Source organism: Leucogemmata humicola (assembly GCF_055379415.1).
On record NZ_AP040875.1, the window covers coordinates 4,541,077 to 4,598,747 of the forward strand.

The 57,671-nt window shown below is 62.3% G+C and carries 48 protein-coding genes, 1 tRNA gene and 2 rRNA genes (1 of these 51 running past the window's edge); 31 read left to right on the forward strand and 20 right to left on the reverse strand.

Annotated features, from left to right (window positions below):
* Positions 1 to 67: 67 nt before the first annotated feature.
* The gene (locus AC6H4Z_RS19430) at positions 68 to 2,986 is read right to left on the reverse strand and encodes a S9 family peptidase (RefSeq protein ID WP_497543616.1); all 2,919 of its coding nucleotides are present in this window, start codon (positions 2,984 to 2,986) and stop codon (positions 68 to 70) included.
* A 207-nt stretch (positions 2,987 to 3,193) separates the two neighbouring features.
* Between AC6H4Z_RS19430 and AC6H4Z_RS19435 the strand changes: the two genes are divergently transcribed.
* The 7 genes from AC6H4Z_RS19435 to AC6H4Z_RS19465 all read left to right on the forward strand — a co-directional run bounded on the left by AC6H4Z_RS19435 (position 3,194) and on the right by AC6H4Z_RS19465 (position 11,089).
* Complete coding sequence (locus tag AC6H4Z_RS19435; protein WP_497543617.1) at positions 3,194 to 5,905, forward strand: M14 family metallopeptidase; 2,712 nt, start codon at positions 3,194 to 3,196, stop codon at positions 5,903 to 5,905.
* Between the two features lie 71 nt (positions 5,906 to 5,976).
* Positions 5,977 to 6,050, forward strand: a tRNA-Arg gene (locus AC6H4Z_RS19440).
* Positions 6,051 to 6,117: 67 nt separating this feature from the next.
* Positions 6,118 to 7,140 carry an MlaD family protein gene (locus tag AC6H4Z_RS19445; RefSeq protein ID WP_497543618.1) on the forward strand — a complete coding sequence of 341 codons (1,023 nt, stop codon included), beginning with the start codon at positions 6,118 to 6,120 and terminating at the stop codon, positions 7,138 to 7,140.
* 311 nt (positions 7,141 to 7,451) lie between these two features.
* A complete protein-coding gene (gene rho, locus AC6H4Z_RS19450) occupies positions 7,452 to 8,702 on the forward strand; it encodes a transcription termination factor Rho (RefSeq protein WP_497547068.1) in 1,251 nt (416 codons plus the stop codon).
* 16 nt (positions 8,703 to 8,718) lie between these two features.
* On the forward strand, positions 8,719 to 9,147 hold the full coding sequence (gene ruvX / locus AC6H4Z_RS19455) for a Holliday junction resolvase RuvX (protein ID WP_497543619.1): 429 nt from the start codon (positions 8,719 to 8,721) through the stop codon (positions 9,145 to 9,147).
* Positions 9,095 to 10,147 carry an endolytic transglycosylase MltG gene (mltG, locus tag AC6H4Z_RS19460; protein ID WP_497543620.1) on the forward strand — a complete coding sequence of 351 codons (1,053 nt, stop codon included), beginning with the start codon at positions 9,095 to 9,097 and terminating at the stop codon, positions 10,145 to 10,147. Before ruvX ends, mltG begins: the two co-directional genes overlap by 53 nt.
* A gap of 243 nt (positions 10,148 to 10,390) precedes the next feature.
* On the forward strand, positions 10,391 to 11,089 hold the full coding sequence (locus tag AC6H4Z_RS19465) for a hypothetical protein (protein WP_497543621.1): 699 nt from the start codon (positions 10,391 to 10,393) through the stop codon (positions 11,087 to 11,089).
* A 91-nt stretch (positions 11,090 to 11,180) separates the two neighbouring features.
* Here AC6H4Z_RS19465 and AC6H4Z_RS19470 read toward each other — a convergent pair whose 3' ends face one another.
* The 3 genes from AC6H4Z_RS19470 to AC6H4Z_RS19480 all read right to left on the reverse strand — a co-directional run bounded on the left by AC6H4Z_RS19470 (position 11,181) and on the right by AC6H4Z_RS19480 (position 15,436).
* Positions 11,181 to 12,017: an HD-GYP domain-containing protein gene (locus AC6H4Z_RS19470; protein WP_497543622.1), complete on the reverse strand. Its 837-nt coding sequence runs from the start codon at positions 12,015 to 12,017 to the stop codon at positions 11,181 to 11,183.
* 158 nt (positions 12,018 to 12,175) lie between these two features.
* Positions 12,176 to 12,292: ribosomal RNA gene (gene rrf, locus AC6H4Z_RS19475) — 5S ribosomal RNA — on the reverse strand.
* A 182-nt stretch (positions 12,293 to 12,474) separates the two neighbouring features.
* A 23S ribosomal RNA gene (locus AC6H4Z_RS19480) occupies positions 12,475 to 15,436 on the reverse strand.
* Between the two features lie 313 nt (positions 15,437 to 15,749).
* Here AC6H4Z_RS19480 and AC6H4Z_RS19485 point away from each other — a divergent pair.
* On the forward strand, positions 15,750 to 17,093 hold the full coding sequence (locus tag AC6H4Z_RS19485) for a class I SAM-dependent rRNA methyltransferase (RefSeq protein WP_497543623.1): 1,344 nt from the start codon (positions 15,750 to 15,752) through the stop codon (positions 17,091 to 17,093).
* A gap of 15 nt (positions 17,094 to 17,108) precedes the next feature.
* On the opposite strand, the gene mutM is transcribed toward AC6H4Z_RS19485, so the two are convergent.
* A complete protein-coding gene (gene mutM / locus AC6H4Z_RS19490) occupies positions 17,109 to 17,885 on the reverse strand; it encodes a bifunctional DNA-formamidopyrimidine glycosylase/DNA-(apurinic or apyrimidinic site) lyase (RefSeq protein WP_497543624.1) in 777 nt (258 codons plus the stop codon).
* Positions 17,886 to 18,005: 120 nt separating this feature from the next.
* Here mutM and AC6H4Z_RS19495 point away from each other — a divergent pair, with 120 nt between their 5' ends.
* From AC6H4Z_RS19495 to AC6H4Z_RS19515, 5 genes are all read left to right on the forward strand, one after another.
* Positions 18,006 to 18,845: a cation diffusion facilitator family transporter gene (locus tag AC6H4Z_RS19495; protein WP_497543625.1), complete on the forward strand. Its 840-nt coding sequence runs from the start codon at positions 18,006 to 18,008 to the stop codon at positions 18,843 to 18,845.
* A 59-nt stretch (positions 18,846 to 18,904) separates the two neighbouring features.
* Positions 18,905 to 19,693 carry an SAM-dependent methyltransferase gene (locus tag AC6H4Z_RS19500; protein WP_497543626.1) on the forward strand — a complete coding sequence of 263 codons (789 nt, stop codon included), beginning with the start codon at positions 18,905 to 18,907 and terminating at the stop codon, positions 19,691 to 19,693.
* 273 nt (positions 19,694 to 19,966) lie between these two features.
* Entirely contained in the window at positions 19,967 to 20,119 is a 153-nt protein-coding gene (locus AC6H4Z_RS19505; protein ID WP_497543627.1) for a hypothetical protein, read from the forward strand.
* Between the two features lie 107 nt (positions 20,120 to 20,226).
* Complete coding sequence (locus AC6H4Z_RS19510) at positions 20,227 to 21,270, forward strand: putative zinc-binding metallopeptidase (RefSeq protein ID WP_497543628.1); 1,044 nt, start codon at positions 20,227 to 20,229, stop codon at positions 21,268 to 21,270.
* Entirely contained in the window at positions 21,267 to 22,250 is a 984-nt protein-coding gene (locus tag AC6H4Z_RS19515) for a D-alanine--D-alanine ligase family protein (protein WP_497543629.1), read from the forward strand. Before AC6H4Z_RS19510 ends, AC6H4Z_RS19515 begins: the two co-directional genes overlap by 4 nt.
* Before the next feature lie 316 nt (positions 22,251 to 22,566).
* Here AC6H4Z_RS19515 and AC6H4Z_RS19520 read toward each other — a convergent pair whose 3' ends face one another.
* Positions 22,567 to 23,937: a TldD/PmbA family protein gene (locus AC6H4Z_RS19520; RefSeq protein ID WP_497543630.1), complete on the reverse strand. Its 1,371-nt coding sequence runs from the start codon at positions 23,935 to 23,937 to the stop codon at positions 22,567 to 22,569.
* Positions 23,934 to 25,571 carry a TldD/PmbA family protein gene (locus AC6H4Z_RS19525; RefSeq protein ID WP_497543631.1) on the reverse strand — a complete coding sequence of 546 codons (1,638 nt, stop codon included), beginning with the start codon at positions 25,569 to 25,571 and terminating at the stop codon, positions 23,934 to 23,936. The genes AC6H4Z_RS19520 and AC6H4Z_RS19525 overlap by 4 nt, the downstream gene beginning before the upstream one ends.
* A gap of 224 nt (positions 25,572 to 25,795) precedes the next feature.
* Here AC6H4Z_RS19525 and tdh point away from each other — a divergent pair, with 224 nt between their 5' ends.
* From tdh to AC6H4Z_RS19540, 3 genes are all read left to right on the forward strand, one after another.
* On the forward strand, positions 25,796 to 26,821 hold the full coding sequence (tdh, locus tag AC6H4Z_RS19530) for an L-threonine 3-dehydrogenase (RefSeq protein WP_497543632.1): 1,026 nt from the start codon (positions 25,796 to 25,798) through the stop codon (positions 26,819 to 26,821).
* Between the two features lie 37 nt (positions 26,822 to 26,858).
* On the forward strand, positions 26,859 to 28,067 hold the full coding sequence (locus AC6H4Z_RS19535) for a glycine C-acetyltransferase (protein ID WP_497543633.1): 1,209 nt from the start codon (positions 26,859 to 26,861) through the stop codon (positions 28,065 to 28,067).
* A gap of 258 nt (positions 28,068 to 28,325) precedes the next feature.
* Entirely contained in the window at positions 28,326 to 28,988 is a 663-nt protein-coding gene (locus tag AC6H4Z_RS19540; protein ID WP_497543634.1) for a hypothetical protein, read from the forward strand.
* Positions 28,989 to 29,041: 53 nt separating this feature from the next.
* Here AC6H4Z_RS19540 and AC6H4Z_RS19545 read toward each other — a convergent pair whose 3' ends face one another.
* The 3 genes from AC6H4Z_RS19545 to AC6H4Z_RS19555 form a co-directional block, all read right to left on the reverse strand.
* On the reverse strand, positions 29,042 to 29,698 hold the full coding sequence (locus AC6H4Z_RS19545) for a DNA-3-methyladenine glycosylase (RefSeq protein WP_497543635.1): 657 nt from the start codon (positions 29,696 to 29,698) through the stop codon (positions 29,042 to 29,044).
* A complete protein-coding gene (locus tag AC6H4Z_RS19550; RefSeq protein ID WP_497543636.1) occupies positions 29,695 to 31,443 on the reverse strand; it encodes an NYN domain-containing protein in 1,749 nt (582 codons plus the stop codon). Before AC6H4Z_RS19550 ends, AC6H4Z_RS19545 begins: the two co-directional genes overlap by 4 nt.
* A gap of 132 nt (positions 31,444 to 31,575) precedes the next feature.
* Positions 31,576 to 31,998, reverse strand: a complete 423-nt coding sequence (locus tag AC6H4Z_RS19555) for a secondary thiamine-phosphate synthase enzyme YjbQ (protein ID WP_497543637.1) — start codon at positions 31,996 to 31,998, stop codon at positions 31,576 to 31,578.
* Positions 31,999 to 32,090: 92 nt separating this feature from the next.
* Between AC6H4Z_RS19555 and AC6H4Z_RS19560 the strand changes: the two genes are divergently transcribed.
* The 6 genes from AC6H4Z_RS19560 to AC6H4Z_RS19585 are packed head-to-tail and all read left to right on the forward strand — an operon-like array spanning position 32,091 to position 37,699.
* Positions 32,091 to 33,326, forward strand: coding sequence for a sensor histidine kinase (locus AC6H4Z_RS19560; RefSeq protein WP_497543638.1), 1,236 nt, complete (start codon positions 32,091 to 32,093; stop codon positions 33,324 to 33,326).
* Positions 33,316 to 33,597 (forward strand): hypothetical protein, encoded by a 282-nt coding sequence (locus tag AC6H4Z_RS19565; protein ID WP_497543639.1) that lies wholly within the window; start codon positions 33,316 to 33,318, stop codon positions 33,595 to 33,597. The genes AC6H4Z_RS19560 and AC6H4Z_RS19565 overlap by 11 nt, the downstream gene beginning before the upstream one ends.
* The gene (locus AC6H4Z_RS19570; RefSeq protein ID WP_497543640.1) at positions 33,594 to 33,923 is read left to right on the forward strand and encodes a hypothetical protein; all 330 of its coding nucleotides are present in this window, start codon (positions 33,594 to 33,596) and stop codon (positions 33,921 to 33,923) included. The genes AC6H4Z_RS19565 and AC6H4Z_RS19570 overlap by 4 nt, the downstream gene beginning before the upstream one ends.
* A 6-nt stretch (positions 33,924 to 33,929) precedes the next feature.
* Entirely contained in the window at positions 33,930 to 35,309 is a 1,380-nt protein-coding gene (locus AC6H4Z_RS19575; RefSeq protein WP_497543641.1) for a sigma-54-dependent transcriptional regulator, read from the forward strand.
* A gap of 29 nt (positions 35,310 to 35,338) precedes the next feature.
* A complete protein-coding gene (locus AC6H4Z_RS19580) occupies positions 35,339 to 37,057 on the forward strand; it encodes a hypothetical protein (protein ID WP_497543642.1) in 1,719 nt (572 codons plus the stop codon).
* A 3-nt stretch (positions 37,058 to 37,060) separates the two neighbouring features.
* The gene (locus tag AC6H4Z_RS19585) at positions 37,061 to 37,699 is read left to right on the forward strand and encodes a hypothetical protein (RefSeq protein WP_497543643.1); all 639 of its coding nucleotides are present in this window, start codon (positions 37,061 to 37,063) and stop codon (positions 37,697 to 37,699) included.
* 18 nt (positions 37,700 to 37,717) lie between these two features.
* Here the strand turns inward: AC6H4Z_RS19585 and AC6H4Z_RS19590 are convergent, their stop codons facing one another.
* The 4 genes from AC6H4Z_RS19590 to AC6H4Z_RS19605 all read right to left on the reverse strand — a co-directional run bounded on the left by AC6H4Z_RS19590 (position 37,718) and on the right by AC6H4Z_RS19605 (position 42,940).
* Positions 37,718 to 38,296, reverse strand: a complete 579-nt coding sequence (locus AC6H4Z_RS19590) for an HNH endonuclease (protein ID WP_497543644.1) — start codon at positions 38,294 to 38,296, stop codon at positions 37,718 to 37,720.
* A gap of 178 nt (positions 38,297 to 38,474) precedes the next feature.
* Positions 38,475 to 39,827, reverse strand: a complete 1,353-nt coding sequence (locus AC6H4Z_RS19595; protein ID WP_497543645.1) for an amidohydrolase family protein — start codon at positions 39,825 to 39,827, stop codon at positions 38,475 to 38,477.
* A complete protein-coding gene (locus tag AC6H4Z_RS19600) occupies positions 39,824 to 40,594 on the reverse strand; it encodes a hypothetical protein (RefSeq protein ID WP_497543647.1) in 771 nt (256 codons plus the stop codon). Before AC6H4Z_RS19600 ends, AC6H4Z_RS19595 begins: the two co-directional genes overlap by 4 nt.
* A 21-nt stretch (positions 40,595 to 40,615) precedes the next feature.
* Positions 40,616 to 42,940 carry a penicillin-binding protein 1A gene (locus AC6H4Z_RS19605; RefSeq protein WP_497543648.1) on the reverse strand — a complete coding sequence of 775 codons (2,325 nt, stop codon included), beginning with the start codon at positions 42,938 to 42,940 and terminating at the stop codon, positions 40,616 to 40,618.
* 35 nt (positions 42,941 to 42,975) lie between these two features.
* Between AC6H4Z_RS19605 and tyrS the strand changes: the two genes are divergently transcribed.
* Positions 42,976 to 44,253: a tyrosine--tRNA ligase gene (gene tyrS, locus AC6H4Z_RS19610; protein WP_497543649.1), complete on the forward strand. Its 1,278-nt coding sequence runs from the start codon at positions 42,976 to 42,978 to the stop codon at positions 44,251 to 44,253.
* Here tyrS and AC6H4Z_RS19615 read toward each other — a convergent pair.
* The 6 genes from AC6H4Z_RS19615 to porX are packed head-to-tail and all read right to left on the reverse strand — an operon-like array spanning position 44,240 to position 51,703.
* Positions 44,240 to 45,391 carry an aminotransferase class V-fold PLP-dependent enzyme gene (locus AC6H4Z_RS19615; protein WP_497543650.1) on the reverse strand — a complete coding sequence of 384 codons (1,152 nt, stop codon included), beginning with the start codon at positions 45,389 to 45,391 and terminating at the stop codon, positions 44,240 to 44,242. The two genes, tyrS and AC6H4Z_RS19615, sit on opposite strands and share 14 nt — an antisense overlap.
* A complete protein-coding gene (locus AC6H4Z_RS19620; protein ID WP_497543651.1) occupies positions 45,388 to 46,242 on the reverse strand; it encodes an ABC transporter permease in 855 nt (284 codons plus the stop codon). Before AC6H4Z_RS19620 ends, AC6H4Z_RS19615 begins: the two co-directional genes overlap by 4 nt.
* Positions 46,239 to 47,183 carry a lysophospholipid acyltransferase family protein gene (locus AC6H4Z_RS19625; RefSeq protein WP_497543652.1) on the reverse strand — a complete coding sequence of 315 codons (945 nt, stop codon included), beginning with the start codon at positions 47,181 to 47,183 and terminating at the stop codon, positions 46,239 to 46,241. The genes AC6H4Z_RS19620 and AC6H4Z_RS19625 overlap by 4 nt, the downstream gene beginning before the upstream one ends.
* Positions 47,180 to 48,277, reverse strand: a complete 1,098-nt coding sequence (locus tag AC6H4Z_RS19630) for a glycosyltransferase family 4 protein (protein ID WP_497543653.1) — start codon at positions 48,275 to 48,277, stop codon at positions 47,180 to 47,182. Before AC6H4Z_RS19630 ends, AC6H4Z_RS19625 begins: the two co-directional genes overlap by 4 nt.
* Before the next feature lies 1 nt (position 48,278).
* Entirely contained in the window at positions 48,279 to 50,138 is a 1,860-nt protein-coding gene (locus AC6H4Z_RS19635) for an ABC transporter ATP-binding protein (protein WP_497543654.1), read from the reverse strand.
* Between the two features lie 2 nt (positions 50,139 to 50,140).
* The gene (gene porX / locus AC6H4Z_RS19640) at positions 50,141 to 51,703 is read right to left on the reverse strand and encodes a T9SS response regulator signal transducer PorX (RefSeq protein WP_497543655.1); all 1,563 of its coding nucleotides are present in this window, start codon (positions 51,701 to 51,703) and stop codon (positions 50,141 to 50,143) included.
* 78 nt (positions 51,704 to 51,781) lie between these two features.
* Between porX and AC6H4Z_RS19645 the strand changes: the two genes are divergently transcribed.
* The 8 genes from AC6H4Z_RS19645 to AC6H4Z_RS19680 form a co-directional block, all read left to right on the forward strand.
* A complete protein-coding gene (locus AC6H4Z_RS19645; RefSeq protein WP_497543656.1) occupies positions 51,782 to 52,177 on the forward strand; it encodes a hypothetical protein in 396 nt (131 codons plus the stop codon).
* Positions 52,178 to 52,256: 79 nt separating this feature from the next.
* Positions 52,257 to 53,111 (forward strand): DnaB-like helicase C-terminal domain-containing protein, encoded by an 855-nt coding sequence (locus tag AC6H4Z_RS19650; protein WP_497543657.1) that lies wholly within the window; start codon positions 52,257 to 52,259, stop codon positions 53,109 to 53,111.
* An 11-nt stretch (positions 53,112 to 53,122) separates the two neighbouring features.
* Entirely contained in the window at positions 53,123 to 54,451 is a 1,329-nt protein-coding gene (locus tag AC6H4Z_RS19655; protein WP_497543658.1) for a tetratricopeptide repeat protein, read from the forward strand.
* Positions 54,448 to 55,566 (forward strand): hypothetical protein, encoded by a 1,119-nt coding sequence (locus AC6H4Z_RS19660; protein WP_497543659.1) that lies wholly within the window; start codon positions 54,448 to 54,450, stop codon positions 55,564 to 55,566. The genes AC6H4Z_RS19655 and AC6H4Z_RS19660 overlap by 4 nt, the downstream gene beginning before the upstream one ends.
* A gap of 68 nt (positions 55,567 to 55,634) precedes the next feature.
* On the forward strand, positions 55,635 to 56,384 hold the full coding sequence (locus AC6H4Z_RS19665; protein WP_497543660.1) for a YebC/PmpR family DNA-binding transcriptional regulator: 750 nt from the start codon (positions 55,635 to 55,637) through the stop codon (positions 56,382 to 56,384).
* Positions 56,385 to 56,400: 16 nt separating this feature from the next.
* Positions 56,401 to 56,913 (forward strand): crossover junction endodeoxyribonuclease RuvC, encoded by a 513-nt coding sequence (gene ruvC / locus AC6H4Z_RS19670; protein ID WP_497543661.1) that lies wholly within the window; start codon positions 56,401 to 56,403, stop codon positions 56,911 to 56,913.
* Positions 56,910 to 57,509, forward strand: coding sequence for a Holliday junction branch migration protein RuvA (ruvA, locus tag AC6H4Z_RS19675; protein WP_497543662.1), 600 nt, complete (start codon positions 56,910 to 56,912; stop codon positions 57,507 to 57,509). Before ruvC ends, ruvA begins: the two co-directional genes overlap by 4 nt.
* 5 nt (positions 57,510 to 57,514) lie before the next feature.
* Positions 57,515 to 57,671, forward strand: the beginning of a protein-coding gene (locus AC6H4Z_RS19680) for a pyridoxal phosphate-dependent aminotransferase (protein WP_497543663.1). 1,001 nt of this gene lie beyond the right edge of the window; 157 of the gene's 1,158 nt are visible here — the first part of the coding sequence; its start codon is at positions 57,515 to 57,517; its stop codon lies off the right edge, out of view.

Consider the following 57,671-nt stretch of genomic DNA (forward strand, 5'->3'; position numbering starts at 1 on the left):
GTAAACAAAGCCCCGCACACTGGCGGGGCTTTGTCGTTTGTATGCGAATGGGACCAATCGATAGGCGCTACGGCCGCGACGCGCCGCCCGGAGTGGTCGGTGCGCCAGCTTGCGTTGGCGTGACAGGGCCGGGAGCAGCAGTCCCGGATTTTAGAATTCTCTGACGGGCCTGATACGTCTCCCCCTCGCTGACCCACGCAGGCGCCGGCTCACCCTTCAAATAGTGCCCGAACCACTCGAGCTGACGGCGCGTGTAATCCATCTGGCTCTCAGGACGGGCTACCCCATGGTTTTCCTGCTCGTACACGAGGTAAACCACGTTCTTCCCAAGGCGGCGGCCGAAGTTGTAGACCTCCTGACTCTGGAACGGATTGACGTTGCCGTCGGCATCACCCTCCTCGAGCAGCAAGGGCGTTTTCAATGAATCCATCGAGAACACCGTTGAGTTCCTGATGTAGGCCTGGGGGTCTTCCCAGAGCGAAACCTGCATTCGCTCCTGACCTGTCTCGAAGTGTCCAGTTTCGCCGAGACCGCTGTTCCCCGACGTGTAGCCATAGAAGCTCACGAGATCCGTCAACGGCGCGCCGGCGATCGTCGCGGCGAAGATGCCCGGATTGTGTACAGCATAGAATGCAGACTGATAGCCACCCCACGAGTGGCCCATGTTCCCCACGCGCTTTCCGTCGATGTCGGACACGCGCGCCAGCGCCGTAGTGACCGCAGCCGTCACGCAGTCGAGCCCAGAATAGCCGGGGTTTCGCGCCTGAAACAGAATGTCGGGGCGCAACACGAAGTACCCGTTCTGACTGAATACAGACGTGTTATATGTGCTCCGATCACTCGGCACGACGTACTGATGGAAGCCCTGCGACAGCTTCTCGTAGTAGTACACGACCATCGGATACTTCTTGCCCGGCTGATAGTCGGCCGGATAGGTGAGCATCATCTGCAGCTTGTCGCCGCGCTTGTTCGTGTAGTTCATCAGCTCCTGCCGGCCCCACGCGTAGTCGCCCTGGAATGCGTTCGTGTGTGACACAGCCTTCGCATCACTCAACGCAGCGCTCGACACGAAGTAGTTCGGCGACTCGGCGTACGACTGTTCCTGAAAGAGGAAGACGTCGGCATTCTTGGCGCGTCGCAGGCCGGTGACCGACTTGTCGAGCCACACCAACCGATTCGCCGCCTGACCAACGGTGACCGTCGCGTAGCCGCTCTTCTTGTTGTAGTCGCCGGTCGCCGTGAGAATGAGCGGCTTGCTCGTATCGATGGTTCGGCCTTCACCGTCGAGCGAGCATGGGGCCGAGCGAGCACCGCCGCCGAAACCCCCGCGACCTCCACCACCACCGCCGCCGAACCCTTCCGACGCGCAACGATAGACCGTCGAGTCTTCCTTGCCTCGCGTGAGACGCATGGGATTCGAACCATCGAGATCGACCTGCCAAAGGTCGAACCGATCGTACACGATCGCCGACTTCTCGCCCGTCGTGAAGCCAGCAACGCCGTACGCACGACGCTCCGGCACCGGATGATCGTCTTCCGCGTTCACGAACACGCTTTTGATCTTGCCCGTGATGTTCGACCGCGCGCTCGTCGCGAGGTTGACCGACCACCACTGGCCGTCTTGCTGGTAGAGCGCGACGCGACCGCTCGGACTGAGCGTGACACCAAACGGAGACTTGGTCAGAATTTTCGTGCGCTTGCCGGTTGCGACGTCGACCGTGTAGACGTCGCGCACCGCACGACCAGACATCACTTCGCGCACGTACGGATTCTCATCCGATGCGATCGCGATGCTCTCGTTCTCGGCGAGTTGCAGCTGCTCATATGGATCATCCGTCAGACGCACTGCGCTGTTGCCGCCGACGTGCCATGCAACGAGCGTCGTGCGTTGACGATCCTGTGCCGACTGCACCTCTTGCTGGTGGAACTGTCGCAGATCCTTCCAGTGCCACACCTGAACGCGCGCCGGTGCCGGATCGCCGGGAGCGCGGCGCTCGGGCATCACTTTGAGCTCGCGCGGTGCGGCGCCAACGAAGATCGTGCTGCCGTCCTCCGACCACTGCGGTGTGCGGTATCCGGCGATGCGAAGTTCTTTCGGGAAGGTGTTGTCGAGCGTGAAGTCGTAGGTCGTCTTCGCTGCGGGCGAGGCGACATCGCGCCAAGCCACGACGGAGTAACTCGTATCGGCAAACGCGCTATCCGTCCGGCTCCGCATGACGGCGATGTCGTGCGTCTTAGCGCGCCAGGCGAGTCCGGTGTATTGCTGCGGGCTCGCGTCGAGCGAACGGATCGCGCCGCTTTGAGTGTTCAGTAGCTGCACGCCGTTGCCCGTCTTACCCTCGACATCGATGAGCATGCCGAGGAACGCGCCGTCATCGCTCCACGACGATTCGGCGACGTTGCCGAACGTCAGCTCCGCGCCAGTTTCGAGCTCGCGCACGATGACGTCTGTTCCGCGGCGACCAGGAGCGCCATACCGTCGCAGCGCGACGCGCGAGCCGTCGCCACTCATCGCGTACGACTGAATGTCATCGAAGGTCGACGTGGTGTTCGACCGAAGGTCGACCGCGGCGACTTTGTTTCTATTCGCTCCCGGCGCAGCTGCGGCACCGCCAGCGCCGCCTCGTCCGGCCCCGCCGCGCCCAGCACGTCCCCCGCCGCCGGCCGTGTCGGGAAGCACCGTGTAGAAGAGCCAGCGCCCGTTGCTCGAGAACTGTGGGTTGCTCGACGATCGCACCGTATGCTCGGTGTTCGAGGTGAGATCGCGGTAGCGAACTTCGCTGCTACCGTTTCCGCGTCGGAAATCGTAGGCGACCCATTTGCCGTCGGGCGAAATCGTTCCCGATCCGAGCGTTTCCCACTTCGCGTAGTCCGCCATCGTAAGCGCGGGTTTGGTCGCGGCGGACGGCGCGGAGCCCTGCTGTTGGGCCGCGAGAGGCGCGGCGACACAGGCAAGGAGCAAGACGGGACGAGCGATGCGTGGCATGGTACCTCGAAGGCGGGAATTGGTCGCGCTGATCATAACCGTCGGGGAGGTATGCTCACAATGCACTGGCGATGATTCGTCGGGTCCGGCATTTTCGGTAAATCGCGCGCCAACGCCGTCCCCGGCGTCGTCCCGCCCTTCCCGAAAACGGTGCTGATCGAAATGACTGGAGTTGTCGTGTCGCGGAGTTTCCCACGCCCCTCGCTGTTGTCGCGGATTCCCCGCCTCTTGTTTTCGTTTGCGCTCGCGCTGGTGTCGTTCCAAAGCGCGTCGGCGCAAAAGGGCGCGGTTCCCAGCCCTGAGTCCTTCTTCGGCTTTCCAATCGGCAAGGACAGCAACCTCGTCGATTACGAACAGTCGATCGACTACTTCAAGAAGCTGGCGGCGGCGAGCAACCGCATCCATCTGATCAACGTGGGGACGACCTCGTTCGGACGTCCATGGACGGCCGCGATCATCACATCGCCCGAGAACTACGCCAAGCTCGATCACTATCGGCAGATCAACATGCGCCTTGCGCACCCCGAGGGTCTCACTGACTCGGCGGCGCATAAGCTGGCGCGCGAAGGCAAGGTGATCATCGATATCAGCGGCGGCTTGCATGCGAGTGAGATCGCGGGTTCGCAGCACACGCCGCAGCTCGCGTACGAGCTGCTGTCGAAGGCGAATGATCCGGCGGTGAAAGAGATCCTCGACAACGTGATCTTCTTCCTCTGGCCAACGATCAATCCCGACGGTCAGGACATCGTCGTGAAAAATTGTCGCGAAACGATGTTCGGTCGCCCGGCGCTGAACAACGATCCCTATGAGAAGTACATGGGGCACGACAACAACCGCGACAGCTACATGATGAACGGCATCGACTCGCGCGTACGTCAGCGCGTGTGGCGCGAGTGGGAACCCGACATCATCTACGTGCACCACCAGTCGTCGCCCTTTCCCACACGTATCTGGATTCCGCCGTTCGCCGATCCGGTTGGTCTTCGCGCGCCAGCGATTCCTGCGCGGACGATCAACACGATCGGCATGCAGATCGCGCAGGATCTCGACGCGAGCGGTCAGCCTGGGGCGACGCACATGCTGGCGACGTTCGACGCGTACTACCCGGGCTACATCGACTACATGCCCGTCTATCAGAACATTCCGTCGTGGTGGACCGAGACGCAGGGCGGCAACTGCGCTACCACGCGTACGTCGACGATTGCCGACCTGCCGAAGGACTACAAAGACACTCGCCCGACCGCGCTCTACCTCAGCCCGTGGCTCGAAGGAAAGTGGAGTTTGCGCGATGCCGTGAACATCATGGTTACGGCGTCCACGGCCACGCTCAGATACGGCGCGAAGTTTAGAGAAGATATATTATATAACCGGTATCAGTCCGGCCGAGACGTCATCAAGAAGTACAGCACCGCTGGGCCGTTCGCGTACATCATCCCGCAGGACCAGCGCGATCCGGTAGCGCCCGTCGAGCTGTTGCGTCGATTCGCCTTTCACGGCTTGCGCATTAGCCAGCTCGATCGCGACGTCGCGTACAACGGCACCACGTATCCCAAGGGAACGTGGGTGATCCCGATGAATCAAGAGTTCGCGTCGCTCGTGCAGGAAGTATTCGAGGTCCAGCACTATCCCGAGGGTGCCGACGACAATCCGTACGACGCTGCCGGGTGGACGCTGCCTTTCCAGATGGGTGTGAACGTGATCGAGGCCGCGACGCCCCTTTCACCTGAATTTCGTTCCGCGCTCAAGCCCGTTCCTCCGGGTAAGGCCGTCGATTGGCGTACGGCGCCGGACGCACCGTTCACAATGAACGCGAACGCGGCCGGTATCGTACCGCGCGCGGGAGGATTCACGGGCAGCGGTGATCAGGTTTTGCTCGATCCCGCGCAGAACAACGCCTTCACGCTCATGGCGCGCGCGTTGGCCGCCGGCGGCAGCGTTGCGTTTCAGTCTGCTGCGGGTGGTCGTAGTCGGTATGTCGTGTCGGGTGTAGCGCCGGCAAAGCTCGATGCGTGGGCGTCGGAGCTCTGGGTTACGGGTGAGCGCACATCTGGTGTAGCCGGCGCATCGGTCTCCGGCTCGCCGCCGCGCATCGGACTTGGCAACGATGGCTGGACCGAATGGTTGTTCGACACGCACGACGTGAAATACACGAAAGTCACGAACGCTGATCTGCAAGCGGGCAATCTCGCGTCGCGCTTCGATGTCCTGGTTCTTCCCGCTGGACTCGGCGGCTTCGGTCGTGGCGGCGGCGGCGGTGGAGGCGGAGGTGCGGGCGCCGCAGGTGGACGCGGCGGACGCGGAGCTGGCGGCGGCGGCGCAGGCGGAGCGAACGACCTGAATCGCGCCGTCGACGAATTCGTGAAGAGTGGCGGCACCGTACTCACATGGGGCAACGGTGCAGCGAGCATTGCGACCGCTCTTCAGCTTCCTGTGCAGAACACGACGGCTGGCCTGTCACGGAAAGAGTATTTCACGGGCACGTCGATCATGCAGGTGTCGATCGATCCCACGCACCCTGTGATGGCCGGCATGCCTGATCGCGCCGACGTCACCGTGAATCAACCACCGGCCTTCACAACGACCGACGGATTCACCGGAACAGTGTTGGCGAAATATCCGGCGGATGTGTCGCCGCTGCGTTCGGGCTTCATTACGCCGGGCGGCGACAAGTTCCTGCAAGGCTTCGCTGCGGCGCTCGACGTGAAGCATGGCAACGGACACGTCGTCATGTTCGCGTTCAATCCAAATTGGCGCGGACAGCCGACAGGCTCGTTCCGGATGGTGTTCAACTCGCTGTACTTCGGCAAAGACATGGCTGATCAGGCGAAGGGATCGCCGGGTTTCTGGACAGCGCCGCCCTCGCTGCCAGCGCGCAGCGATTCGGTGCGCTCGCGGCCGCCCGGATCTGGAGTTCGATAATCGGGCGTGCATCCTTGAGATGAGCCGGTCATAGTGTCATCTTTCGGCCTCTGAGAGTACGGAGCGGCAACGCGCGCGTAGCTCAATTGGATAGAGCGCCGCCCTCCGGAGGCGGAGGTTGGGGGTTCGAGCCCCTCCGTGCGCATGCATGAGACAGGGCCTGACGGAAATCCGTCGGCCCTGTGTTCGTTTCGGGACCGGGATGCTTCACAGTGTCCGGCCCCAACCACACCCTGAGCGGTGGTGGTCCGCGCCTTGCCCAGCTCGTTCGGGTCATGGCGCACCGGCTTCGCTGGACACAACTCACCGTCGGCATTGTCGCTCTCACCGCTGTGGTGGGAACGGCCGTGGGTATTTTGACGTTCGGTCGCGTCGGCACGCTGCGCGGCAAGAAGTTCAGGCTCTACGTCGCTACTGACGCCGCGCGCGGAATCATTCGCGGTAGCGAGGTTTGGCTCGACGGACAGAAGGTCGGCCTCGTCAAAGGCGTTTCCTTTCGGTCCGCGAGCGCCCCCGAGAAAGAGCGGCTCATCATGTCGCTCGACGTGCTCGACGGGGACAAGTCGAAGATTCGGCTCGACACTCGCGTTCAGGTTCGCGCAGGCGCGAACATCATTGGCGACCGTGTGGTGTATTTGAGAAGCGGGACGCTCGCCTCGCGTGGCGTAGTCGACGGTGACACGCTGCGCGCTTTCGAGCAGAACGACATGGAGGAGTTGTCGTCAGAAGCGTCGCTCGCCATGCGTGAGTTTCCAGGAATTCTCGAGAATGTGAAGGTGCTCTCCGCTGGGCTAAAGACCGCAGAGGGAACGCTCGGCGCCTTTGGACTCGATAAGCGGAACGGCGACATGCAGCGCATTCATGCGCGTGCAGCTCGACTGTTTGCTCGACTCGCAGATTCGACCGGCTCGCTTGGTTTGGCCCGCAGCTCAGCGTCTGAACTCAAGTCGCGCGCGCACCACGCCATGGCACGGGCGGATTCCATCCGCGCCCTCATTTCCTCTGAACAACACGCACTCGGCAGGTTCAGGCGCGATTCCACGATCATTCAGGAAATCACGAGTGCGAGGAACGAACTGGCGGAAGTGCGAAAGCTCATTGCGAGTCCCGACGCATCAGTGGGACGCACGTTCGCCGACTCGGCGATCGTGCGCGCGATTCAGCGCGACCTGAGGGCGATCGACTCCCTCAAAGCAGACATGAAGAAGCATCCTCTGCGCTATATCGCATTCTGATCTCCTCCCTTCGTGACATACAGCACAGGGCACGTCCATTGCGTGCCCTTGACCCTCCCCGGCGGCATTGATAGGTTCGCATGAATTCGGGCCCCCGTCCCCCCCTTTCGTCTTCGCCTTCTTCGACGTCGCTCCGTTCGCCGCAAAGTTCGCGGCGGGTGCGCGCGGCACCAGCGGCTCCCGGCAGTGCGCTTGCGCCCGCCGAGTCAGATTCCCTGCCCATTCCCTCCTCCGCTTCCGCCACGACGGCGCCCCGTTCGTCCCCCTCCTCTGATGAATTGGTGACGCCACTGCGTGTCACCGCGACGTCTGTGAACATCGCCGAGCTGAAGCGCAAACCGGTTTCCGAGCTACTCGAAATGGCGGCACACTACGCCATCGAGAATCCCGGCGTTCTCCGGAAACAGGATCTCATCTTTCAAATCGAGCAGAAGCTGCTCGACGAAAAGATCGCGCTCACAGGTGAGGGCGTTCTCGAGATTTTGCCGGAGGGCTACGGCTTCCTGCGCAGTCAGGACTGGAACTACCTCTACGGCCCGGACGACATCTACGTCTCGCCGTCGCAGATCAAGCGCTTCGACCTGCGTACAGGCGACACAGTGTCGGGGCAGGTTCGCCCGCCCAAGGAGTGGGAGCGGTACCTCGCGCTGCTCAAGGTGGAGTCGGTGAATGGTGACGAACCCGAGGTCGCCAAGGCGCGCGTTGGGTTCGACAATCTCCGTCCGCGTTATCCGGAAGGCCGAATTCGTCTCGAGACGAAGGACGGCGACGTGAGCATGCGGATCATGGATCTCATCGCGCCGATCGGAAAGGGACAGCGCGGTTTGATCGTCGCCCCGCCGCGCGCGGGAAAGACGATTCTCCTACAGAAAATCGCCAACGCGATTCGCGAGAATCATCCCGAGGTCACGCTCATCATTCTGTTGATCGACGAGCGCCCGGAGGAAGTGACGGACACGATCGCGAACGTCGACGCCGAAGTCATTGCCTCGACATTCGACGAAGAGGCGACGCGCCACGTGCAGGTCGCCGATATGGTGATCGAGAAGGCGCGTCGTTTGGTCGAGCACAAGAAGGACGTCGTGATATTGCTCGACTCGATCACCCGACTCGCTCGCGCGCACAACGCGGTTGCGCCGCAGTCGGGCAAGATTCTCTCTGGCGGTGTCGATGCGAATGGACTCGAGAAGCCCAAACGCTTTTTCGGCGCCGCGCGTAACATCGAGGGAGGCGGATCGCTGACGATCATCGCGACCGCTTTGATCGAAACCGGTTCGCGGATGGACGAAGTGATCTTCGAGGAGTTCAAGGGCAAGGGCAATATGGAGCTCGTGCTCGATCGCAAGATCGCCGAGCGCCGCGTCTTCCCAGCTATCGATATCAATCGCTCGGGGACGCGCAAAGAGGAGTTGCTGTTCACGCAGGAAGAACTCAATCGCGTTTACCTGCTGCGCAACTTTCTCTCCGACATGCCAGACGTCGACGCGATGGAATTCCTGCTCAAGCAGATGTCACGCTCGAAGAACAACAAAGAGTTCTTCCAGCAGATGGTTCAGGGGTAGACGAGCCGAACCGCCTGTGACCACAGATCGCGGCCGTCTCCTTGCTATCGACTATGGCGAGCGACGTATCGGACTCGCGATCAGCGATCCGACCGGAACCATCGCGTCGCCCGCTGGCGTGATCGAACGCCGCATCGGAAAACGCCCACCGGTCGCCGAGATCATGCGTCGAGCCGTGGCGCTCGAGGCGCGAGGATTCGTGATGGGACTACCGCTCGACGGGAATGGTGACGAAACACCCCGCTCGACCGAAGCACGCGCTGTTGCGGATGCGCTGAGCACGCGTACAGGCCTGCCCGTCGAACTCGTCGATGAGCGCTATACGACGGCGGCGGCACTCCGGGCGATTCGCGAAATGGGCGGTTCGACACGCGGCCGAAAGGGCGATGTCGATGCGCTCGCCGCAACCGTTCTTCTTCAGCATGCATTGCGGCGTGCGGGCTGACCGCGCCTTGCGGCGCGCGCTGGCCGCCGGGCTCGTGCTGCTCGCGGCGGCGTGTGGCGGCGGGCCTACCGTGCGCGTGAATATTCCGCCGGGCGCGAGCATGCGCGTCGCGGCGGATTCACTGACGAAAGCGGGAGTCGTACGCGGTGGCCGGTTATTTAGAGTTTATGCATCGCTGACGAAGAGCGACCGCGGGATTCGGGCGGGAACGTATCTGCTGCACAAGAACTCGAGCTGGGGCTCGGTCATCGATGCGCTTCGCTCGGGGAAGGGACTGGTGCACATCGTCACCATCCCCGAGGGCTTCTCGCTCAACCAGATCGAGCCGTTGCTCGCCACGAAGCTCGGCCAACCACGCGATTCCGTCGAAGCGGCAACGCGTGATACTGCGCTGCTGCACCAGCTCGGCGTACCGACGCCGACGTTGGAAGGCTACCTCTTTCCTGATACGTACATCTTTCCGGAAGCGACGACTGCACGGGCCGCTGTGAATACCATGGTTCGCCGGTACGAACAGATCTGGAAGCCGGCGTGGACGGCGCGTCTCGACACCATCAAGATGTCGCGCAACGACGTGATGGCCTTGGCCGCGATCGTCGAAAAGGAAGCGAAGGTTCCGCAGGAGCGGCCGGTCATTGCCGCGGTGTATCTCAACCGCATCAAGCACGACATGCTGTTGCAGGCCGATCCGACGGTGCAGTTCGCAATGGGAAAGCACGTTGCGCGGGTGTACTACAAGGACCTCGAGATCGACTCGCCCTACAATACGTACAAGTACAAGGGACTGCCGCCTGGCCCAATCGCCTCACCGGGGCGGCCCAGCATCGAGGCCGCGCTGTATCCGGCGAACGTTCCGTACGAATACTTCGTCGCGTTTCCAGACGGGCATCACGAGTTCCGCACGGACCTGGCGGGGCATGAGAAGGCCAAACTCGACGCACGGCGAGCGTGGGACTCGCTCGAGGTGGCCCGGAAAAGCGACTCGGCGCGCGGCAAATAAGCCCTAGCGTGGCACTAGCAAAACTGAATGAGTAAATTCTCTACAAGAACGGCGCGGCTTCCATAGCGCGCCGTTTGTCGTTGCCGGCGTCGTCTCGTGGGCCGATTGGTGAATCGGGCAGGGCCGTGCACGCGCCGAGCTGTTCGTGCGCCGGCGAATGCGCCTCAACAGAACAGTCGTGTGCTCTGGCCTTGTTCGGACCACCTCTTGCCTTCCCTCCCGACACCAATGCCGGAGGCTTGTATGTTCAGACGTACATGTACGGTGCTAGCGCTCGTGTCCGTCGCCGCATTTTCGGCGGCATGTGACGATAAGATTTCCAACAATTTGGTCGCAGTGAACGGCACCGCCACGACGGTGCGGTTCGTCAACGCTACCAACAACACGTTCGACATCGCCCTCGACGGCGCTGTCGGAACAGGCAATGCGTCGATCGGGTTCGGTCAGTTCACGAGTTGCATTTCGGTCGCGTCGGCGTCACCAGCTCTGATCGTCGAGCTGGCCGGTACGACCACGATCGTGAACGGCTTCACGCCGTCGTTCACGCTCGGCGGTAGTTTCACGGTCGTCGCCAGCACCGATGCAACCGGTGCGACGGTTTTCACGACGCTCAACAATGCGTTCAGCACCCCGAGCGGTCAGTCGGGAGCGCGCGCGTTCAACGCGATTACGAATTCAAACGGTGCCGACGCGTTCGTGAACGCGGTGGGTGGCACGCTGGGAACGCCGGTCGCGAGCAACATTTTGTTTGCGACTGCGTCGAACTTCTTCGCCGTTGCCCCGGGCACGAACGAAGTGACGTTCACGAACACTGGTTCGCTGACTCCGACGGGACCAGCGGTCGATCTCCCGTTCAACGCCGATAAGAATTATCTCATCGTGGCCGGACCGCAGGGCGCGGCTGCCCCGACGACTCGGACCTTCCTGGTTCCGAACTGCTAGTCTTCTGCCATGGGCGAGCGCGGCGTCGTGACGATGCCGCCTCGCACACGGCGGTCCGGACTCGAAAGACCAGCGCAACTCGACTGGGAGCTTAGCCCCGAGTCGAGGTTTCGACGTGAATCGGAGGACGCGTTGCGAGCGCCTCTGAGCGCCAGCGGAAGCGAATGTCGGGCACGATGTCTCGCTCGTGAGTTTCGCGGCCATCGCGACGTTCCTTGTCGCGCGCACGTGCCGCCACGCGTCGACGTTCGGAGACGATTGGCCGGCGCACCGCGCGGATCTGTTCCATCACCGGCGGGAAGAGAAAGAGATCGACGAGCTCGGGGTCGAATTCGGTCCCGCGCCCAGCTGCGATGACATCGGCTGCGGCAGCGAAGCCACGCCCCTTGCGATAGTGACGCGTGGCGGCAACGGCGTCGAATGTGTCGGCAATGGCGACGACGCGAGCGCTCAGTGGAATACGACGACCTCGCAGGCCGCGCGGATAGCCGCTTCCGTCCCATCGTTCGTGGTGTGAGAACACGCCGTCCGTCAGTTCAGGATAGAAGGCGGCCAGTGGTGCGAGGACTTCGGCGCCTCGAGCCGGATGAGTGGCGATTGCGCGTCGCTCGCTCGCGCTGAGGCTGCCCGTGTCGTGGACAATGTCGTAGAGCGCCGCGTGAATCTTTCCGATGTCGTGGAAGAGCGCGACGCGTTCGATGCTGCGGCGTTGTGTGCGATCGAACCCGGCGGCGTCGGAGAGGATGAGTGCGTAGGCGGCGACGCGCCGTACGTGCATCCCGGTCTGTTCGTCGTTGGCTTCGATTGTGTTGAGGAGCGTTTCGAGCGCGGCGGCGCCAAAGCGTTCTGCGGCTCGTCGGCGGCGCCGTTCGGCGACGAGGAGTCCGCCGGCGACAAAGCCGAGTGCGGCAGTGAGGCGTTGATCCATGGTTGGCCGGGGTGCAAGAACCCGGCTAGCACGGACACAGCAGCGTGTGGGCGCGCGGCGGCGTGACGCGGACGGCGTGACGCGGACGGCGGACGGCGTCGTGGGTGGTAGAACGCACAATGCCCCCTGGCGGGAAGCCAGGGGGCATTGCAAAGAGGTGCCGGCGACGGCCTACTCTCCCGCGCTCTCGCGAGCGGAGTACCATCGGCGCTGTAGGGCTTAACGATCGTGTTCGGAATGGGAACGAGTGTGGCCCCTACGCTCTGGTCGCCAGCGTACATCGAATATTTGCTAGGCGCTAGGCGCTTGGTACTGGAGGGCACGAAAGAAAATAGTCATATGACAATTCTCATTCGATTCTCTAGTGCCTAGGGCCTAGTGTCTAGCTGCTGATATTTAGGTAGATCGTGTTCCGCGTTAACTCATGTTGCGTGCTTTGCAGTACTCCAAATTGGGAGTAGTCAAGCCGTACGGGCGATTAGGACCGCTGCGCTTGGAACGGATTGCTCCGCGTCCACGGGCGGCCTATCGACGGGATGGTCTGTCCCGGCCCTTCAAGAGGCTCAAGGCCTCGGGAGAGTTCATCTTGGGGCGTGCTTCCCACTTAGATGCTTTCAGCGGTTATCACAGCCGACCATCGCTACCCGGCGGTGCCCTTGGCAGGACAACCGGGACACGAGCGGGTCGTCCGACTCGGTCCTCTCGTACTAGAGTCCGCTCCCCTCAACTCTCCAACGCCCACGACGGATACAGACCGAACTGTCTCACGACGTTCTGAACCCAGCTCATGTACCACTTTAACCGGCGAACAGCCGGACCCTTGGGACCTTCTCCAGCCCCAGGATGTGATAAGCCGACATCGAGGTGCCAAACCGCGCCGTCGATGTGAACTCTCGGGCGCGATAAGCCTGTTATCCCCAGCGTACCTTTTATCCGTTGCGCGATAGCCGCTCCACCCCGGGCTACCGGATCACTACGGCCCACTTTCGTGGCGGCTCGATCCGTCGATCTCACCGTCAGGCTGGCTTCTGCCGTTACACTCTAGAAGCGCGAGTACCGTCCGCGCTGAGCCAACCTTGCGCGCGCCTCCGTTACTGTTTCGGAGGCGACCGCCCCAGTCAAACTGCCCACCTGCCACGGTCCCAGAAAGGGTGTGCCTTCCGTGGTGAGGGCGTCGCACGACGCAGGGTGGTATTTCACTGATGTCTCCCCGGAAGCTAGCGCCCCCGGATCATCGACTCCCACCTATGCTACACAGCGATGTGCAACGACCAATGACAAGCTGCAGTAAAGGTGCATGGGGTCTTTTTGTCCTGTCGCGGGGACTCGGAATCCTCACCGAGACTGCAATTTCGCCGAGCACGTGGTCGAGACAGTGCCCAAGTCGTTACGCCATTCGTGCAGGTCGGAACTTACCCGACAAGGAATTTCGCTACCTTAGGACCGTTATAGTTACGGCCGCCGTTTACCGGGGCTTCGGCTCAAAGCTTCGAGAGCAAGCTCTCTAACCTCTCCCCTTAACCTTCCGGCACCGGGCAGGCGTCAGTGTGTATACGGCGCCTTGTGCGGCTTGGCACACACCTGTGTTTTTGCTAAACAGTCGCTTGGGCCGATTCGCTGCGACCTACGAAAGCTTCATTGTACATGTCACCTTCGTAGGCATCCCTTCTTCCGAAGTTACGGGATCATTATGCCGAGTTCCTTGACCACGTTTCACTCGTTCACCTGAGGCTGCTCGCCTCACCCACCTGTGTCGGTTTACGGTACGGACGTCTTGCAACTCCCCCGAAAGCTTTTCTCGCCTGTCGACTCCACACGACGTGCACTTGGGTTGCCCCGCGTACTTGTGATCAGGTCTCGACGATTTTTAAGGTCATCTACACCCTTCAACGGCCATCCACAAAGCCGCTCGTGCTTCGTTCCAGTGTCCCTCTCGGCTTCAACGTTGCAACACGGGACGGGAATTTCAACCCGTTTACCATCGGCTACGCCTCTGGGGCCTCACCTTAGGCTCCGCCTCACCCTGCGCTGATTGCCATGGCGCAGGAACCCTTGGGTTTCCGGTGTCTGAGGTTTTCACTCAGATTTGCGCGTACTCATTCCGGCATCCTCACTTCTGGTCGCTCCAGGCCAACGTTTGCCACGGGCCCTTCACTGCTCCCAGAACGCTCCCCTACCCCTCATTCAAAGAATGAAGGCCAAGCTTCGGCGGGCCGCTTAATCCCGACCATTCTCGGCGCAATCACGCTGGACGAGTGAGCTATTACGCACTCTTTAAAGGAATGGCTGCTTCTAAGCCAACCTCCTCGTTGTCACGGCACGATCACATCCTTCGCTATACTCAGCGGCCACTTCGGGGCCTTAGCTGTGGCTCTGGGTTCTTTCCCTCTCGCCGTTGGACATTATCGCTCAACGACTGCCTCCCGAGGTCCATCGGTCAGGTATTCGGAGTTTGGTTGGGGTTGGTAGGCCGCTCTGGCCCCCGCGCCCATCCAGTCGCTCTACCCCCTGCCGACATGTCTCGAGGCTCTACCTCAATAGATTTCGGGGAGAACCAGCTATCTCCAGGCTTGATTGGCCTTTCACCCCTACCCACAAGTCATCCGAGCGGTTTTCAACCCACACCGGTTCGGGCCTCCACTGCGTGTTACCGCAGCTTCACCCTGCTCATGGGTAGATCGCCCTGGCTTCGGGTCTGCACCCGGGTACTCTCGACGCCCTCGTTACAGGACTCGCTTTCGCTCTGGCTCCGCTGGTGACCAGCTTAGCCTCGCACCCGAGTAGCAACTCGCCGGATCATAATGCAAAAGGCACGCAGTCAGAGAACATCCAGGGCGAACCCCAGAGTCTCCTCCTACCGCTTGTAGGCATGTGGTTTCAGGATCTCTTTCACTCCCCGCACGGGGGTGCTTTTCACCTGTCCCTCACGGTACTCGTCCACTATCGGTCACACGGGAGTCTTTAGCCTTGGAGGGTGGTCCCCCCAGCTTCACGCCCGGACTCTCGTACCGGGCGTTACTCAGGAACTCCACCTCGATTGACCCATCGGCTTCGGCTACCGGGCTGTCACCGTCTCGGGCGCCCCGTTCCAAGGGACTTCGCCTGCCTTCGTCAATCGATCCTGTGGGTCCTACAACCCCAGTCCCACAAGGAGACTGGTTTAGGCTGAGGCCCGTTCGCTCGCCGCTACTAGGGCCATCTCACTTGATTTCTCTTCCTCGAGGTACTGAGATGTTTCAGTTCCCCCGGTTCGCTCCGTTCGAAAACGGTGATGGGACTCGCATCCCAACGGGTTGCCCCATTCGGCCATCTCGGGATCAGTGCGTGTGTGCCGCTCCCCCGAGCTTATCGCAGCTTACCACGGCCTTCATCGCCTCCGTGTGCCCAGGCATCCCCCACATGCCTTCACTCGCTTGACTACAAAATGATGTCAAGCAAAGCACTGCTCATGAGTCGCAATCATTCATGATTGCAATCCACTTCCATCATTCATCGATCAAACACATGCACAACAGACGAGCACAACTGCCACTCGCTGCTCCGCATCTGCCCCATCGATGAGGATTCACTTCCCACGATCTACCTGAACATCAGTTATCAAACAGCATGTCACGTCGACGTCAGCCGACGTCAACACCATCTACGAACATCAACGAAAGTCTCGTGCTGCGAACTCAAAAACATTCGCAGTGAGCCTTGAAGTTTATTGGATTTGCACCCGATCTTCAAGTGGTGCGCGTCGCGCTTCGGCAAATTCCTGCGCCGCAACTCAGCGACACATCCACCACTCGGCTGCGCTCACGCGCAAACGTCAAACACGATCACGTGCGAAAGGGCGAGAAGGTTATTCGATCGTACAGCAGAGTTCAACCCCCACGCGACACATCAATCATCGACGCCGACGACGCGCGCGCTGATGTCGCGACTGTGTCCGCCAAAGGCGCTCGACGCTGGGAAGGCGGACACCCCTGGATCTTCCGCAGCGACGTCGTGCACCGCCCGTCCGCGCCAGCAGGCGCGGTCCGCGTGCACGATCACCGTGGCAAACCGATCGGTGTCGCACTCTGGAGTCCGGCGTCCGAGATCTCGCTACGCATGGTCGACCACGACGCGAACGCCGTACTCGACCACGCATGGTGGCGCACTCGCCTCGGTGACGCGATCGCGCGCCGCTCAAAGCTCTCCAAGGACGCAAACGCGTATCGCCTCGTGCACGGCGAAGGAGACGCGTGCCCGTCGCTCATCTGCGATCGCTACGACAAATGGCTCGTCGTACAACTGATGAGCGCGGGACTCGAGGCGTTTCGCGATACCATCGTCGACGTGCTCGAAGAGCTCGTTCACCCTGAGGGAATTCTCGCGCGAAACGACGTCGCACTTCGCTCGAAAGAACGACTTCACGTTGGAGTCGAGCTCCTGCGCGGCACAGTGCCCGAAGAGATCGAGGTACACGAACACGGCATTCGCTTTCTCGCTGCACCACATCACGGCCAAAAAACCGGCGCGTTCCTCGACCAGCGAGAGAATCGAGTGCTCATCGGCAAACTCGCACGCGGACGCGCGCTCGACTGCTTCAGCTATCACGGCTCATTCGCACTTCATCTCGCACGCCGAGCTGACTCGGTCGTCGCGTTGGACGTGTCAGCGAGCGCGCTCCAGCGCGCTGCCGATAACTGCGCGCGAAACGGAATCACCAATGTGGAGCTCGTCGAAGCCGATACGTTCGACTATCTGCGCGATCAGGCAGCGGCCGGCGCACGATTCGATACGATCGTACTCGATCCCCCTGCATTCGCGAAAACGCGCGCCGCACTCCCGGCCGCGATGCGCGGTTACAAGGACATCAATCTCCGTGCGCTACAGCTCCTTTCGCGCAACGGACTGTTGTTCACGGCGAGCTGCAGCTTCCATCTCACCAAGCCACTCTTTCTCGAGATGATTCAGGCCGCCGCCGCGGACTCTGGGCGACGCGTCGCGCTGCGAGCGATAACGGGACAGCCGCTCGATCATCCAGAGATCGTGACGATTCCCGAAACGGGATACCTCAAGGGCGCGCTGCTCGAAGTCCTCGACTGATCCAATCGCTGCACACTACTCCGCCTGACAGCTCGGACAGAAGTACGTCGATCGGCCCGCCTGTGTGATCCGTTCGATTGGCGTGCGGCAGCGACGACACGGCTTGCCCTCACGATCGTACACTGCGAGCCGAGAGACCGACGAATCGGTATATCGCGCGCCCGTCGCGCGGTCGATGACTCGACGAATGGCTGTGAGCAATGACGCGACGCGCTTTCGCGAGAGCGTCGACGCACCGACCGACGGCGAAATGCGCGCATTCCACAACGCCTCCGCCGCGTAGATGTTGCCCAGCCCGGCGATGACGCGCTGATCTAACAACACCGGTTTGATCGGCCCGCGTTTCTTCGCCAGCGCTTCGTGCAGAACATCCGCCGTGAGCGCGCTGTCGTCCGGCTCCGGTCCTAGGCCAAGATCAGGCGGGGCGCTGGCGGGATGGAGTTCGAGTGTGCTGAGCGCGCGCGGATCATCGAGCACCACGCGCGAATCGTCATCGAAGGTGATCGTTGCGCGCGCGAAGCGCGGCAGCTCATCCGACGCACGATCGAGGGTCCAGTCGCCCGTCATGCGAAAGTGCGCGTGCAACACACGACCGTCATCGAGCACGAAGAGCTGGTGTTTGCCGCGACGCTCAACAGCGCGCACTGACGCGCCGCGCAACGAACGCAACCGTGCCGGAGAGATGCGACGGCGCAGCGCCGGATGCAGCGCGTCGACCCGACGAATTGTTTTCCCAACCGACGCCGCGCGAACGCGACGAACGGCGCTTTCAACCTCTGGTAGCTCCGGCATCAAATCGCTCCGCTACAGTTGACCCGCACTCGCACGACAAGGCAAGTTGCACGCGTGTCTTCTTCGACTCAAATACCGCCCCGCCCCACGCGTCAGGAAATAGACGCTCGCTCGCCGGCGGTGCGCAGAACGCTTCTCATCGTTCTCGTTTTCAACGCCATCGTCACGCTGATCAAGGTGATTGTCGGCCTGCGAACCGGGTCTCTCACGGTACTCGGCTCGTCGCTCGAGTCCGGGCTCGACATGCTCAACAATCTGATCGGCGTCGCACTGGTAGCCGTCGCCGGTCGAGGCCCGGACGAGGATCACCCCTACGGCCACGACAAGTTCGAAACGCTCGGTGTCCTGGGCATCGTTGTCTTTCTATCGATTTCCTGTTTCGAGCTGCTTCGACAGGGCGCGTCGGCTCTCCTCGAGAGGCGGGTACCGGCGCGCGTGACACAGGTGGACGTCGGTATCATCGTCGTCACCCTCATCATAAACGTATTCGTAGTGTGGTACGAACGACGCCGCGGCCGACAGCTCGGCAGCGCATTCCTACTCGCCGACGCGTCGCACACGGGAAGCGACATTCTCGTCACGCTGGTGGCACTCGCGTCGCTCGTGTTCGCTCGCGCGGGATGGCCCTGGCTGGATGCACCGCTCGCAATTTCGGTCGCGTTGATCATTGCGTGGAGCGGCGTTCACATTCTCCGGCAATCGATCCCCATCCTCGTCGACGAGCGCGCGATCGACGCCGACGAAATCCGCCGAGTGGTCCTGCGGATCGCGGACATCGTCGAAGTGCGAAATATCCGCTCTCGATCGACCGCGTCAGGTCAGCTATTCGCCGAGGTAACCATAGCGGTACCTGGTGGAACGCCGGTCGATGCTGCACACCATGTTGCCGACGCTGTCGAAGCCGCGATCGAGAACGAGTTCGGAACGTCGCAGGTGACGGTGCACATCGAACCGGCATAAGCACTTGCGCATACAGCAGTAACGTCTACCTTACGCGCAACTCTAAGACCCCGAGCGGCATGGCGACCCCTCATCGACCGACTCGCTCCCTCAAGCACGAGTACGAGCTGTTCGTCGAGCAGGAAATCGAGAACTACAAGGAGTCCGTTCCGCGCAGCGTTCTGCTCTGCATTGGCGACGACGCGGTGGCATCGCTGTCTGCCGCACCGCAGTTCGCACTTACGGAACTCCTGCTCTGCGACGAGGTCGATCGAATCATCTTCAAGCGACTTCGATTGCCAGCGTACGACACGTGGCGTCGTCGTCGCGTGAAGCTCATCGACGAACTGCGACGCCCGGAGCATTGGGGATTGAGGCCGGACGACATGCTCGTTCGCGCGCTTCCATCAGCAAGCGAAGGACGAGTACTCGTCGCCGGAGCGTCAGACGAAGCATCGGCGCTCTACCTCGCGGCTAACGGACTCGAAGTCACGACGCTTACTGCAGAGGCCGACGCACTCGAACGCGTGATGCAGGCAGCGATCGGTGCTGGACTCGCCGGACGTGTTCACGCACAGGTTGGTGATCTCGCGTCCTTCACGCCGCAGCTTCCGCTCAACGCAGTGATCGTCAGCCTCGGCGCACTCGTCGGTCTCACCACAGATGAACGGGCCCGTGTGATCGATGCGCTGCAGCAGGCGACGATGGACGGCGGCGTCCATCTCGTGCAGACGATCATTGGGTCCGGCCGAGTGAGCGGCTCGGTGTCGCTGGAGGAGCTGCGGTCGCGATACCGCGGATGGGAAGTGACGGTCGAGCGCGCTGACGACCGGACTAAGACCTTCTTGGCGAAGAAGGGCGCAGCGTAGAATCGGCTCAGCCTGGTGTCACATTTCGACGCATTGTGTCGTTTTGAATGTATCAGTCAGACACAATCTGTCTTTTGCTGAGTCCGGTGTTTATCGCGTAAGTCGTTACCACTAAATATCTTCAATCGATCAAGCGGACCTGGCACCGGTGGTGCTTATGGGGTCCGTTGCGGCCGGTGATTGGCACCGATCCGCCGTTGGCCCGTTGCGGCGAACCGTTCTCGTCGCCGGGCCCGCGTCCAGTCGGACCGATGTGCGTAGAGAGTCATATATATGAAGGGAAAGAGATCGATCACGCCGGATCAGGAACCGATCGGCATCGTGATCTCGCGCGGCGCCAACGCCGAACAGCCACCGACGTTCTTTGCCTATGTATGGGGACCGGCGCCAGAGCCGAGTGACGAGCCCGGGAGCAAGGTCGCATAGCAACAGTTCCGTCAGATAACTCAAATCGTTCAACCGGCGGCGCCGCACATTGCGGCGCCGCTGCTTTATTTCTGGGCTCGGTACGCCGTTTGCCCCCGTAGCGCCACGTGAGCGACGATACCATGTGGGAGCAGGAGCGCGACGCGCTACTCGGCCGGAAGATCTCCGACCTCGGCCTGACGATACCGGGCTCGCGCGTCGAGCGGTTCGTCGAGCAGCTGTACGCAGAGCTCGAGGCGAAGTCCATCGCGTTTCGCCCGGTGGTGTACCTGAGCGACCAATGGGGCTGTCCCGACGGCGTGCCGCTCATCGGCGTGCCCTTCTATCTCGTCGACGATCGGCTCGAGCGGATCGAAGCAGAGATGACATCGGGCGTCGAGAACGACACCGAGGCGATGCGGTACATGCGCCACGAGTGCGGACATGCGGTGAACTATGCGTTCAAACTCTATGAACGCCCCGAGTGGCGTTCTCTCTTCGGGCCATTCTCACGTCCGTATCGCGAACGCTACCGCGCCGATCCATTCTCGCGCGCCTTCGTTCGACACATCCTCGGCTGGTACGCGCAGAAGCATCCCGATGAGGATTTTGCCGAAACGTTCGCGGTGTGGATGACGCCGGGGCTCGACTGGCGATCGCTGTACGCCGAGTGGCCGGCGCTCGCGAAGCTCGAGTACGTCGATCGCGTGATGGCCGAGCTACGCGATGAGCGTGGACCGACGGTTACACCGACGCGATCGGACCTTCCCGTCGACGCGATGACCTACACGCTGGCCGAGCACTACGCCTCGATCGACGATCGTGCGCCGATCGAAGACGATCGGCAGTTCGATGGCGACCTGCGCGGGATCTTCGTGAGCTCGGCAGAGGCGCCGGCGGGAGAACCGGCGCAGTGGTTCATCCATCGGCACTATCGCGAAGTGGTATCACGGATCTCGTACTGGACGAGCGAGGGGCCGGGCGTGACGCGCACGCTGATCGATCATCTGGCGCGTCGAGCGGCGGAGTTGGACCTGCGGGTCGGTGGCCTTGATGCGGCAACGCTCATCGAGCTCACAGCGTTCGCAACGGCCGTCGTGATGAACCATCGCTCGAGCCGAATGCTCGGTAGAACGTCGCGAGGTACGCGCGGCACCGCCGGAGCGGCATGAAGATCGTCGTGCTCCACACGGCGGACGCGCTGGAGCCGCCGGTCGACCCACTGCTCGAACAACTCCGTGAGACCCTGTGCGCGCTCAAGCACGACGTTGAGCGCGTGGTGGTCGACTGTGAGGTCGAGCAGATCGTCGCGGCATTGCGGCGGTGCCAGGCAGATCTCATCGTCAACGTCGCAGAGTCGTTCGGCGGAAAAAGCGCGCTCGAGTCGAACGTGGCGGCGCTGCTCAACCTCATGGGTTTGCACTATACGGGGTCGAGCCCCGCGGGACTCTTGCTCGCCGGCGACAAGACGCTGACGAAGAAGGTGCTTCGCTTTCACGGAATTCAGACGCCGGAGTTCGCGACGCTGTATCGTGGCGCGCTCGACTGGGCGGGCGATCTCACGTTCCCCGTCATCGTGAAGCCCCCACAGGAAGATGCCTCGCTTGGAATCACCTCCGCGTCGGTGGTGCGTGAGCTCAAGGATCTGTTCTCGCGCATCGGCGAGTTGCAGACCGAGTATCAGCAACCGGTGTTGGTGGAGCAGTACATCGAGGGACGCGAGTTCTACGTGGGCGTGTTGGGGAATGCGAACGCGGAAGCACTTCCCGTGATAGAACTGGATTTCACGGACTTTCCGGCCGACAGACCCAGAATCGCGAGTTGGGCGGCAAAATGGGGCGATGACGGAGATGGAAAGGGCGCCGAGTTTGACGGCGCACGTTCGATCTTTCCGTCCGCGCTGGATCCTGAGCTCGAAGAGCGAATGAAGCGGATAGCCGTCGAGGCATTCCACGCGTTGCGGCTGCGCGACTACGCGCGCATCGACCTGCGCGTCACCGACGCAGGCGAGATCTTCGTGATCGAGGTGAACCCGAACTGCTACCTCGAGCGAGAGAGCGAATTCGCTCGGGCCGCCAAACAGGGCGGAATGGAGTACGACGCGCTCCTCGCGCGGATTCTCGAATTGGCGGGCGCGCGATACGCGCGCTGACAGCAACGGTTGGAGTTGGGGGAAAAAGAAAAGCCGACCCGAAGGCCGGCTTCCCTTTTCAAGCGTCGAACAATCTACTGGCGCTTCTTGGCAGCCTTGCGACCAGCCTTCTTACGACCGCCCTTCTTCGCCGCCTTCTTTGCACCCTTTTTGGCACCTTTCTTTGCAGCCATTGTGATCTCTCCATTCATGGAGGTTCTTGCTCTCATCTGATCCCCCGGTGGACCAGCGAGACGACGACCTTCGCGCCTGAAGCGCTCAGGTCCCCGCTACACGCTCCTCCGCGGAGGCGCGTGAAGTCTGAGGTACTGCTCCATCATACGGCGTCACTCAAGCTGGTAAAATTGAAATCGCGGACCTTGATCGGCGGAACCATGATAGCCTGACCCGGGTCGCCGCCTTCGCTGGCGCTGACTCGTTCAGGAATGCCCATGGCTTCCAGATTGTTGAGCATGAAGACGGGGGAATCGTTGAATCTGAGATTCTTTACCGGCTTCGTGATCTTTCCGTTCTCGATCAAAAAGGTTCCGTCGCGGGTCAGACCGGTGTACAGAATCGTGCGTTGATCCACCGGCCGCAAATACCAGAAGCGCGTTACCAATAATCCGCGCTGCGTGTTCTGAATCATATCATCGATCGACGTCGTCCCGCCACTCATTCTTATCGATCCGCCCGATCCTGTTGGCGCGCGATTGTTCTTCTGCGCCCAGAACCGATCGTAGTTGAGTGTCCTTACGATGCCGTTCTCAATCCATACGACGCGTTGCGTTGGTAATCCGTCACCACTAAACGGTGATCCCGCAACGTCGGAATCGAACGGATCGGACGTTATCGTCACGCGTTCGTCGACAACCTTCTGTCCAATCTTATTCTTTCCATCGGGTAAAGAGAAGAACGAACGTCCTTCATCGGCAGCGCGCGCATTGAACGCACCAGTGATGAATTGGACGAGATTCCCGACGGCAGTTGGCTCGAACACCACTGTATATCGGCCTGGTTCGATCGCGACCGGATTGATCGACGCCTTTGCTTTCTGCGTCGCACGCGCACCGAGTTTGGATGGATCGATGCGATTCCAGTCGTGATGCGTCGCCCCAGCCCAACCTGATCCTGTTCCATCCTGCGTGCGGACGGTGGTGGTCAGTACGGCTGCCGTTGAGCGATTGTAGGCGAATAGTCCTTTGCTATTGGCGATTGCCTGCGCGCCGGTGATCGCTTCCATGAAGCCGGTGGATACGAGCGACGCACTCTTTGCCGGATCGGCGATGCGCTTCACGGCATCTGCACGCGTCGCGGGATCTTGAGAGGCGGTGAGATCGCTCCAATTGATCCCCGACTTGTAGTTCTGCGGGCCGAGCTCCGGCAACGCTTCAGGATCTTCTGGGCTGAGCTTTGCGACGCGCTCGGCCATTTGCACGGCGGCTTTGAGGCCATCATCGTCGAGTTGATTCGTCGACGACGACCCACTGCGCTTGCCAAACTTGGCGATGACGGTGACGACGGAATCGAACGAATCGCCGCCCGTAGAGATCTGATTCACCGCAAAGCGAGTGTTCGCGATGCTGGTGCTGTTGATCAAGACCCTGGTCTCTTCCGCCGTCGCGAAGGACAGCGTTCGCTTGGCGATCGCCTCGCACTCTTCGCGCGACAGATAGCGCGCGCTGATCGCCAGCGACCGAAGTGTCATGCGCTTCGGCCGGTGTTGATGACGTTCACGTTGCGGAAACGCGTGACCGGCGAGCCATGGCTGACGGCATTCACCTGCACCGGCTGCCCTTTGGCGTCACCGAACGCACCGCCCATGAAGTAGCTCTTTTGCCCGCCAATCATGTCGAGGCTGGCCCAGAACTCAGGCGTCTTGATCTGATAGGCGACGTCCTTGAGCATTCCAACGATCTTGCCGCCCTTGATCTCATAGAACGACTGACCACCGAACTGCGCGTTGTACCGCTGCTGATCGATCGAGAACGAGCCGTCGCCGATGATGGCGATGCCGCGATCGGTGGCCGAAATGAGGTCGTCCCAACCGAGATCCTTGTCGCCCGGCAGCAATGAGACGTTCGGCATGCGTTGGAACTGGACCGCGGCCCAGGTCTGCGCATACGAACATCCGTGCGATCGCGTCGGCTTGCCGATCTTTTTGTAGTACCAGTCGAGCCACAGCGCCTGTTCGCGCGTGGTGTGATAGTCCACGAAGACGCCCTTCTTGATGATGTCGAACTCTTCGGGCTTCACGCCCTCATCGTCCCAGCCGCAGGCCGACAGCGATCCGACCTGCGTGCGGTCGCCGCGAATGTTCATCAACTCAGAGCCGTACTTCAGCGTTCCGAGCACCTTTTCAGGCGGTGCGACGAAGCTCGTGCCTGCGTAGTTCGCCTCGTAGCCCATGGCGCGATCGAGCTCAGTGGGGTGCGCCACCGATTCGTGAATCGTGAGCCAGAGATGCGAGGGGTGCAGCACGAGGTCGTAGCGACCGACATCCACCGACTTGGCCGACAGCTTCTGCACGGCTTCGTCGGCCCACTTCGGCGCGTTCTCGACGAGCTTTGCGTCGCGCACGTGCTCGTAGCCGAGGCCGCGCGGCGCTATCTCGTTCGAATCGCGTGTGGCGAAGTCGCCGTTGCCGACAGCCGTAACCGTCATTGCCGGCTGCGTACGGTAGATCGTTTGAACCGTGAAGCTGCCTTCCGTGGACGCGAAGGTCTTTTCCTCGCGGAGGAAGAACATGCTCGAGTTGACGAAGCGCGCGCCCTTCACACTCATCGCGGCCTGATTGGCGGCGAGCAGGAGACCGACCTTGTCCTCGATGGCAACGGAGAAGGGATCGATCTCGATGGGGCTCTTCCACGAACCGTTGGCGACGACTGGCGCAGGCGCCAACACGACCGGACGAACGAGCGCCGAGCGATTGGCCTTTGCTTGAGCGGTTGCCTGCTTGGCGACGCGCGACGCTTCTTCGCGCGTCAGGTCGCGGCTGGCAGCAAAGCCCCACGAACCACCGACGAGCGTGCGAACACCAAAGCCGTAGGTCTCGTTGTCGGAAACGCCCGAAACACGCTGTTCGCGCGCGGAGAGGTTCTGACTGCGGTTGCGGGCGAAGCGAACGTCGGCGTAATCAGCTCCCGCGCTCTTCGCGGCGTCCAGAGCGACCATCGCGAGCTCTTTGACGTTGGGTTCGGCAGCGACGACCGACGAATACGGAGACGACGCAGAGACGAGAGCGTCGGTCGCAATGCGACCGGTAGACGACTGTGCAGCGAATCCTGCCATCGCTGCCGCGGCGGTTGTCGACTTGATGAACTCTCGTCGAGTTTGACCCACGCAGTACCCTCGTCTGTTCCATGCGACACGTCAAAACGCGATCAAGTGCGTTTGCATGTCATTAGTGCCGTCACGCGAATATAGGAATGGCCGAATACACACGCAATGGTGTCTGCATGCGGACCTTCCGTCGTTCATGGAGCCGTGCGAGGTTTCCAGCGCGGATGTCGCACCGCTGATGCGTGCTGCGCGCCGCAACTCACATCTACTTGGAGCATGCGCGAGTGAAAGCGCTTGTGAAGGAAAAAGCCGCACCAGGTCTCGTGCTAAAGCACGTTCCGGATCCAACGATTCGCGATGACGAGGTGCTGATCAAGGTTCGTCGCGCTGGTGTCTGTGGTACCGACGTACACATCTATGACTGGGACGCATGGGCGAGTGGACGCGTGAAACCGCCAATCGTCGTCGGTCATGAATTCGCCGGCGAAGTCGTTCGCGTTGGCAGCCTCGTCACCGATGTCGCCGTCGGAGATCGCGTCACGGCCGAGGGGCACATCGTCGATGGACGCTGCCTTCTCTGCCGCACTGGGAACTCCCACGTCTGCCCGCACACGCAGATCATTGGCGTCGATCGCGACGGCTGCTTCGCCGAATTCATCGCGATGCCGGCGACCAACGTCTGGCATTTGGCCGACAATATCTCATTCGACATCGGCGGTATTCACGATCCGATGGGCAACGCATTCCACACAGTGCTGACGGCCGAAATTCCCGGCGCGACGGTGCTCGTGACCGGATGTGGACCCATCGGGATCTTCGCGGTTGGCATCTGTAAGGCGGCGGGCGCGTCACGCGTCATCGCGTCGGATGTGAACGACACGCGACTCGCATTGGCGCGGCGTATGGGCGCTGACGACGTCGTTCATCCGAGCGAAGCAGAAGCTGTCGTGAAGCGCCACACCGACGGACTCGGCGTCGACGTCGTGCTCGAGATGTCGGGCGTTCCGTCGGCGGTGCATCAGGCGTTCTCCCTGGTGCGCGTAGGAGGCCGAGTGCAGATGCTCGGCATTCCGTCCAAGCCCATCGATATCGACTTCGCGACGGAAATCATTTTCAAGGGACTGACCATCTATGGTGTCGTTGGTCGCCGCATGTACGACACCTGGCTGGCGATGACGCGCTTCCTCGGCTCAGGGCAGTTCGACCCGACGCCAGTCATTACGCACAAGTTCCCGCTCGAAGAATCGGACGAGGCCATTCGCGTGATCAAGTCCGGCGAGGCCGGAAAGGTCATTTTCGAGATCGCATAGACGAGACCCGGCGAGAGTCGCGGTCCTGGAGACAGATATGACGTTGAACCGGCAATTCACGGCGTCGCTCGAGCAGACGATCGATCAGCTCAAGGCCGACAAGGTTTATAAGCGCCTCAACTACCTCGACTCGCCGCAGTCCGCGCGCGTGAAGATGGAGGGGCGCGGCGAAGTATTGATTCTGTCATCGAACAACTACCTCGGGCTCTGCGATGAGCCGAGCGTCATCGAGGCGGGCATCGATGGCCTCAAGCGATATGGCGCCGGCACGGCGAGCGTGCGCTTCATCTGTGGAACGTTTGCCATCCACCGCGAGCTCGAGGATGCCCTGGCCAAGTTCGTCGGCACCGAGGCTTCGTTGAGCTTCGTGTCGGCGTGGAACGCGAACGAAGGCTTCACGGCGACGGTGGCGCAGGAGGGCGACTTCATCATTTCCGACGCACTGAATCACGCGTCGATCATCGATTCAATGCGGCTCGCGAAGGCAATCTCCAAGTGCACGACGGCCGTGTACAAGCACAGCGACATGGACGACCTGCGCGCCAAGCTGATCGAGGCCAAAGGAGCCAAACGTCGCATCATTTGGACGGACGGCGTGTTCTCGATGGAAGGCGCGATCGCGAAGCTGCCTGACATCCTACAGATTGCGCGCGATCACGATGCGATCGTCGTCATGGACGACTCACATTCCACCGGTGTGCTCGGCAAGACTGGCCGCGGAACGGCCGAACATTTCGGTGTGTTCGGCGAGGTCGACGTCATCACGTCGACATTGGGTAAGGCCCTCGGTGGCGCGGCCGGCGGATTCGTTGCTGGATCGCATGCGCTCGCCGATTATCTCACGCAGCGCTCACGTCCGCAGCTATTCTCGAACGCTCTTCCGCCAACGGTGACGACGAGTGCGCTCGCCGCGGTACGATACGTTGAGCAACATCCAGAGCGCGTTCAGAAGCTCCAGGACAACTCGCGCTATTTTCGCGACCAGATCACCGAAGCGGGATTCAAACCGCTACCCGGTGAGACGCCGATCATTCCAATCATCGTCGGAGAGACGTCGGCGGCAATTCAGATGAGCGACATGCTGCTCGACCAGGGCGTGTTCGTGACCGGCTTCGGCTTTCCGGTCGTTCCGCACGGTCAGGCCAGAGTCCGCTGCCAGATCTCCGCGGGACACTCGCGAGACGATCTCGACGAGGCGATCCGAGCATTCAAGACCGTTGGTACCAAGCTCGGCATCATCAAGTAATTCGTAAACACTCATACGAGGCGGGTCTCGACAGCGAGCCGGGCGCACAGCGCCCGGCTCGCTTTTTAAGTATCGGCTGCAACGATCCGATACTGTTACGGCGAGAGGTATGCAGCATCGTTGTGAGCCTCATCACACCGCAGAATTGCATTGATCACATTCGCATTTGTTTTCGCGAAGCGAGCGTGACTGTTCAGAACGATGTGTCGTCCGACTCATGGAACGAGTACCGCTTCATATCATTTGCCGAGGAATCGTATGCGAAAGCTCCGTACCTTGACGATCGCCGCCGCGGTCATTGCGACGCTGCCAACTTTGGCCGCCGCGCAGGCCGGCCGTGAATTCAAGGACGCGTGGTTTTGGGGAATCAAGACCGGCGGCTTCACGCTCGCTGACAGCGGTGGCAAGTACGTGCAGGCCCCGACCGTTGGCGTGGACTGGCTGATCACACGCACGCACGGCGGCGTGTACATGGCCGCGTCGGAAACGTTCTTCTCGCAGCACTCGTTCACGCTTCAGGATCCGTTTACGGTCGACAGCGGATTCCGCGCGATCTCCGTGAAGAATCTTCGACGCTTCGAAGTCGCTGCCATGGGATACCCGGGAGAATTTCGCCGCTGGCATCCGTATGTCGGCGCCGGATTCACGCTGAGCGAAATCGCGACGATTCATCCTGAAGGCGTTTTCTCGACGGTCGATCAGCTGAACTTCACGCAGCAGATCATCCAGGACGAAAAGGTCGCGTTCTCTCCGTTGTTCATGGGTGGCGCGCAGTATCGCCTTCGATACTTCTCAGTCTTCGGGCAGTTATCGCTGAGCCCATCACAGAAGCAGTTCCTGTTGTACAACGGACGGGCGTGGAACTTCGCGTACGAACTCGGGCTTCGGTACAACGTTGGCAGCTCGATCGACAAAGACTAACAATCGATCGTTCGACTGAATGACAAAGGCCGACCCAATGGGTCGGCCTTTTGTCATTTCGAGAATGTCGTTCGCGGAAAGCCTGGCGGTGTTTTGGAAACGTACGGGTTGTCGGCGACGAAATACCGTAGCGGCCAATCCGCGCACTTTGTAATGCCGATGCGCGGCGTGGCGATCACGTCTGCATCGGCGACGGTTTCGCCAGCACGAATCAACAACGGAGACGTTTGCAGCGACCGGCGATGGCTCGTTCCATCGATGGCGAGCGCGAGGCAGAGTTTTCCCGGCCCATTGGTGAGATCAATGTCGCGACGCGCCGTGGGGCGCCGCCGCCGCATCAGATCAATTCCGGCGAGCGGCTCGAGCGCACGAATCAACACCGCGCTCGGCTCGCCCAGCGCTCGCGTGACCGCGTTGACGCACCAGTACATCCCATAGATGAAATACACATACGCAACGCCAGGTCGGCCGTAGAGCACTTCGGTGCGCACGGTGCGGCCGACGGCGGCGTGACAGGCGAGATCGTGCTCGCCGACATACGCCTCGGTCTCGACGATACGGCCAGCGGTAACACCGTCGGCGGTGCGATGCTCCAAGACGGTGCCGAGGAGCTCGCGCGCGACGAGTTCGGTAGGACGATTATAGAAGTCCCGTGGAAGCGGCGGCCCGAAAAGAGAACGCCGCGCTTTGGGCGCGGCGTTCTTTGTCACTGATCCTTCGGGCGCGCGCTTTTTTTCGCCTTCGGTTTACTCGCGGCTTTCTTTGCGACCGGCTGCCCTCGTTTGGCTTTGGCCGCCGGCACCTCGACTGCGGGAGTTGGCGCCGCGACTTCGACCGCCTTCTTTGCGGCAGGCCTCGCGCGACCACGTCCGCCTCGCGGCGCACGACCGCTCGCTGCTGCGGGAGTTTCGCCGTTGTCGCTCGGTGCAGGCGCCGGTGCTTCCGCAGCGGGCACGGCAGGCACGTCTTCTACCACACCGATCGACAACAGCCCTGGCGGTGGTGCGGACAAACGTCCGCGAGCGCCACCAGCGCGATGCCCCATTCCAATTCGCGGTGCCGGTGCCGACGGCGCCGGAGCGGCGGCAGCAATCGCCGCCTGTTCGCTCCGTGCAACCTGCTCGGCGACTGGTGCTGCTTCGACCGCGCGCGCGACATCGAAATCATCGCCACGACGTCGCAGATCGACGATGCCGCTATCGTGTGCGTCCTTGAGAATGCGCACGAACATGCGATCGCTGAGGCTTTCCGAGTCGCGACCGAGAAGCTGACGCGCGTGCCGACGAACTTCGCTTGCGCGCACTGCTTCGTCGCCCGGCGCGAGATCGCCGACCGTGCGACGAACGAGATCGAATGCTTCTGCGCGGGTCAGACGTTCACCGGCCAAGCCAATGCCGGAATCGGGTGACGCCGTGCGGACATCAGTCGCGAGTTCGAGCTGCGCGGGACGTTCAGCAACCGGAGCCGGCGCTTCAGCCGATACGGCTTCCGCAGTCGGGATTGCGATTTCCGCGGTGGTCTCCATCTGCGCCGACCGATCGGGGCGCGGCTCACGACCGTCACGATCGCGTCCACGTCCGCCGCGGCCACGACGTCCACGCCGGGGACCACGGTCTTCGCTGCCCAGCGGACCTTCCGCGCCCTCTGCTGGTGCAGGAGCGGGTTCGGAGCGAATGGACTGCGGAGGCGGTGCGGTTGGCGTTCCGGACGGGAGATCGACCTCGAGCTGGCCGTTCTCGAGCTTCGTCACGGCGAGCAGACCACGCTGCGCCGCTTCCTGACAGAAGCGTGAGAACTTTGAAATACCGAGATTCTTCTCGTCGAAGGTGCTATCGATCTCCTGCATGACCTGCTTCAGGCGATCGGAGCGCATGACGTCGTTGTTCCGCTTCATGCGCTGCACCGCTTCCGTGACGAGCTCCCACGGATCGTACTTGCGCGCAGGCTCGTCTTCCGAGGCCTTCACGAGACCGGCGAGCGCGTTGTAGCTGTAGTACTCGTCGCAGTTCTGTACGAGCAGATCGCTCGACGACTCGCGAATACCCACGCCAATCACGTACTTGCCGTATTCCTTGAGCTTGATGACGAGGCTCGAGAAATCGGAATCGCCAGAGAGCAGAATGAACGTGCCAATCTCGGGGCGCGTGAAGACGAGCTCGAGGGCGTCGATGGCCAGACGAATGTCCGTCGCGTTCTTCTTCGACGATCCGTACGCCGGCGCAAAGATCAGATCGATCGAGGCTTCGGCGAGCGGAACGATGTACTGCGGGTACCGGCGCCAGTCAGCATATGCTCGCTGGACGGCGACCTTCCCCTTGATGATTTCCGACGAAAGGAGACTGCGAAGTTCCTTTCCGAGGTCGGAGCGGATCCCCATCGTGACATTGTCGAAGTCGATGAGGAGAGCGGCATTCGGGGCGTGGATGGGTGCCGCAACGTGTGCAGCGACCGTCATCGCCTGGGGCCCGCGATGAATGAGCGCGCTCTGGGCCCGGGTTGGCGTATGGGAGTGTCTAGAGTTCATGCAAGGGTCTGCGGATCAGAACCATCAATTTAGACCGAGAGGCTACCTAAAGCCAATGTACGGTTATTCGCCCATCGCTTTGAGGATCACCCGCTTGGCTCGCTGACCGTCCCATTCGCCATAAAAAACGCGCTGCCACGGTCCAAGATCGAGCTCTCCAGCGGTCACTGGGACCATGACTTCATGCCCGATAGTCAGGGATCTGAGGTGCGCGGCCGCGTTGTCCTCACCAGTGCCGGCGTTGTGCCGGTAGCGACTCGGCTCCCACGGGGCGACCGTCTGCTCCAGCCAGTCCAGAATGTCTTTCCAGAGGCCGGGCTCATGATCGTTCACGAAGACCGAGGCCGAGATGTGCATCGCCGAAACGAGCACCATTCCCTCGCGAATTCCCGCGGTAGCTCGGCATCGCTCGACATCATCAGTGATATCGATGATCTCCTGGCGCTTCTTCGTCTGGAAGGTGAGATAGTCAGTATGTGTCTTCATGACGTGGACGCGTGTAAGGGTGGTAGGGCCCCTGCACAATCTGTATGTTTGACCTCGAAACCGCTGTCGCGAGCACTTCGTACGGAGCATCTGTGAAGCGAGTCGGGTTCCGCGGCCGCCTCTTCTTGATCCTGCTGGGCTTTGCCCTCATCCCGTCGATTCTGACCTCGCTCGCCTGGAGCGCCAGCGGCTCGTTCGTGCTCCCGTTCGTGGGCGCAACCGCAGCGTGGGACAGTGCAGCCGCGAGCGGCGATCGGGTGGCAACGACCATGCGCGACGTCCCCCTGACGGACGCGCAGCGCCGCGCGCTCGACGTGCACGAGGAAACTTTGCGTCAGAGCGTCGTTCTCTCGAGACAGACCGAATTCATGGCCCGGAAGGCGGCGCAACGCCTTGCCCTAGCCACTGTATTTGTCGCTCTGGTGATTGGCGTGGTCGCGTCGCGCGTTGCCGGGCACCTGAGCAGAAGTCTCAGTCGTCCGCTCCAGGAAATCGTCGGATGGACGGCACGTATCGGACGGGGCGAACCACTGCCCACCACACCACCGCGACGTGGTGCGCCAGAGTTCGAAGTCCTTCGCCAACGAATGCGAACCATGGCTGGCGAGTTGAAGCTCGGCCGGGCGCGCGCACTCGAAGCCGAGCGCGCGGCGGCACTGCGCGAGAGCGCACGGCAGGTAGCGCATGAGCTGAAGAACCCGCTCACACCAATCCGATTCGCGGTCGCTCGGCTGCGACGCGACGCGCCGGCTGAGCTCGCAGAAACGGTGGAAGTGCTGGCGATCGAGTCGCAGCGCCTCGAGGAGATGGCAAAGAGCTTCGCCCAGTTTGGACGTCTGCCCGAAGGACCGCGCGCCGAAGTCGACGTGGGAGAACTCGTGCGCTATACCGCTCGCGCCACGATTCCGCCGGATGTCGACGTGAGCGTCGACGTGGACGACGATGTTCCGATGATTCACGGTCATCACGACGCGCTGGCCCGCGCGCTGTCGAACGTCATGCTCAACGCCGTGGACGCATGCCGCGGCGGCGGGCGCGTTGGCGTTCGCGTTCGCCGCGCCGTGGCGAATGGGCGAGATTCCGTGGAGGTTGCGGTGTCCGACACCGGCTGCGGAATCGCAAGCGACCAACTCGAGAGGATCTGGGATCCGTACGTCACATCCAAGCCCGGGGGAACCGGACTCGGCTTAGCAATTGCTCGACAGACCGTACTCGCGCATAGTGGTCAGGTTGCGGCCGACAGCGCGGTGGGTCGAGGAACTGAAATACGATTCGTGCTGCCGGTCGATGGCAGCCGCACTGAAGGGGGAGGAAGCAATGCCGTTTAACGTCATGATGGTGCCGATCACGCTGTTCGTGTGCATCGCAGCGACCATCATCGGAGCGCCAATCGCCAGAGCCTACGCGCGCCGCATGGAGCGGTCGCCGGACGACTCACGGCTTCCACACGACCTTACGAATCGTCTCGAGCGAATGGAACAGTCTATCGACTCGATCGCGATCGAAGTCGAGCGAATTGCCGAAGGGCAGCGCTTCACGACAAAGCTTCTGGCCGAACGCGCGAAAGCCGACGAGACTCTTCCCGAGCGCGCGTCGTGATCATGCAACACCTCCCGTTGCTGTTGCTCCAAGGTCCCGATGACATCCCGCCGGCGGTCCTCGAGATCGTCAAGATTTTTTTTACGAGCGTCGTCTTGATCTCGCTCGGTATTCCGATCATTCGCGCACTCACGCGGCGATGGGAGCGTGGCCCGCAACTTCCGGCGGCGTCATCGCCCGACGTCACCGCGCGGCTCGAACGGATCGAGCAAGCGGTCGAAGCGGTCGCCATTGAAGTCGAACGCATCGCGGAAGCGCAGCGCTTCTCGGCCAAACTCATGGCTGACCAGCAGCGTCATCTTCCGCGGTCGGACACGTCGTCGTAACGCCGTATGCCGAGCGTTCTGATCGTCGACGACGAGCCGAACATCCGGCGCATGGTCGGCGCGTTGCTCGGCGCCGAGGGCTACGAGGTGCGCGACGCGCACGACGGCGCGACCGGGCTGACGCGAGCGCTGGAGACTGAGCCGGACGTCGTTCTTCTGGACCTGATGATGCCGGGCGAGCTCGACGGGCTCGCGACATTGGCGCGCGTGCGCGAGGTGCTTCCCGACGTGCCCGTCGTGATGATGAGCGGTCGCGCAGAGCTGAGTGACGCAGTGAAAGCGACGAAGCTCGGCGCGTTCAACTTTCTTGAAAAGCCGCTCAGCCCGGAGGGCGTGGTCCTCGCGTTGTCGTCGGCGCTGGAGCTTCGTCAGGCGCGGCGCGAAGCGCGGGCTCTGCGCGCCGACCTCGGCCTGAGCGCCGAGATGATCGGCGACAGTCCAGCGATGATGCAGGTGCGGGCGATGATCGCTCGCGTAGCGCCGACCGATGCCCGCGTCATGATCACCGGCGAGTCGGGCACCGGCAAGGAGTTGGTCGCTGCCGGAATCCATTCGGCGAGTGAGCGGCGCGACCGGCCATTCGTTCGCGTGAATTGCGCCGCGATTCCGCGCGATCTCGTCGAGAGCGAGATGTTCGGCCACGAACGCGGCGCGTTCACTGGTGCGACGGACCGGCGCATTGGACGCTTCGAGCTCGCGCACCGCGGCAGTCTGTTTCTCGACGAGGTTGGCGATCTTGGCGCCGAAGCACAGGCAAAGCTGTTGCGCGCGATCGAAGCGAAGGAGATCGAGCGTGTAGGCGGCGGCAAACCGATTCGCGTGGACGTTCGCATCGTATCGGCGACGAACAAGGATCCGGCGAAAGCCGTGCTCGACGGCAATTTCCGCGAGGATCTGTTATTTCGTCTCAATGTGATACCAATTCCACTCCCGCCACTGCGCGAGCGGCCGGGAGACATTCCGGCGCTGGTGCGGCATTTCTCGGTGCTGCACCGAATGCGTACCGGGCAGACCATTCAGGCGTGGAGCGACGACGCCGTCGCCGCGCTGACGCGGTATGCGTGGCCCGGAAATATTCGCGAGCTGGCGAACATCGTCGAGCGTTTGGCGATCGTGAACGCCGGACGGTTGGTGACCGAGAACGACATCGCCGCAGTTCTCCCGGTCGAGCGCGATGCGCGCACGCGCAATACACCCCTTCCCGACCCGTCGTCACTCGATAATTCCTTGAGCGACACGCTCGACGACTATGAACGGGTGCTGATCACACGCGCGCTGTCGATGGCGAGCGGCAACGTGGCCGAGGCAGCGCGACGCTTGAAGACCGATCGGCCGAACCTGTATCGCCGGATGCGGCGACTGGGGATTCCGGTCGGGAACGACTGATCGCCTCACATTCTCTAACGAGAGTCGATATGCGTAGGACATTGCTGACGCTGCTGCTGGCCGCAATGCCGGTGGCTGGCGGCGCGCAGGAGGTGTCGCCGCCCGAACGACAGCCGCTGCCGCTGGAAGTCCGGCGCGAAGTGGTGGATCGATGGAATGGCGCGAGTGCAACGGCACTGCGAGCAACCGACCGCTTGGAAATTGACGCCGGCCGTGAGGTGCGCGGCGACATCATGGTGCGCACCGGCCCGCTGATTCTCGGCGGACATGTCACCGGAAATGTTCTCGCGTTGAATAGCGACGTGACCATCGCTCCGAGCGCCCGGCTCGATGGCGACCTCCTCGTCGTCGGGGGCGAGGTCACGGGTTTGAACACGGCTCGCATTGGCGGACGTACGCGCATTTATCGCCAGTCGCTGGCGTATCGCGAGGAGGGCGATCGCATCGTTGGCACTGACCAGACCGCGAGCGACGACATCATCTGGTGGCGGAGGCTGGAGCGTCATCGCGAGGGCAACTGGAGCGACGTACTTCGCGTCGTGCAGGCGGGCCCGTACAACCGCGTTGAGGGTTTACCAATAGCACTTGGCCCGGCGCTGAATCGTGTGACGCCGTGGGGAAGCGTTCGATTCAGCGGCGCGGCGGTGCTACGCACTGGCAGCAGCTTCGGTTCGGAAGGCAGCGATATCGGGCAGGATTTGCGCGCGGAAGTACGCGTCGGACGCGAGCGCGCAATCGGCGTCGGCGGCAGCGCGTTCAACATCGTAGAACCCGTGGAATCGTGGCAGCTGTCTGATCTCGAGACCGCGCTGGCCGCGTTCGTAACGCGCCGAGACTATCGCGATTACTACCAGCGCCATGGTGGCAACGCGTTCGTCACACTCTATGGCGCGCGCAACTTGAGCCTCACCGGTTCGTTTGGCGAAGAGCGTTGGTCTTCGCGCGTTTTGCGCAATCCATTCACGCTGTTCAACAGCGACGATCCGTGGCGTCCAAATCCAGTCGTGGACGAGGGGTTGTTTCACCTCGCAGACATCTCCCTCAAATTCGACACGCGCACCGATCCGGAAGATCCGTGGTCGGGCTGGTACCTGAGCACCGACTTGGAATACGGTCGAGGTACGACGTCGACGAATCTGCTGCCCGTTGGCTTCCGGCCACGCACCGGATTCGACGATGTCACCTACACGCGCGGCTTCTTCGACTTCCGCCGGTACAATCGCCTTGGCCCCGTCGCACAGCTGAACATGCGGGTCGTGCTCGGCGGCTGGATCGACGGCGACCCGCTGCCACTCGAGCGCAGGCTTTCGGTCGACGGACCGGGCGCGCTACCCGGCTTCGATTTTCGGAGCGCGCGCGCCGGACCGGATGTCGGCGCGTGCAACGTTGGCACGTCACCGATCGCGCGCCCGGCGTTATGCGATCGCATCGCACTCGCGCAGATCGAGTTTCGTCGAGATCTGCGCCTCGACATCACCAGCCTCTGGGAAGATTGGCCGCGTCACTATCAGAGCTCGCGTGGCGATGTCGCGTGGGTCGTCTTCTTCGACGGCGGCCGAGGATGGATCGTCGACCGGCCGCATGATGCGCTGAACTTTGGAAGCGGAGTGATTCCGCCGTTCTCGACGTTCCGCACCGACGTTGGCACTGGCTTCGACTTCGGCGGAATCGGGATTTACGGCGCGAAGGCAATTTCGGCGTCGCAAGAGCCGATGAATTTCTTCGTGCGCCTTCGGCACCGCTTCTAGCTCGTGCGATTCGCGCTTGCGCTCTCATTGTTGATTGCGGCGGCACCATTCACGGTGCCGCTGGCCGCGCAGCGCACGGATCCGCGACTCGAGATCGTCGTCAATTCGACGACGATTACCGAAGGTCCCGCGATCATCGTGTCGAATCTGCTGAGCAATCCGAGTACGCGGGATCTTCTCGTCAACGGCGCCTTCCCGACGGGAATTCGCTTCCGTCTGGAATTGTGGCGTGCGGGCGGCTTGTTCGCCGACCTGGTCGACCGGGCAGAGTGGGGCGTGCTCGTTCAGTACGAACCGACCAAGCAGATGTTCAATCTCGTGCGTCAGAGCGACCAGTTGTTCGAAAACTTTGGCGCGCTACCTTCGCTCACCGCGGTCGAATCGCAGTTGGAGAAACCGTATCGCGTTGCTCTTCGTCCAGATCGATCGGGGCGGTACTACTACAACCTGACCGTCGAAGTGCAGGCGCTCACCGAGACGGACCTGGACGCCGTTCAGCATTGGGTTCGCGGTACGAAGTCGCAGGGGTCGAGCAATCCGCTCTCGGCGGTCGGCCGCGGAATGCGAAGCCTGCTGTCACGCGTGTTGGGCGGCGACAAGCGGAGGATCGTGCAGCAATCAGGGGTATTCGTCGTGCCGTAGGCGCTTGGCGCCCTACGCCTAGTGCCGAGCAGTCCTGTGTTCGAGCTGCTCCAGGTGATGCAGGACTTCGCTGCCGTAGAACGTGCGAATGTATCGCGCCTGGGTTGGCGTGAGACGGCGCACGGCCCAGCTGAGGTGCACGAAGTGCGGCTCGACCGGATGCGACGTCGGGTGCATTCCGATCTCCTCTGGCAGGCGATTGCCCTTCCGCGTGTTACACGGGCTACACGCCGTGACCACGTTCGTCCATTCGTTCGACCCGCCACGAGAAAGCGGAATCAGGTGATCGCGCGTGAGCGCTTCACGCTGCTTCAGCTCCGTGATGTGTCGTCCGCAGTACTGACACATGTAGTGGTCACGGGCGAAGAGGAACGTGTTCGTCACCTGCCGCCGGAAGCGGCGCGGGACGTGGATGAACTTCGTCAGTCGTATGACCGCGGGGCGCGGCATGGTGAGCCGCTCGGACCGGACGACTTTGTCGAAATCGGTTTCGACGATCTCGGCCTTTCCGTCGATCACGAGGCGAAGGGCCCGACGAAGCGGGACCATCGTCAGCGGTTCATACGACGCGTTGAGTGCGAGACAGCCAACGACCACGAACACCTCCGAGGGCCGGTACACGAACTCCCGCCTTGGGCTTCGGGCGGGAGCGGGAATGGTAAGCGGCACCGCGCTCCCGATCGCGTGCACACCGCACGTGTCGGGGAATGACGTTCTCTATAGCAAGCTATGCTGGTGTCAGTGAGGCGACAAGATACCGTACCGATCACGTCACTCAGGCGACGCTTCCCATTTCGCCGCCTGTCGACAGCCATGTACCGAGCGAATTGCCTAATGTCTGCATGCGGTCGGCCAGACCGTCGCGCGGCTCGACGAGTTTGCCATTTCTCAGCAGAACACGACCGGCAACGCTCACAAAGTCCGTGTTCGCGCCTGTCAGCGAGAACACTGCAGCGGTCACTGGGTCGTACGTCGGACCAACTCGATCGATTCGGAAAGCAGCCAGATCCGCCTGCTTGCCAACGTCGAGTGTTCCGATCACCTCGCCCAAACCGAGCGCTTGCGCTCCGCCGATCGTGGCCATCGCCAACGTGTCGATCGCGTCCGGCGTTTCCCACGATCCAATGCGCGCGCGCTGACTGAGCAGCGCGACTCGGGCTTCCTCGAGGAGGTCCATCCGATTGTTGCTCGCCATCGAATCGCTGCCGAGCCCTACGACGACTCCGGCGGCGAGAAGTTCGTCCACCGGCGAGACGCCGTGCCCGAGTTTGGCGTTCGACACCGGACAATGCGCTACCGGAGCGTGCGCGGCGGCAATTGTTCGAATGTCGCGCTGATCGACGCGGACGCAGTGAATCAGCAACGGCGCCACGTCGAGAACGCCGAGTGTCGAGAGCAGTTGGATCGGCGACTCGGCGCGCGACGATACGGCGATTCCACGACGGCGCAGTCCGTCGGCAAACGGACCGGCGCCTTCGACGACATACGCGCGTTCGAGCTCGCTCTCGGCGATGTGGATCGCCATGGGGAGATGCTGTTCGCGCGCGAGCGCCGCGGCGGCGCGAAAGAGATCGTCGGAGACGGTGTACGGCGCATGAGGCGAGATGCCCACGCGTACGAGCGGCGTTTCGAGATATCGAAGGCCGGCAACCTTCTCTCGAAGTCCCGCCATCGATGCCTCACACTGCGCCGGGTCGGGACCGAACACCTCCTGATACATCACGCCGCGAACGCCAGCTTCGCGCATGGCCTGCAGTACGACGCCAGAGTCGCACGTGTCTGCGTAAGTCGTAACGCCCGCGCTGATTCCTTCGACAAGTCCGTACCGCGCTGAATCGAGCAGCGCGTCGCGATCGAGAACGGCGCGACGCGCACCGGTGAGTCGCACGATCCAGCGCCGGAAGTCGAGATCTTCGAGAAACCCGCGCATTGCCGTGAGTTCGAGATGGCAATGCGCGTTCACGAGGCCGGGCATCAGGATGACGTCGCCGAGGTCGACATCGTCGCCAGCGGGTGCCTCCTCGATCGACCCAACGAAGTCGATTCGATCACCGTCGACCACGACGACGCCGTTGGCGATCGGCGGCGATGAAATCGGCACGACCCAGCGAGCACGGTAGCGAATCATGCTTGCACCGCGAGGCCGGCGTGCGTTTTGGAACCGTGTCGATCGGGATCGTACAACGCGTCGTCGGGAACGCCGAGTTCGCGAGCGAGGGCGAGTGGCCGGCTCACTTCGGCGATCTGGGCGAGGGTGTGCCCGTCCGAGCCCAGTGAGATTCGAACCCCGCGAGCAATGGCGCGTCGGACGAGTCGTTCGTGCGGCCAATAGCGAGTAGAGATCTCGAACGCGATTCCAGCGTTGAAGAGCGCCTCGACCATTCGAGTTTCATGTTCCTCGGTCCAAAGCTCGTCGACGTCGATCTTGCGAAATGGCAGCGCAACCAGCGTAGGATGCGCCAGAATATCGACGGGCATTTCGCGCGCGAGCGACTCGAGCGATGCGAGGTGCGCATCCATGTACGAGCGCACCGTCAGACCGGCTGGAGTCTGCGACCAGAAGGCGTGCACGAGTGTGCCATCGGGCATTCGCACGGCGTGGAGCGACCCGAGGCGATGCGTGAACTGACGGACGACATCGGGCGGCAATTCGCGCCACAGCTCGTCGTGCCAACAGAATTCGCCGGCGCGAAGAACGTCGAACCTCGCAAGGTCCTCGACGTACTGCCGCGCGGCGCCGACGCTCTTGATGCTTTTGCTGACGTCGCGCGAGATGTGGTCGGCGAGCGATGGGCGGACGCCAAGTTGCTTGGCGCGCTCGATCACCTGAGCGACCGAGAGCTCGCCGTCCGAATACCTCGAGTGCGCGTGGCAGTCAGTTGGCTGCCAAGTCATGACGTGCGAATGAGTCGTTGCTTAGGGCACGCGACCGGTATCGGGTGGAACGGGCCGAGGGCGAGCGCGCGCGGAATCCAGGAGCCGCAGGGAGTCGCGCAGACGCGTCAAGCTCGACGGCAACGTGTCGCGCGGCGGTATTGGAAAGATCGCACTGTCTCGCGGGCGACGCGAGGTGTCTCCCGGTAGAGTGCTCGGCGGCAGCGACGTTCGCGGATAAGTGCCCGTTACGCCCGACGTGTCTGGAGCGAGCGGCGCGAGATGCACGTCGCAGGGTATGATGGGATCGGTACCGCGAATGAAGAACTCTTTGATTACGGCGTCGCGCGGACAGTACGGCGTCGCGAGCATGTTCGTCGAGCCGTCGATCTCGACGGTCACGACGTTGCCGGGCATCGACCAATCGCTTGGCAGCGGATGCTTCTTGTAGACGTCGTTCATGAACGATGTCCACACGGGCGCGGCGAGCACACCACCCTGCGCGTTCGCTTTGATCTTTTGCGGTTTGTCGAAGCCCATCCAAACACCGGCAACGATGTCGGACGTATAACCGATGAACCAGACGTCGGCGCCGTCGTTCGTCGTACCAGTTTTTCCGCCGGCGGGATATCGAATCTGCGAACCGACACTACCCGCTGCAGTGCCACGGCGCACGACATCCTTCATCATGCTCACCATGAGCCACGCCTCTTCGGACGTCATGACCGTTGCGGTTGTCGGCTCCGGCTGCCAGACGACGTTTCCGTCCTGATCTTCAACGCGCAGAATCGGGTTTGGCTTCGAGCGCGTACCGAGCGTGGCGAAGGCGGTGTACGCCGACACCATTTCGATCGGATACACGTCCGCTGCGCCGATGAAGATCGACGGATATTCAGGAATTGGCGTGGTGAGACCGAACTTTCTCGCTTCGGCAATGACACTTGGGACGCCGAGCTCCATTCCTAGCGCGATCGTGGGGACGTTGCGCGACTCCACGAGCGCGCGCCGCATGGGAATCTTGCCTTCGAAGTTCCCCTCGAAGTTCTGCGGCGTCCACGTCGAATTTCCTCCGAGCGGCACCGTCAACGGCGAGTCGTCGAGTATGTACGACAGCGGTCGTCCATTCTGAACGGCGTCCGCGTACAGGATCGGCTTGAAGGTCGAGCCGGGTTGACGAACCGATTGGATGGCGCGGTCGAACTGGCTGTCGTCGAAATCACGGCCGCCAACGAGCGCGAGTACGGCGCCGGTGCGCGGCTCGAGCGCGATGAACGCACCCTGGAGGTACGGCGAGTTGGCAGATGCGCGATCGGTCTCAGCATCCGTCCGCGCCATGTACTTCGCGTAGGAGACGTGCGGGTAGGAGCCGTAGCGTCCGTTCTCGATCGCCCGCATCTGCTGTTCCATCGACCGTTCGGCCGAGGCCTGCATGTTCAGGTCGAGCGTCGTGAAGACCTTGTAGCCCTTTTCATAGAGATCCTGGCCAAAACGCTCTTCGAGCCGCTGACGAACCCATTCGATGAAATACGGCGCGGGCGTAGCGGCTTCGACCTGCGACGTCAGATGAAGCGGATACGCCTCGGCCTGCGCGGCAGTGGACGCGTCGATCAGCTTGGAGTTGCGCATCAGCGAAATGACGACGTTTCGTCGCTGCTTCGCGCGCTCGGGGAATTTTCTCGGATTGTATCGCTCGGGCCCCTTGGGGAGCGCAGCGAGCAGTGCGATCTCGGCGACGTTGAGCTGTTGAATCGGTTTGCCAAAGTACCGCTGAGACGCCGCGCCGACGCCGTACGCCCCGTTGCCGAGGTAGATCTGATTCAAGTAGAGCTCGAGGATACGATCTTTCGAGTACCGCGCTTCGATCTCCCGCGCGACCTTCGCCTCTTTGATTTTCCGAATGAGGGTCTTGTCGCGCGATATGCGCTCGGGGAAGATGTTCCGCGCGAGCTGCATGGTGATGGTAGAGAAGCCTTCGCTGAACGTGCGCTTTTTGATGTCGACGAACAGCGCGCCGGGCACTCGAATCCAGTCAATGCCGGCGTGCTTGTAGAAGCGCTTGTCTTCAGTCGCAACGACGGCGTTGCGCATGAGCGGTGGAATGTCGTTGAAGCGAACGATCGTGCGTCGCTCCAGTCCGAGCTCGGCCATGAACTGCCCGTCAGTGGCGTAGAGCTTGGACGTCTGGTGCGGCGCGTAGTTGTCGAGAGTCTCGGCAGACGGGCAGCGCCCGGCGCGGCACACCATGGCCCACGTCGCATAGGCGAAGCCGAGGACGAACGCGGCGAAGAACGACGCGCTGAGCAGCAGCGTACGCGAGAATCGCGGATGCTTGGCTCGGAAGGCTCGGGTGAACGGAATCGTAGGCATAGGCGTTCACCCCGCTACTAGTCTATTTTTGTGCCATGCGAACGCATGCACTACTGGACGAGCTTGACTGGCGCGGTTTGCTGTACCAAAACACCGAGGAAGTCGGTGACGCGCTGTCGAGCGGACCGATCTCGGGGTACATCGGCTTTGACCCGACGGCGCCGAGCCTGCATATCGGCACGCTGCTCGTCATCATGCTGCTGGTGCGATTGCAGAAGCACGGGCATCGTCCCGTAGCACTCGTTGGCGGCGGAACTGGCCTGATTGGCGATCCGGGCGGAAAGACCGCCGAACGCCCGCTGTCCGACATCGAAACGGTGACGGCGAACGCCGAGGCGATTCGCAAGCAGCTCGAGCGCTTTCTCGATTTTTCGGGCAGCAATGGCGCCCGGATGATCAACAACGCCGAATGGCTGGTCGATTTGCGCGCCGTGGAATTCATGCGCGACGTCGGCAAGCACTTCACGATCAACTACATGTTGCAGAAGGACTCGGTGAAGGGCCGCATGGAAAGCGGTATCTCCTACACCGAGTTCTCGTATATGCTGCTGCAGGCGTACGATTTTTTGGAGTTGCGCCGACGTCACAACGTTCGACTCCAGATGGGTGGTAGCGATCAATGGGGGAACATCACCGCCGGAATCGAGTTGATTCGTCGTACACTCGGAACCGACGCCCATGCCATCACGTCGCCGCTCGTCACGACGTCGGCGGGAACCAAGTTTGGCAAGACTGAGGCCGGGGCCGTTTGGCTGGACGCGTCGCTCACGTCGCCGTACAAGTTTTACCAGTTTCTGGTGAACGTCGACGATCGCGATGCGGGCCGGTACCTCCGCTACTTCACCCTGCTCGATCGTCCAACGATCGAGGAGCTGGAGCGCGGCGTGGCAGAGCATCCGGAACGCCGTGAGGCGCAGCGAATGCTGGCCGGTGAGGTCACGCGCATCGTCCATGGCGACGTTTCATTGCGCGCGGCAGAGGAAGTCTCAGGATTGCTCTTTGGCGGCGCGGATCCCACGACGCTGTCTCGCGACGCCCTCGTGGCGCTGCAGCTCGAGATTCCCGTCTTCACGCTCGAACCGAAAGACGAGCTGACGACTCACGACGCCCTCGAAGCCGCGTGCGTCGGCACCGACGCGCTATTCAAGAGCAAGGGCGATATGCGCCGGATGCTGCAACAGGGCGGCGTCTATTTGAACGGTAGCCGGCTTGGACCCGAACGCGAGCCGTTGGCGAGCGGTGATCTGCTCGGTGGCGAATTCATCCTGCTGCGAAAGGGTGCCCGCAGCTACGGATTGATCAAGGCGCGATAATCTGGAGCGCGGCGTGAATTTCGTCGCGCGTGTTGTAGCAGTGCGGCGATAGCCGAATCGCGCCTTCACGCAGGGAGTGCGCGACGTTGGCGGCGTTCAATCGCTCGCTCGCCGCCCTCGCGTCGGCTGGGCGCACGGACACAATTCCTCCGCGGCGCTCCGCGGGCGCCGGCGTCACGAGCTCGACGTCGGGCCGAGCCAGCGCCCACTCGGCGATTTCGTCGGCCAGACCGATGATGTGACGCGACACTTCCGCGGTCCCGAGCTCGTGAAAGAGTTCGAGACTCGCATTCATCGCGGCCATGTCCTGGAACGGCAGCGTGATGAACTCGAACTTTCTCGCGTTGTCGCGCCAAGTCAGATCGTAGTCGGTGAGTCTACTGAAGTCGTCGGCGCCACGCACGCCGAGCCAGCTCACGTCGTGCGGCTCGAGCTGTTCGATGAGCTCATTGCGGACGTACACGAAACCCGAACCCCATGGCGACAGGAGCCACTTCTGAGCGCCACACGCGAGAATGTCGACGTGAGTGTTCGATAGATCGATCGTCAGCGGTCCGAGGCCCTGAATAGCGTCGACGATGAAGTAGACGCCCATGGCGCGACAGAGTCCGCCGAGTGCTTCGAGGTCAACGCGAGCGCCAGACGCGAATTGAACCCACGAGACGGTGACGGCGCGAACGCGCTCGTCCTCGAGCTCGAGCGAAAGGCGGTCGACGTCCAGCACACCATCGTCGCACTTCACTCGGCGGTACTCCACGCCACGTCGCTGGGCGAGCGCCATCCACGGATAGACGTTTGCCGGAAACTCGAGATCGGGCGACAGCACGACATCGCCGGCTTTGAGCGGGAGTGAAAATGCGGCGAGGTTCAGACCGTAGCTCGTGTTCGTCGCGAGAGCGATCTCCGACGAATTCGCGCCAATCATCTGAGCGATCAGTTCGCGACTGCGGTCGAGCGTGCCGAACTGCACATCGTGCGCAATGCGGTGCGGGTTCGCTCGCAGCCGTCCCCACTCGTTGAGCACGCGCACCGCGCGCGCCGGCAGAGGTCCGGTCGACGCATGGTTGAGAAAGATCGTTTCGCCGTCGGCCGCCCAGGGAAACTCGTCGCGCCGCAGCGCTTCGACGTCGTAGGTCATGTGGTTGGCATGGTCGAGCGCATCGTGCGCGGATCGAGCGCATCGCGCAAGGCATCGCCAAGCAAATTGAATCCGAGCACGGCGCTGCCGATCGCCAGGCCCGGGAAGACGGACGTCCAGGGCGCGTGTCGCAGCTGGTACAAGTCGCGACCGTCGGCGATCATCGCGCCCCAACTCGGTGTTGGTGGCTGCACGCCAAGTCCGAGAAAGGAGAGCGACGACTCCGCCATGATCGCACCAGCGACGCCAAGGGTCGCGGCGATCACCACCGGGGCAACGACACTCGGGAGGATGTGCTGTAAGAGAATTCTCGTGTCGCGCGCGCCGAGGGCGCGCTCGGCCTGCACGAACTCCAACTCGCGAACGACCAACACCTGTCCGCGAACGAGTCGCGCCATGCCTGCCCAGCCGACAACGCCAATTGCGATGAACACGACCGTGAGCGACGGCCGAAGCGCGGCAACGAGGGCGATGAGCAGAAGTAGCGTCGGGAATGCCAGAGTCACATCAGCGAGACGCATGACGAATTCGTCGACCCACTTACCGTAGTAGCCGGCGATGAGCCCGAGTAGCACGCCAAGCGAAAGCGCGATTCCCTGCGAAACGAGTCCGACGGAGAGCGACACGCGCGACCCGTAAACGAAACGAGCCCACACGTCGCGGCCGAGGTTGTCGGTGCCGAACCAGTGCGAGCTCGATGGCGGTTGCAGAGAGTTGATCAGGTCGACGCCGGTCGGATCGTGGCGCGCCAGCAGCGGAGCTGCGATCGCCATGAGCACCAGCAGTGCGATGACCCCAACGCCGAACCAGGCGCGTCGATCAGAGCCAAGTCGATCCGTCGCGCGACTCATAGTGGATCTCCGAGTTCCCGCGGTGTTCCCGGACGTTGATGCTTCCACCGCCGGTGATGCCAGAAATATTGCTCCGGCGCTTTGCGAACCCAACGTTCGAGTACGGCCGTGTAGTCGGCGACGATGCGATCGACGTCGGCTTCACGATCGCCCGTCTCCGTAACTTCGACGGGCTCGAAGGTGAGATGATAGCGCCCCGACGGTTCGCGCAACGCAACACCAAACACGACCGGCGTTCCGAGTCGTAGTGCAAAGACCGCCGGACCGCGCGGTGTCTTCGCGTAGCGCCCAAAGAACGGTACCCAAGTTGATGCGAGCCCGACTGCACCTTGGTCGACGAGAAACGCCACGGTGCGCCCGGTTCGCAGCGACCGCGGCACGCGACGCACGGCCGCCTCATCGTGCACGACCGTCATTCCGATTTGCTGTCGCGTCGACGTGAGATACCGATCGAAGAGCGGGTTTGCCATGTGCCGAGCAATGGCGTCGATGGGCAAGCCTCGTGCAGCGACGTAGGCGCCGCCCAGCTCCCAGTTGCCCAAATGCCCGGTGACGACGATCAGCCCCTTGCCGAGAGCGAGACGTTCTTCGACTAACTCCCAACCGGTTACCGATTCGAATAAGTCGATGATCTCGCCCGAGGAGTACGACGGAAGGATTGCCGTTTCGACGCTCGTGCGGCCGAGATGCGCGTACGACGCGCGCGCGATGCGTTCTATCTCGTCCCGAGGAAGGTCTGGAAATGCAGCGGTGAGCTGCTTCTCGACAACGACGCGCCGAATTCCGAGTGGCGCATAACCGAACTGACCGATGCGTTCACCAATGCGACCCGCACGTACGAAGCTGAGCCGTTCCATGGCCGCCACTGCGCCGCGAATCGCCGCGTATTCCGCACGGTGCGCAAAGGTCGGTTGATGAACGCTTTCGGCGACGGCCGTCACTTCGCGGTCCACTTAGTCCGATCGCCAGCAGCAGTGACCGCTCGTTCGAAACCGTCGATCATCGTGCTCTCGCCGAATTCGCGCTGTGCTCGCGCGCGAGCAGCGTTGCCCATGGCAAGGCGCTTGTCGTTACCGGTGAGGAACTCGGTCACATTCGACGCTGTGTACGACGGATCCGCGTGCGCGAGCAGAATGCCGGTGATTCCGTCGGCGACATAGTGCTGCATGAGAGGCGATCGCTCGGCGATGACCGGTACGCGCAGACTCATGAAGTCGAGGCAGGCGTACGCGCCGTTGTCGCTGCCAGACACCACCCAGCCCACACTCGATGCGCGCATGATGCGGCGCTCGTCGCCCGAGTCCCGTAAGAAGGTAACGACCGGCGTGACACCGAGCGCTGCAGCGTGCATTCGTAAATCATCATCCGCCGCACCAGGGCCAAAGACGACGACGTGCAAGTTTGGATGGCGTGGCGCGAGCAGCGCGATCGCGCGAAATACCACGCCCATCCGGTAGCGACCAGACGGATCATAGCTGCACGCGACAAGCAACGCCTGCGGTGGAACGCCCATCTCGTTCCACGTCGCAGGCTCCACACCATCGTACAGAGTCGGGTCGACGCCGAGCGGAGCGACGGTCGCGGGAATCGTCCAGCCGGGCGCGACGGCTTCGCGCAATTCACGATCGGATGCGACGATGAGTCCCGCAGCGGCGAGCCGGAGCGCGAGCTTCCCGCCAGTTTGAAGCTCGAGCGGAGTGGACGACGGGATCCGCCGCAGCACGCCACCGCGCTCGGCAAAGCGCATCGCCGACGCAACGATGAGATGATCGCGCTCGGACGAGACGATGGCTGCCTCAATGAAACGATCGGCAAGCACGCGGCGGAGGTCGAACGCTCCGCCGACGGTGCTGCTGGAGCCGTTGATCGTGATTGTTTCGATTTCTGCGGCGCGCGCATCCTGATCGAGCCGGCTGCCCTCGCAACACGCGATCGTCACCGGATGGCCGCGCGACGCGAGACCGCGCGCGGCAGCCAACGTCGCACGTGCCCCACCCGACCACGCTTTGTCCCCTACGTAGAACAAAACGCGCATTCTACACGTTGGCGGGAATTCGTTCGTCGCGGAACTGCAGGGAGTGCAGTCGGAAGTACGCGCCACGCTCGGCGAGCAACTCCGCATGCGTGCCACGCTCCACGATTCGGCCGCGATCGAGAACGAGAATCAGGTCGGCGTGAACGACAGTCGACAGGCGGTGGGCAATCACAAACACGGTGCGGCCGGTGAGTAGGCGATCGACCGCTTCCTGCACCAAGCGTTCGGATTCGGTGTCGAGCGCCGATGTCGCTTCATCGAGAATCAGAATCGGCGGATCGATCAACAGCGCGCGAGCAATCGCGAGCCGTTGACGCTGTCCGCCGGAAAGACGCGTACCGCGTTCGCCGAGTACGGTGTCGTAGCCGTTCGGCAGCGCGGTGATGAAGTCGTGTGCGTTGGCAGCGCGAGCCGCGCGTTCGATCTGCTCCGTGGAGTACTTCCCTTCTGCGCCGTAGGCGATGTTGTTGAGCACCGAGTCGTTGAACAGGACAGTGTCCTGACTGACGATGCCAGTGAGCGCGCGAAGTGAGGCGAGTTTGATCTCGCGACTATCGATGCCGTCGAAGAGGATGCTGCCGGCGGTCGGCGAGTAGAAGCGCGGGATCAGATCGACGAGCGTGCTCTTGCCCGCGCCGCTCGGTCCGACGAGCGCGACCATTGCTCCCCGCGGCGCGACGAAACTAACCGATTCCAGGACCGGCTCGGCGTCGTATGCGAACGTGACGTCGCGAAACTCGACATCGCGCTCGAGCGACGCAACCATGCGAGTGCCGCGATCGGTCTGCTCTTCGGTCGGCTGGTCGAACACCTCGAACAATCGCTCGGCGGCAGCCATGGACTGCTGCGCGGTGTTGGGGGTCTGAGAAATCTGTTTCAGCGGCGGCAAGAGTCTCATGACGAGAGACATGAAGACGATCAGCGATGCCCCATCGATACCACCACCGCGCAGGACTTCCTGTGCACCGATCCATAGAATCAGCACGGCGATCGACATGCCGATCACTTCCGTGAACGGTTGCGAGAGCGCCGACACGCGATTGATCCGGACCATACCGTCGGAATAGCGCGCGCTGGCCGCACCAAACCGCTCGTCCTCGTATCGCTCGCCGCCAAACGACTTCACCAGACGGACGCCGTTTACGACCTCCTGCAGAATGCTTGTCGCCTCGCCGTAGTCATTGCGACTTCGGCGATAGCCCTGTCGAAGCCGTCGGAGGAGCGGTTGAAGCGACAGGGTGAGCAGCGGCGCGATGACGAACGAAAGCAGCGTGAGCTTCACGGACATCGCAAAGAGCGCCACCATCGTCGTGATGATCTGCGCCAAACTCTGCACCGAGCGAGTCACCAACTCGGTGACGAGCGCCTTGGTCTGGTCGGTATCTGAAAGAACCTTCGAGATGATCTGCCCAGCCTTCGTCCGCTGGAAGTACCCCAGCGACAGACGCTGCATGTGCTGAAATACCGCGTCGCGCAGATCGCGCGTGACGTACTCCTGCAGCGATGCCCCGAACTGGCCGGCCAACCAGACGAAAACGTTCTTGATCGCGACGATGGCGATGATCCAGAAGATCACCGCACGCAACGATTCGCGCGGATGCGCGGGATCGAGGAATACACCAACGGTCTGGGCCTGAAGACGCTCGAGAAAGCCGGCCTTTGCCGGCAACAAGCTCGGGCGCTGAAACAGCGCGTTCAGGAACGGAATCAGCAGCGTGAACGAAAAGACGTCGAGCAGCGCTGCGATGAGATTCGCCGCGATGTTGCCCGTCATCCGCCACCAGTGTGGACGGACGAACATGAGCAACCGGCGGTAGATCGACGACTGTTCGCGCGAAAGCGATGGAACCTGAGGCGTCACGACTAGCGCCTCGGCGTGAGCAGAGACACCGGCAGGATACACTCCTCGGGTGTCACGCCGCCGTGCAGGAATGATCCGCGATACCGGCTCTGGTACTCGCGCAGTTTGGTCGGATAGACAAAAAACGAATCACCCGTGGCCAGCAGTGAGTTCGCCCCCAGGCCGCGTCGCGGCAACTTCAACGAATCTTCCTTCGTGAACAACATCGCCTGCTCCGGATTTTCCGCGCGCAAATCCTCGCCGAACTTGTAGCGGAGGTTCTGCGTCGCATCGCGCTTTGCGAACACCGTAGCCGGCGTTCGACAATGGATCGAACCGTGATCGCTCGTCACCAGCACCTTCACCTTGCGACGCGCGGCTTCCTGCAGCACGGCAAATAGCGCGGATCGTCGGAACCACTGATGGGTGAGCTGTCGCAGCGCGATTTCGTCGCGGGCGACCTCGTACAGAATTGCCGACTCCGAGCGACCATGCGTGAGCAGGTCGACGAAGTTGAAGACGAACGCGGAAATGCCCTCGGGCGCGATAACGCGCGATAGGCGTCGCTCGACGTCGTCGCCTTCGGCAGCCGTCGAAACCTTTTCGTAGCGGACGGGGACCGTGGCGCCAATCTCGACGAGCTGCGCTTCGAGCAGCTGTCGCTCGTGTGCGTTCAGCGATTCGTCTTCGCGCTCGCCCCACCAGTCGGGGAAACGCGCGGCGATTTCGCCGGGGAACAGTCCGCTGAACAGTGCGTTGCGCGAGTACGGCGTGGCCGTGGGCAGCACGCTGAAATAGTGCGTCGTCTCGATGTCGAACATCGGCGTGAGCAGCGGCTCGATGAACCGCCACTGATCGAGTCGCAGACAGTCGATCACGACGAACAACACCTGCCGGTCGTGCTTCAGCACCGGAAGCAGGAACTCGGGCACGATGTCGATCGACAGCGGGGGACGATCGCCCTCGAGCGTTCTCAACCACTCGGGATAGGCCGTGCGCATATACAGCGCGAACTCGCGGCGCAGGTCGGGATACAGGCCTTGCAGCGACTCGTACAGGCCCGTTTCGCCCGCGGCAACCAAGTCGAGGTCCCACTGCGTCAACTCGCTGTACCGATCGATCCAGTCGCGCCACCCGAATCCGCGAATTGCCTCGGTCTGGATGTCGCGAAAACGGTCGACGAATTTTCGCGCGACGGCCTGCTGCCGAATCTTTGCGCCTTCGAGCAAGCGAGTGATGGCCGCGTAGACCTGACGCGGCGTGACCGGCTTGACGAGGTATCCGTCGAGCGCCGCGCCGATGGCCTCGGTCATCGTCGAATCCTCCTCGCTTTTCGTGACCATCACGATCGCGAGGTTTGGATCGGCTTCGCGAAGCTCTCTGAGGGCCTCGAGGCCATTCTTGCCCGGCATCTGCTCGTCGAGCAGAACGAGACTGAACGGCTTGCGGCGAACCATCTCCACCGCGTCGTCGGCGTTGGTCACGGTCTCGACTTCGAACCCTTTGTCCCGCAAGAACATGCGGTGTGGTTCGAGGAGTTCCGCCTCGTCGTCGACCCAGAGAACGGACTTGACCGGTTGTGCCATGCGCGAAATCTAGCGGCGCACGACGGGGGAAATCAGCGGTGGGTAGCGCCCGCCGACCGGGAATCGCAAGTTCCACCCGTGCCCGTCACCAATCCGCCGTACTCGCTCGTCACCACGACGTTTCGCTTTTCCGCGCTCGCCGCGCTCGCCGGACGTGCGCCCATCGGCGGCCAGCGGGAAGTTGCCCTCGCCGCATACATGGCTGCCCGCATCGCTCAGGACGTTCTTCCAGAGCGAGGCGTTCCGCAGACGAGTCGTTCCGAACGAGCGGTCGGCGCAAAGAGTTGGCTGGCGACGCTCGCGCTTCCTGCCGCCGTGCGCCCTGTGATGGCGCGCCTGGTCGACGCGTCGACCACCGACGCCCGAAGCACCGCAGACGCACTGCGGAACGTGGCCGCAGCCACGAACACCTTCCTCGATACACGCGCGCGGTCGGAGTTGGACCGCCTCGTCACGGCGCTCGAAGCCGCATAGTCGAGCTAGTCGCGCAAGCGCTTGCAGGACAACGCGCTAAAAACTTGCTCCGCGTTGCGCATGGGCCCTATTATGGCCCATGACTCGTAGCACGGACATCTCTCCGCTCTCCGTTCTCCTGTCGAAGGTCGATGCCGCGAGTGACGGCTCGGCGCCGGGAGAAACGATCGCCTCTGGTTTTCAAAGTCTCGACTCGCTCCTCGGCGGCGGCTTCCGCCGAGGGGATCTCATTGTACTGGGTGGAGACGTGGCGAGCGGCAAGTCGGCGCTAGCCCTCGCCTTTGCGATACGGACGTCGAGCCGCGGCGCGCGCGTCGCGTTCCTTACCGCCGAAATGTCGATCGAGCGCGTGCTGGAGCGCGTCATCGCCATCGAAGCGCGCGCGCCAATCGACGATCTGCGAAAGGGCAGCATCGACGACCGAACCCGAGCGAGCGCCGGCGCCGTTGCGCTTCGCCTGCGCGACCGTCTACCGGTCATCGAGCGGCTCTCGTTCGGCCAATCCGCGGAGCAGGTCGGAACGCTGATCGAGGGACTACCGGGGATCGAGCTCGTCGTGATCGATTCGCTCGCCGCGTTCGCGCAGGGCACGCGACCGTTCGATGAGGAGTTGGCAGCCACGATTCGGTACCTGAAGTCGCTCGCGCTGGAACGCAGCGTGGCGATTCTGGTCACGGCACCGCTGCCTCTGCTCACGGCTCGACCAGACCGCAGGCCGACGCTCGACGACTTCGGCGGACTGGGATGTGTCAAACAGCATGCGGACGTCGTCCTCGGGTTGTTCCGGCAGGACATGTACGAGCCCTCACGCGACATCGAGGGTGCGACCGAATTGTTGATTCGAAAGAACCGCAACGGGCCGAACGGTTACGTCGACCTGTACTTCTACGCCCAGTGGATGCGGTTCGAAGACATGCTCGATCCCGACCGGTAGGAGCGATTTCAATGCAGATGTTTCGGTTGGCGGTCGTCGCCGGCGCGCTCTCGATCAGCGCCTGTGCACCCGCCGTCTCCGGTAGCGCCGATAGCATCGCGAGGCTCGAACAGTCGCGCGCCAACGATCCGAAGTCCGAACCAATCCTTCGGTCGCTCGGCGTCGCGTACTTCAAGGCGAATCGATTTCCTGAGGCTCGCGCCGCGCTCACCCAAGCAGTCGCGGCGAATCCGAACGATGGAGCGGCGGCGCTGTACCTTGGCCTGACGGCTGAAGCGCAGAATGACTTCCCCGCTGCCCGTACGGCGTATGAGGCGTACCTGGCCGTCGGCAAAACGCGGAACGTCAAAGATCAGATCAACGCCCGCCTCACCGTTCTCGCTCGACATGAGAACGAAGCGAGCGCCAAGCGGGCGATCGCCCAGGAACGGCAGCTGTCCACCGTTCCCGGCCCAGTCACGACGATCGCGGTCATGCCCTTCACGTTTGCCGGCCGCGACACCTCGCTCAAGCCGTTGGAGCGCGGGTTCGCCGAGCTGATCACGACTGACCTGAGTCGCGTGTCCGCGCTCAAGGTGCTGGATCGCGCGCACCTGCAAGCGCTCATCGACGAAGTGAACCTGCAGCAATCGGGCGGAGTGCAGTCGGGCACGGGCGTTCGGGTCGGCAAAATGCTTCAAGCCGGCAGCATCGTTGGCGGCAGCATTTCAGAACTGGCCGGCGATCGCCTGAACGCGACCGCGCTCGTGACGAACGTGCAGTCGAGCGCGCTCATGGGCGCCGGCGCAACCGATCAACAGCCTCTCGATCAGCTGTTCACGCTCGAGAAGAACCTCGTGCTGAAGCTGTTGATCGACAACCTGAAGGTCGTTCCGACGACGTCGGAACGAAACGCAATCGAGCAACGCCCCACGCGTTCGCTCGCTGCGTTCCTCGCCTACAGTCGCGGATTGCAGGAGCAGGACGAGGGTCGCTTCGACGACGCGAATCGTTCGTTCGAGAACGCACTCCGACTCGATCCCGGCTTCCTGTCCGCGCAGCAGAAGAGCCAGGAAACAAAGAATCTCGTACGAGGGAACGCCGTCACGATTCAGACGGTGGAGTCGGGCCTTCGCGGTACGAGCGAGGGTAGCGGATCGCAGGGCTCGTCTGGAGGCGCTGGCACGTCGGTGTCCGCCATGGCGGAGGGATTGAATCCGTCGGTCGCTAGTGGTGCCACCACCGGCGGAACGACCACTGCCACGCCGCCGGCTGCCGACGCGTCTTCCGGCACCGGGTCGGACAATCCAACGACGAAGACGGGCAAAGTCACCGTGATCGTGAGAGCGCCCAGACCATGAGCCGTTCCTTGTTTCGTCGCGCGGCCTTCGCGGTTCTCGCTGCCGGATTAGCGGCTGCGCCGAGCGTGGGCGCGCAGATGCCGTTCGACATCGGCGCTCGCGTAGCCCCGCAGTTCTACTCGTACAAAATCTCGTCGCCGTCGAATACGACGATCAGCGAATTCGCGGTCCCAATTTTCGTGCAGGTCCCGATCACGCAGCGTCTCAGCTTCGACGTGGGAACGTCGTACACGCAGGCGCGCGTGGAACAGACGGGAACCACGGCCGCGGTGAGCACGATTTCCGGACTCACGGACACACAGGTTCGAGGCAACCTCGCGCTCGGTACTGATTTCGTGATTCTCACCGCCGGCGTGAACCTGCCCACAGGTCAGGCGAACGTTCCGCTGGCTCAGCAACGTGCCGCCGGCCTCATCGGAAGCGACTTCCTCTCGTTCCCAATCTCGAACATGGGAACTGGCTTCGGCGGAACGGGCGGCATCGCGCTGGCTCGTCCCGTCGGCGAGTGGAATCTCGGAGTCGGACTGAGCATGCGTCACTCTGCGCAGTACGATCCGTTCGACGCGGCGGGCGGCCTGGCGCTGCACTATCAGCCGGGAAATGAGTATCGCGCGCGAATCGGCCTAGACCATCCGGTAGGCACGGGGCGATTCACCGTTGGGCTCACCTATTCGACGTTCGGCAACGATCAGCTGGCGGGCTCGATCTACAACACAGGCAACCGGTATCTGACGCAGGTCGATTTCAACAACTCGATGGGCGTGGGCCGGATCTCGATCACCGCGTGGAACCTATTCCGCACCCGTGGAACGCTCGCAGACAGCTCCCTGCTCGATCATGAGAACATCTCGAACGGCACGCTGACCTACGGTATTCCCGTCGGTTCCGTGGTACTCGAGCCCAACGTCGAGGGGCGTGCGTGGATGCAGGTTGGGTCACCCACGAGCTTCCTCGGAACGTTCGGACTCCGAATGCAGATCGGCACGGGCTCGGTCTCGATCATCCCGAGCGGCGGCTATACGATTGGCCAGATCGCCGCGCAGGGGACGACGTCGTTGACCACCACCGCGTCGCTGACCGGGTTCCGCGGGACGCTCGCCATTCGCCTGCGATAGCACTCCGCAAGGCCCTGCCAGGATCGAGTCAGACTGTATATTGAGCGTGACTCTGTCCTGATCGGTTTATGGCTGGCCACAGTAAATGGAAGCAGATCAAGCATTACAAAGCCGCGACTGACAAAAAGCGCGGCGCGCTGTTCACCAAGCTCATTCGCGAAATCACGATGGCCGCGAAGCTTGGCGGCGGTGACGCGTCGGGCAATCCGCGTTTGCGGCTTGCGATCGACACGGCTCGCGGCAGCTCGATGCCGAAGGAAAACATCGAGCGCGCCATCAAGAAGGGCACCGGTGAACTCGAAGGCGTTGATTACCAGGAAGTGACGTACGAGGGCTATGGCCCTGGCGGCGTCGCGCTCCTCATCGACGCCGTGACCGACAACCCCACCCGCACCGTGGCCGAAGTTCGCGCCAAGATGTCGCGACTCGGTGGCAACCTCGGCACGCCGAACTCGGTCGCCTGGATGTTCGAGAAGAAGGGGCAGATCTACGTCGACGCCACGAAGATCGGCGAGGATGCGCTAATGGAACGGGCGCTCGATGCCGGCGCAGAAGACGTGCAGCGCGAAGATGAGCGTTTCATCGTTTCGACCGCGCCAACGGATTTCCACTCCGTTCAGAATGCGCTCAAGGCGGCGAACGTCGAGATGGTCGAAGCCGAGCTCGCGATGGTGCCGAAGAACACGGTACAAGTCGCCGGCAAAGACGCCGAAGCACTCTTCAAGCTGCTCGAGACGATCGAAGAGCTCGACGACGTGCAGAAGGTCTGGGCGAACTTCGACGTCGACGCAGACGAGATGGCCAAGGTCGAAGGGTGATGGCGGGACGCCACTCATGATCGTGCTTGGCATCGATCCTGGGACCGCGTGCACAGGATATGGTGTCGTTCAGGGAGACGGGCTCGGGCCCGTCTCCCTTGTCGAATGTGGCGTCATCCGCACGCGGGCGCGTGATCCGTTGCCGTCGCGGCTCTGTGAGATTTACGAAGGCGTCGTCGAGTTACTCGCGCGGCATCGTCCGGACGCGCTCTCGGTCGAAGACGTGTTCTACGCTAAGAACGTGCGGACCACGGTGGTGCTCGGACACGCGCGAGGCGTCGTGCTTCTCGCCGGACAGCAGGCGAGCGTTCCCGTCCACGAGCTTCCTCCCGCCGAAATCAAGAAGGCCGTCGTCGGCACAGGCGCCGCAACCAAGGAACAGGTGCAGTTCATGTTGACGCGACTTCTCCGACTCAAGACGGCACCGCAGCCGTCCGACGCTGCCGATGGTGTGGCGGCGGCACTCGCGTGCCTCATGGCTACGCGCCTGCCAAAGATCAAAGACGTTCGCGTACAAACGCGCGCATGATCGCTCAGGTCACGGGAACGCTCGTCGCCAAGGACCTCGATCACGTCGAGGTGATGACGGCAAGCGGCGTCGCATACGAGTTGGCGATTCCACTCGGCGTGTTCGAAACGCTGCCGAGGGCTGGTGAGACGGTCCTGCTGCATACGCATCTCGTCGTGAAGGAAGACGCGTGGCAGCTGTTTGGCTTCTCGACCACGTTCGAGCGACGGGTCTTCCAGCGCGTGCTGAATGCCAAGGGCGTAGGGCCGTCGCTGGCGCTTGGACTGCTGTCCACGCTCACGGCAGAGCGCTTGATTCGCGCAATCCGCGAAAAAGACACCGCAACGCTTCAGGGTGTACCGCGCGTAGGCCGAAAGAAGGCGGAGCAGTTGATTCTCGATCTCGCCGACAAGCTCGATGATCTGCAGGTTTCGGCGTCGCCGGGAGTTCGCAAACCCGAAGCCGCGGGCGCCGACGACGCGATTCGTGCACTCGCCTCACTCGGCTACTCCATGGGCGACGCCGAGCGCGCGGTGCGACAGGCAATCGATGATGGTGGGCGGGGCATGGGCGCGGCGGAATTGATCCGCAGCGCATTGGCAAAAATCCGGGGATAGATCACGTGCAAGCAGCCAGACGGACCGCGTCATTCACCGAATCAGTCATCCGCGAGATGACGCGCATCGCCACGATGCACCAGGCCGTAAATCTCGCGCAGGGTTTTCCTGATTTCCCAATGCCCGCCGTGATGAAAGAGGCGGCGTGCGCAGCGATCAACG

Coding starts and splice junctions, on each gene's coding strand:
- mltG (WP_497543620.1), top strand. CDS start 9,095: ATGCGCTCGCCGCAACCGTTCTTCTTCAGCATGCATTGCGGCGTGCGG.
- mutM (WP_497543624.1), bottom strand. CDS start 17,885: ATGCCGGAGCTACCAGAGGTTGAAAGCGCCGTTCGTCGCGTTCGCGCG.
- AC6H4Z_RS19650 (WP_497543657.1), top strand. CDS start 52,257: ATGACTCGTAGCACGGACATCTCTCCGCTCTCCGTTCTCCTGTCGAAG.
- ruvC (WP_497543661.1), top strand. CDS start 56,401: ATGATCGTGCTTGGCATCGATCCTGGGACCGCGTGCACAGGATATGGT.
- AC6H4Z_RS19655 (WP_497543658.1), top strand. CDS start 53,123: ATGCAGATGTTTCGGTTGGCGGTCGTCGCCGGCGCGCTCTCGATCAGC.
- AC6H4Z_RS19630 (WP_497543653.1), bottom strand. CDS start 48,277: ATGCGCGTTTTGTTCTACGTAGGGGACAAAGCGTGGTCGGGTGGGGCA.
- AC6H4Z_RS19615 (WP_497543650.1), bottom strand. CDS start 45,391: ATGACCTACGACGTCGAAGCGCTGCGGCGCGACGAGTTTCCCTGGGCG.
- AC6H4Z_RS19620 (WP_497543651.1), bottom strand. CDS start 46,242: ATGAGTCGCGCGACGGATCGACTTGGCTCTGATCGACGCGCCTGGTTC.
- AC6H4Z_RS19465 (WP_497543621.1), top strand. CDS start 10,391: ATGTTCAGACGTACATGTACGGTGCTAGCGCTCGTGTCCGTCGCCGCA.
- tyrS (WP_497543649.1), top strand. CDS start 42,976: ATGCGAACGCATGCACTACTGGACGAGCTTGACTGGCGCGGTTTGCTG.
- AC6H4Z_RS19555 (WP_497543637.1), bottom strand. CDS start 31,998: ATGAAGACACATACTGACTATCTCACCTTCCAGACGAAGAAGCGCCAG.
- AC6H4Z_RS19470 (WP_497543622.1), bottom strand. CDS start 12,017: ATGGATCAACGCCTCACTGCCGCACTCGGCTTTGTCGCCGGCGGACTC.
- AC6H4Z_RS19520 (WP_497543630.1), bottom strand. CDS start 23,937: ATGACACTTCGGTCGCTGGCGATCAGCGCGCGCTATCTGTCGCGCGAA.
- AC6H4Z_RS19515 (WP_497543629.1), top strand. CDS start 21,267: ATGAAGATCGTCGTGCTCCACACGGCGGACGCGCTGGAGCCGCCGGTC.
- AC6H4Z_RS19665 (WP_497543660.1), top strand. CDS start 55,635: ATGGCTGGCCACAGTAAATGGAAGCAGATCAAGCATTACAAAGCCGCG.
- ruvA (WP_497543662.1), top strand. CDS start 56,910: ATGATCGCTCAGGTCACGGGAACGCTCGTCGCCAAGGACCTCGATCAC.
- AC6H4Z_RS19535 (WP_497543633.1), top strand. CDS start 26,859: ATGACGTTGAACCGGCAATTCACGGCGTCGCTCGAGCAGACGATCGAT.
- AC6H4Z_RS19660 (WP_497543659.1), top strand. CDS start 54,448: ATGAGCCGTTCCTTGTTTCGTCGCGCGGCCTTCGCGGTTCTCGCTGCC.
- porX (WP_497543655.1), bottom strand. CDS start 51,703: ATGGCACAACCGGTCAAGTCCGTTCTCTGGGTCGACGACGAGGCGGAA.
- AC6H4Z_RS19500 (WP_497543626.1), top strand. CDS start 18,905: ATGGCGACCCCTCATCGACCGACTCGCTCCCTCAAGCACGAGTACGAG.
- AC6H4Z_RS19565 (WP_497543639.1), top strand. CDS start 33,316: ATGCCGTTTAACGTCATGATGGTGCCGATCACGCTGTTCGTGTGCATC.
- AC6H4Z_RS19580 (WP_497543642.1), top strand. CDS start 35,339: ATGCGTAGGACATTGCTGACGCTGCTGCTGGCCGCAATGCCGGTGGCT.
- AC6H4Z_RS19600 (WP_497543647.1), bottom strand. CDS start 40,594: ATGACTTGGCAGCCAACTGACTGCCACGCGCACTCGAGGTATTCGGAC.
- AC6H4Z_RS19550 (WP_497543636.1), bottom strand. CDS start 31,443: ATGACGGTCGCTGCACACGTTGCGGCACCCATCCACGCCCCGAATGCC.
- AC6H4Z_RS19430 (WP_497543616.1), bottom strand. CDS start 2,986: ATGCCACGCATCGCTCGTCCCGTCTTGCTCCTTGCCTGTGTCGCCGCG.
- AC6H4Z_RS19505 (WP_497543627.1), top strand. CDS start 19,967: ATGAAGGGAAAGAGATCGATCACGCCGGATCAGGAACCGATCGGCATC.
- AC6H4Z_RS19595 (WP_497543645.1), bottom strand. CDS start 39,827: ATGATTCGCTACCGTGCTCGCTGGGTCGTGCCGATTTCATCGCCGCCG.
- AC6H4Z_RS19575 (WP_497543641.1), top strand. CDS start 33,930: ATGCCGAGCGTTCTGATCGTCGACGACGAGCCGAACATCCGGCGCATG.
- AC6H4Z_RS19605 (WP_497543648.1), bottom strand. CDS start 42,940: ATGCCTACGATTCCGTTCACCCGAGCCTTCCGAGCCAAGCATCCGCGA.
- AC6H4Z_RS19540 (WP_497543634.1), top strand. CDS start 28,326: ATGCGAAAGCTCCGTACCTTGACGATCGCCGCCGCGGTCATTGCGACG.